Origin of the sequence: Streptomyces sp. NPDC006296 (assembly GCF_040613235.1) — a bacterium.
GTDB lineage: Bacteria > Actinomycetota > Actinomycetes > Streptomycetales > Streptomycetaceae > Streptomyces.
Window position 1 is genome coordinate 1 of sequence record NZ_JBEXRT010000037.1, and the last position, 57,671, is coordinate 57,671.

Sequence of the window (57,671 nt, forward strand, 5' to 3'; positions counted from 1 at the left end):
CGTTCGTGATCGGACAGTTCCAACGGCAACGGCTTCGGACCAGGCATTGCCCCACCCTATAACCGCAAGTGAACTACCGACTCAGGACACTAGGTCACCCGGACCTCCAGCCGCACGACTACGAGCGCAGCTCGTTGCTGTCATTCGCCGAGAAGCTGACGCGTCCGCTGATGCTCGTTCACGGGCTTGCCGACGACAATGTGGCTCCAGCGCATACGCTGCGTCTCTCGGCGGAGTTGCTCGCGGCGGGTCGGCCGCACAGAGTCCTGCTGCTACCTGCGGTGGGGCACCTCGTAACAGGGGAAGGAGTCGCAGACACCCTGCTGCAGCTTGAGCTGGACTTTCTGAAGAGCTCACTCGGGGCTTGAGCACAGCGCTCCGGGGCGTTTCGGCGGGGCATCCTTGCAGCCTCGCCGAAACACTGGCCCAGATTGTCGTGGCGCGCACCCTGCCTCGCAGGCGTCGGGGTGTCACTACGCGATTGAAGGGGCTATACGGGCACGCGTGTGCGTTCCCGGCTCGTCACACTCCCTTATCGAGAAGGGTGAGGCGGTTCTGCTGCTGTTTACTCAGCTTCTTCTTCAGCTCGATGTTCTCGTGGTATAGGTTGGCCGTCACCGTGGCGAGTGCGTCGAGCTTGCTCTGCAGCTCGGTAACCTTCTGGCTGGCTTTCCTGAGTTTTCCCTTCAGCTCGGCGATTGCCTCGTCGCGCTGAACCTCGCCGGGCGTACGGAGGACTGGTTGCGGGATGCGGGCGTTCCACTCGGCGAGGATGTCCTCGGCTCGGTGGACGCTGGCGTGGCTGACCTGGGCCTCGCGGGCCAGATTCTCCTTGGTGAGCGCGCCGTCGCTGTGCAGGGGCTCTCCTGCCAGCAGCCGGGCCATGGCTTCCCTGAGTTTTGCCGAGGTGGCTGCGGACACCGGCATCAGATGTCCTCCTTCAGCTTGTCGATCTGCGAGGTGGCAGAGCGGACTTCGGCGAGCCGGTTCTGGGCCTGCTCTCGTAGCGGCTTGGAGAGCTTCTTCTTCAAGAACTCCACCAGGTCGGCCTCCTCCATGCGCCAGATCCGCTCGTGCGACAAGGTGAGGACGGAGTTGCGGCATCGGGACGGTTGGCAGGCGCCCAGCAGTGGGGCCTGGCCGCGCTGAGCAGGTGGGAGTTGGTTCTGGCACTCCGCGGTGGGCGCGTTCCAGAGACAGTGGTTGACCGTGCCCAGGTGGAGGTTCGCGAACTCGTCCCTCAGGAGGGTGATCTCCAGCCGCTCATCTGCGACTTGGGCCCGAAGCGTCGAATTCGCCTCGATCACGGCGTTGACCTTGTCGAGCCCGGCGTGGAAGCGGGTTGCACCTGGGCCGACCGCGATGGTGGCCCCGGTCCGGCGGGCCTGGAGCAGCCCCACCAGCTTTTGCGCTGCTGCGGTCTGTAGATCGGTGTCGAACTCCTTCGCCCACTTGGCATCGGGTTTTCCGTAGGCGCCGCTGAGGCGATTGGCCAGCGCCCTACGCGCGGCGTGCTTGAGCTGGATTCCCAGGGCGATATCGCCGTCCGGTTGCTGGCTGGCGATGATCGACATGGTCTTTCGGAACATGTGCGGACGTACTCGCCCGGGAGGGATCTCCTCCACGCCTGTGAGGTGCCGGGTTGTGTTCACCGTCTCGATGAAGAAGTCGATGTCGTCGGCGGCGGAGATACCGGCTCGTCCTCGTCCGGCAGGTCCGCCCTCGCTCGGCGGCGTCATCGTGGCGAAGACATGGGTCTCGTGCCAGGACAATCGCTCCGCCACCGCCAGGGCCTGTGCGACCGGTTCGATGATCCACCAGTTGGCCTGCGGCCTGGAGGAATCCCCCTTCGATTTGCGGGAGGTGATTGCCGGAGCCCCGTAGTGCTGGGTGAGCGCGCCGCGCTGGATTTCCTGGATCTCACTGTCCCGCATCGCACTCAGCGCTGCGACGAAGATGTAGCAGGATGCCCGAAGCATCCGGAGGTCCCTGGCCAGTTGCCTGTCGCAGTACACGATCCGGCGCTCTCCGGCTGCGGCTTGCAGCACCAGATCGCGTCGACGCCGACCTTGTTTGCTTCCGACGCCGAAGACATCCACCCGCTCCGAGGTGTCGTAAAGCAGGCTCTCCAGGGCTGACCACACCGGCTCCCCGGGAGCGAGCCGACTCGTTTCGGCGTGGACGGGGATGAGGTTCGCTGGATTGGCGAGCCATTTCTGGAGCATGGCGTCCATAGCCTCGGATGAGCGGCGGCGGGTCCCGTAGTCGGCGTAGTCCGACTCGAACTGCTTGGCGTCGGCGGGGCGGACAGTCCGGATTCGGCCCGTCTCCTCGATCATCCGCAGGACCTTCTGTCGACGTTCCACGCCTTGCCTGTTGTTCTTGGTCGCGAAGGCGGTGGAGCTTGCCCCTGTTGTCACCACTCGGCTCAAGGAACTCCAGATGGGAGTGCCCTTCGGGCTGAACGTGGTGTCGCGGTCGCTGACGGGTACCAGGTTGGCCGGGTTGGTCAGCCACAACTCCAGCTGGCGGTTGATGCCTTCAGCGCTGAGGGTGGCTGGAGCCGTCGGTGCTGTTGCGGCCCTCTCTGCTTCGAGATCACGTTGGCCCAGGATGCTCGCGGAGAATCGGTCGATATAGGACCATGCAGCCCGGAGGAGCGGCCACCAGACTTCCGGCGGGATCGAGGGCGTGGCCAGCCCGTCACAGATGGCGACCTTGGCCACGTCGCTGTCCGTCTGTCCTGGCCAGGGGTCTTCCAGAGAGCCGGTGCCCGTCAGGATGGAGGAAAAGCGGACCAAGTGGCGGACGGCTCCCACCGCACTCCGTACGGACTCCGGCTTCGTGCTTGATGCGCAGTGGTCGATGTAGCCCTGCCAGTCCTCAACCGACCAGAAGTACAGGTTGTCCGGCATCCCTTCGTGAAGCGCCCAGGCACCGAGCTGCGACATGCTGAAGCAGACCTTGATGACCGTGGCGGGGGCCCATTTTTTCCTGGGGAGGAAGATGCCCGCGTTCCTCAGGGCCTGGTGGTCGGGGTTGAGCATGCTGAACGCGACTTCTCGTGCGCGCAAGTTCCAGACCGGATCGCGCGGGAACACGCATTTCCACTGTGCTGGGCTCTTGTTCGCCGGCCGTCTGAGGCAGTCGCAGGGCCACTCGTCGATGCGCCCGAAGACCGGCCCGCGGACGTCGGCGAGCTGCCCAGGCATACTGCTGTATACGGGTTCGTCGTCGGCGAAGGTCCGGGATACCGGCCTGTCCGCTGCGGCGAGGACGGTCATCGGTCGTACTCCGTTCGCATGCCCAACGACAGATTCAGGCGGATGTCTTGGTCTTCGATGGCCCGGCGCGCGGCGGGAATGTGCTCAGCGCATTCCTCGAACACTTCGGCCAGCGCCTTGGCCTGGCGTCCCCATACGGCGTCCCAGACCATCGGTGGCTGCGTCAGTCGCATCCGCTCGATGTGGTCGGAGAGCAGCAGCTGCTGCGGCAGTTGTGAGACGAACACCACGGCGTTGGTGCAGATCATGCACATGGCCGGGGCGACATGGCAGAGCTTGCCGGGGGTGCTGTGCGGTGAGTCGTGCGGGTTCTTGCAGTTGGTGACGCCCATGTCGAGCTCACCGGCGCTCAGGGCGGCACCCAGCTCAGGGCTCACCCCTAGGGCCTGGGCGACCTCCGGTTCGCCGAGGCGGGACTGCACACGCGGGTTGACCAGAACCGGCTTGTCGGCGAGCCGGTCGAACACGAGCGTCTGGGCGCGGTTCATCGCCGCTCCGGCCAGGACCCGCGCGGTGGTGCCGTGGGCGTAGTGGCCCTGGAACACCTGGATGCTGTGATCATCCCCCGCCATGTCGGACAAGGTGCCGCCCAGGGCGACGACGCGCGTGGTCTTCGCGGTCTTGCGCAGCCGGGGTGCCGCGTGCGGTTCGGAGATGGCCAGGACGGGCTCTCCGGCCGCGTCGACGTGCGAGGCGATCCAGTGCGTGAAGCGACGACCTGGGTCGACGAAGCGAGCGAACCGAGCATCCATAGTGCTGCGGTTCTTGTCATACTCGACCGCGGTGAACAGCCATGGCTCGCCGCCGAACACCTCGCGCGTCAGCGCCGTGGCCGTCACGAGGCGCCGCAGCAGGCCAGGGACATCCCAATCACCTCGGCCCTCGTAGGCGAGCTCCCCAGGCACCTCGCCCTTCTCCAGGGGCTGATCGACCATGTGGTAGTCGGCGCGAATGCGATCCGCGCGGTTCTTGGTCTGGACAATACGGACGCCCTGATCGCTGAACTCAAGGTCTGGAACCCGTAGCCCATGCAGTTCCTCGGTGGTGCAGTCGAGCATGGCCAGCAACAGCAGGACTCGAAACGGGTGCAGATCCAACTCCTGCGGAAAGAGCAAGGCATGCACTCCTCGTAAGAGGCCGTAGAACCCGCCGAGCGCCCCACTGTCGGCCGGCCGTGCTTCCCGGAGCTCCTGGGGCCAGCGCTTGGCATGCGCAGGGAGATGAACACGGAGTTCATCCATGGTCAGCAGACGGTGTCGGGCAGCCCAGACCAGATTCGGCAGTTCCTTCCACCCGAACTCGCGCGGATCTTTTCCGGCCTCCAGGAGCTCTCTTCCCCGGGCAAGATGCTTCTCAAGAGCTCTCAGATCGTCCTGGGCAGCGCCTTTGAGTGCGAGACGTTCAGAGTTGGAGAACTCGTCCAGCGGCTCCCCGGTGGCCTTGCGTAGGGTCGGCGCCGTCGCCGCACGCTTACGCAGTTTCTCCGGCACGCGCGCATCGCGCTCAGCCCGGTGGTGAACCAACGCGAGCAGTGAGCGGGACAGTTGCCATGGCTGCGAGGAGTTCTCCGGGAACTGCGCGAGGAGGTCGTTTTCCCACGCGTAGATGGCTTCGGCGACGTCGATGTGGTCGGTGTCGAGGCGTGCGTCTGCGGGGTTCAGGCCCAGAGCGGTCAGATACGGGCCGAGGAACTTCGCGAACGAGCGAACCGCTCCCAGGTACCTGTCACTGTTCTTCAGCGCTGCTTTGTGGTGGTACTCGACCCACACGTCAGCGAGTTGAGAGACCAACGCCCGGCATGCGTACTCCCCTGGATCGATCCGGCTGGTCGTGGTGCGGCCGCGCTTCACCTGAGTCAGTTCCCGCGCTCCGACGTGGTCGACGGTGCGTGGAGCGGGCAGGCGCGGCGGTAGCGTCGCGGACCGGGATCGGCGTTCTCCACGGCGCGGCATCAGACGGCCCACCCTCCGGCTTGGCGAGCGGCCAGGTCCGCGTAGGTGCGGTCCTGATCGTTCCAGTCCTTCACCGCCCGGGCGACGAGCAGATTCGTCTTTCTCTTGTAGGTCAGGTACCGCATGGTCGATTCAGGACGGCGATGCCCGAGGAGCCGCATGACGGTCAGGAACGGGTTCCGGGACACGTGGTCCGCCGCATAGGCGGGCGCGCGGCCGGTGAGGCGCTGCTGTTCCTCGTCCTGGGCGCGGACCAACTCGGTCAACTGCTCCAGCATGTACACGGCGAACGTATGCCGAAGATCATGGATGCGGACCTGCCCCGGCATCTCCAGCGGCAGGTTGTGCTCGGCCGCGATCCGTACCGCTCTCGCGTGTGCGTCGGCGAAGATCTGCTCCCAGCGCTGGCTGCTGATCATCCGTCCATTGCGCCCGACGAAGAGCGCCATCGACTCCAGCCCGTGGTCGCCCTCGATGACGGTGATCCGCCGCAGCGGGGCCTTCATCGCCTTGATCCTGTAGGTGCGTCGCCGCCCGTCCTGGATGCCGCTGACCTTCATCGTGCGCATGTCGACGTCGTCGACCACGAACAGCTCATCGCGCTGCCGGTACAGGTTCTTCGCAGCCTTGCGAAGGAAACCGGCACGCTCGGTCCTTCGATACCAGTCCAGTTCACACAGAGTGGCGTCCTGGATCTCGGTGGTCCTGGGCAGGCCGAACTTCGCGATCGCTTGCAGTTCGACTTCCTTGGCCGAGCCATCCCGACGAGGAGCGCCGACCTCGATGTCGAGCAGCGCGCTGAACTCCCGCAGCCGCAGGCCCGTCGTGATGGAGAGATTCCCGCCGCAGCTGTCCCGCAGAGCATGACCGGAGCGGAAGGCGGGATCCGCCTTGCCATCCGGCAGCAGCCCACGCAGGCCAACCCGGTCCAGGAACCACCACTGCTCGAACGTCAGATGGCGCACGTCAAGCTCGCTGGTCGCTCCCCAGTTGAGGATGTCGCGGCCGTTTTTCTTGCGGTAGTACGGGCGCCGGTCCAGAAGCCTCGCCTCATCGACTGCCCAGTCGTAGAACCTGTTGATCGTGGCCCTGCGGCGCTTCCACGTGGCCGGTGCCATCGGCTCGTCGCGGTACTCGATGCAGTGATCGCGGTAGGCGATCAGATCGTCCTCGGTGGCGGAGAGCAGGTCGGTCGGGGGATCGAGGCTTGAGAGGAAGTCGTCCAGGTCGAGGAAGTCGTACGTGTAGTCACGCAGCGACTTGGCCTCAAGGGTCTTGGCGAGCTCGTAGAAGAACGAGCAGTGCGGCTCCAGGGGCCGCATGTCAGAGCCGAGGAAGAAGGGTGTCCCGTCCTTGAGGGCCTTGCTCCGGCTCGTGTACTGCGTCCCGTCCAGGGTGATCCCGGATGGTGCTTCGTAGTGGCGCCGTGCGGTGGCGCGTGACGTGAAGAAGTAGTCCATGGCTCCTCTTGAGACAACGGGATGACCATGTGGCTAACGACTCTCCAGTCGAAAGGTAGCTGCCGAGCTGATGTCCTGAGACATCTGGGGATGCTTTGCCTAACCGCCCGGCAGGGCCCAGCCCTTCCGGTAGTTCGGCTCGACCAGCAGGACGCGGCCCCGGTCGTCCCTGAAGAGGGTCGCGGCCCCGGCCAGCACCCGGGGGAGCCCGGCGATGTAGGTGGCGTAGTCAGAAGTGGTCACGGGGGCAGCGTAGGGGCCGTGCGGGCGGTTCCGGACAGCCATGGGCAGATCAGGGGTGGTCCGGATAGGGTCGGGGCGGCGCGACTGCCTGTTCGAAAGCAAAGGGATACAAGGTGACGGACGGCGCAGCGAAGAAGACCGCCCACGTGCTCGTGGCGGCGGACAAGTTCAAGGGCTCGTTGACGGCCGTGCAGGTCGCGGAGCGTGTGACGGCCGGACTGCGGCGCGTCCTCCCGGACCTCGGGGTCGAGACCCTGCCCGTCGCGGACGGCGGGGACGGCACGGTCGCGGCGGCCGTGGCAGCCGGGTTCGAGCGCCGCGAGGCGCGGGTCACCGGCCCGCTCGGCACCCCGGTCACGGCGGCGTACGCGGTCCGCGGCAGCACGGCGGTGGTGGAGATGGCCGAGGCCTCCGGACTCCAGCACCTCCCGGCGGGGGAGTTCGCCCCGCTCACGGCGACGACGTACGGCTCGGGCGAACTGCTGGCGGCGGCGCTCGACGCGGGCGCCCGGACGATCGTGTTCGGCGTCGGGGGGAGCGCCACCACGGACGGCGGCGCGGGCATGCTCTCCGCGCTCGGGGCCCGTTTCCTGGACGGCGACGGCACCCCCGTGCGGCCCGGCGGCGCCGCACTCGCGGCCCTCGCACAGGCCGACCTGACGGGGCTCGACCCACGGCTCGCGGACATCGACCTGATCCTCGCCAGCGACGTGGACAACCCGTTGACCGGTCCCACGGGAGCCCCGGAGGTCTACGGACGGCAGAAGGGGGCCACCGAGGACGACATCGCCGTCCTGGACGCGGCGCTCCGCCACTACGCGTCCGTGCTCGGTCCCGGGACCGCGGAACTGCCCGGCGCGGGCGCGGCCGGCGGGATCGGGTACGGCGCACTGGTCGCGCTGGGCGCCCGCTTCCGGCCCGGGATCGAGGTCATGCTCGACGTGCTCGGCTTCGCCCCCGCACTCGCCCGCGCCACGCTCGTCGTGACCGGCGAGGGATCGCTCGACGAGCAGACACTGCACGGGAAGGCCCCGGCGGGCGTCGCCTCCGCGGCGCGCACCGCCGGGGTGGAGGTCGTCGCCGTCTGCGGACGTCTCGCACTGCCCCGGGAGGCGCTCGACCGGGCCGGGATCCGCGGGGCCTACGCCCTGACGGACCTGGAGCCCGACCCCGCCGTCTGCATGGCCCAGGCCGGCCCCCTGCTGGAACGCGCGGCCGAGGCGATCGCCCGCGACCTCCTGGTCTGACGCGGCGCCGTGGGGGAAGCCGGCCCGGCTACCCCCACGGACCGGCGGCCACCCGGCACACCGGCACCCGGCGTACCGGTACCCGGCCCCGCGCGGGAGGTGCCGGGCCGCCGCGGCGTCGGTCTCCGGATCGGCCGCGCCGCCGGGCCGAGACACCGGGTCCTTCCCACCACGGGCCCGTCCGAGGCGTCGCGCTCACCGTCCCGTCCACCGGCGTCGCCCGGCCGAGGCGTCGCGCTCACCGCTCCCGGCCCCGTCGGGTCGGGGCGTCGGCCTTCCGTCCAGTGGCCCCGTCCGGCCGGGGCTCGGCTCTCCCCGCTTCTCCCTGCTCACGGGTGCGGCGCGGTCAGTCTGAAGGCGTCCAGCGCCAGCACCGTCTCGGTCAGTTCGCGCGGCCGTGACAGCGACCGCGCGGTCAGCCGCTCCAGCCGCCGCAGGCGGTTGAGCACGGTGTTGCGGTGGCAGTACAACCGGCCCGCCGCCCGTCCCGCCGACCCTCCGCACTCCAGCCACGTCTCCAGCGTCCGCACCAGCAGGGCCCGTTCGGCCGGGGGCAGCGCCAGCAGCGGGCCGAGGACGTCCGCGACGAGCCGTGCCGACAGCTCCGGCTGGCTCACCACCAGCGCGGTGGGCAGCCGCTCCTCCAGCCGCACGATCTCCGTCGTGCCCGGCGGACGCGTCAGCAGCGCCAGCTCGGCCAGCCGACGCGCGGTCCCCAGCCCCGCCAGACCGTCCGCCACCGGGCCGACCCCGCCCGGGCCCGCCCCGCACCGGGCCAACAGGGCGACCAGCGCCGGCGGATCCCGGTCGCCCAGGGCGACGACGACGCACTCGCGGTCAGTCCGACGCCGCCGCACGAAGCGCAGCCCCGCCGCCTCCAGCGCCCCGACCGCCGGCCCGCCCCCGCCCGCCCGCAGCACCACGACCGCGTAACGGCCCCGCTCCGGCAGCTCCAGACCCTCCGCCGCGCGCGCCGCGAGGCCCGGCTCCGGCCGGCCCTCCAGCAGGGCGTCGAGCAGTGCCCTGCTCCGCTCCCCACCGCGCCGCCGGTCCTCGCTCCGTCCCTCCGCCGAGCCGCTCATGGCCGGTGAGGATGCCACCGGCCGCCCCGGGACCGGTCACCGATGACGTCCCTCTGTGCACGCGCACAACCGGGGCCCGCGAAGACTGGTCACCCGCAGCGAGTGCGCCGTCGGCCGTGGACGCGCGCCGCCCCCGCTGCTGGTCTGTGGCACCACGACGACCAGCCGGAAGGAGGAGGACGCATGGCAACGCTGGAGATCCGCGAACTGTCCGTGGGCTACGGCCCGGTACGGGCCCTGCGCGGCGTCCGCGCCGACGTGCCGGAGGGGGCGATCACCGCCGTGCTCGGCGGCAACGGGGCCGGCAAGACCACGCTGCTGCGGGCCGTGTCGCGGACCCTCGGCTTCCACCGCGGGACGGCCACCGGCACGATCCGCTTCGACGGCCGCCCGCTGGACGGGCTGCGCCCCGCCCAGGTGGTGGCGGCGGGCGTGATCCAGGTGCCCGAAGGGCGGCAGGTGTTCGCCCGGATGACGGTGGCGGACAATCTGCGGGCGGGCGCGCTCGGCGCACGCGGAGGCCGCAGGGCCACGACGGCCGCCCTGCACCGCGTCCACGAACTGTTCCCGGTGCTCGCCCGACGCGCGCACCAGCGGGCCGGACTGCTGTCCGGGGGCGAGCAGCAGATGCTGGCGATGGGCCGGGCCCTGATGGCCGGCCCCCGCCTGCTGCTCCTGGACGAGCCGTCCCTGGGCCTCGCCCCGCTGATGGCCGCCAGGATCGCCGAGACGATCCGGGAGATCAACGCCGGCGGCACCGCCGTGCTGCTCGTCGAGCAGAACGCCGCCATCGCGCTGCGGCTCGCCTCCACGGCGTACGTCCTGGACGTCGGCGAGGTCGCGCTCGACGGCCCCGCCGACGCGCTCGCGGCCTCCGACGAGGTGCGCCGCCGCTACCTCGGCGTCGTCGACGAGACCGCCGCCGAGGACGCCGCGCAGGCGGAGGGCCTCACCCGCTCCCTGAGCAGGTGGTCCGGGTGACGAGCTCCCCGGCACCCCTCGCCGTGCGCGACGTGACCGTGCGCTTCGCCGGGCTCACCGCCCTCGACGCGGTGTCCTTCACCGTCGAACCGGGCAGTGTGCACGCCGTCATCGGACCCAACGGCGCGGGCAAGTCCACCACCTTCAACGTGCTCTCCGGCGTCTACCGCGCCGCCTCCGGCAGCGTGCGCCTCGGTGACACCGAACTCACCGGGCTCCCCCCGCACCGGATCGCCGGGCTCGGCGTGGCCCGCACCTTCCAGAACCTGGCGCTGCCGCCCCACGCCACCGTCGCCGAGAGCCTCATGCTCGGCCGGCACCGGCTCACCCGCGCCGGGTTCGTGGCCGCCGGGCTGAGGCTTCCGTCCGCCACCCGGGAGGCCCGCCGGCACCTCGAACGAGTACGGGAGATCGCCGGGTTCATCGGCCTGGAAGCGGAACTCGACTTCCCGGCCGCCGCCCTCCCGTACGGCAAGCAGAAGCTCGTCGAGCTCGGCCGAGCCCTCTGCATGGAGCCCGAGGTCCTGCTGCTCGACGAACCCGTCGCCGGCATGACCGCCGACGAGCGCCGCCGCACCGCGGCCGTCGTCGCCGGGGTGCGCGACAGCCTCGGCATCTCGATCGTCATGGTCGAACACGACATGGGGGTGGTGATGCGGCTCGCGGACGCGGTGACCGTGCTCGACTTCGGACGCAGGATCGCGGACGGCACGCCCGCCGAGGTGCAGAACGACCCGGCCGTCGTACAGGCCTACCTGGGGGCACCGGAATGACCACCTTCATCGAGCTCCTCCTCGGCGGCCTGTCCATCGGCTCGGTCTACGCACTGATCGCCCTGGGCTTCGTCGTCATCTTCAAGGCGACCGAGGTCGTCAACTTCGCCCACGCCTCCCTGCTCCTGGCCGGCGGGTACGTCACCGCCGTGCTCCACGACGACATCGGGTTCTGGCCCGCGCTCGGCGTCGGGATCGCGGGCGCCGCGGTCGTCGGTTCGGCGGTCGAGTTCCTGGTGATGCGCCGCTACCGGGGAAGCGACCAGAGCGTCCTGGCCATCGTCACCATCGGCGTCGACATCCTCCTCACCACCGAACTCGTCCGGCGCATGGGGACGGACGTCCTGCCGCTGGGCGACCCGTGGGGCGACGCCGTCGTCACCGTCGGGGGCGTCACCCTCGCCGAGACGCGCATCGCCGCGTTCCTCGTCGCGGGGCTGCTCATCACCGTGTTCCTGCTCGCCTTCCGCTTCACCTCGTGGGGCGTCTCCATGCGCGCGGCGGCCGAGAACCCGCAGACCGCCGCGCTGATGGGCATCCGCCTGGGCCGGGTCTCCCTCTCCGCCTGGGCGGTCGCCGGAGCGCTCGCCGCCGTCGCCGCGCTCTTCCTGACCGTGTTCCCGACCCCCGGCCTGGAACGGGCCACCTCGCTCGCCGCCCTCAAGGCGTTCCCCGCCGCCATCCTCGGCGGCCTCGACTCGACGACCGGGGCACTCGTCGGCGGCCTCGTCGTCGGGGTCACCGAGTCGCTCGCCACCGGCTACCAGAGCGACCTGTCCTTCCTCGGACGCGGCATCGGCGACCTCGCCCCGTACCTGGTGATGGTGGTCGTCCTGCTCGTCCGCCCGGCGGGACTCCTCGGCACGAAGGAGCTGTCCCGTGTCTGAAGCCACCCAGGACACCACCGCGGCGACCGTCCCCGCAGCCCGGGAGCGGCTCGGCGGCCGGCTGCGCCGGCCCGCCCCGTACCTCCGGCTCGCCGGCCCGGTCCTGCTGCTCCTGCTCCCGTTCTACCTGGACCGCTTCTGGCTCCAGGCCGGGCTGTTCGCCATGGCCGCCGCGATCGGCGCGATCGGGCTCAACCTGCTCACCGGCTCCACCGGCCAGCTCTCCATGGGACACGCCTTCTTCCTCGCGGTGGGCGCGTACGGCTACTGCGTCCTTGCGGGGGAGAGCAGCACGGAGAACGGCCACGTGCTCACCGGCCTCGGGCTGCCCACCTGGCTCGCCGCCGTCCTCGCCGTGCTCCTGGCGGGCGCGGCGGGAGGGCTGTTCAGCCCCATCGCGGGCCGGCTGAGCGGTGCCTACCTCGGCATCGCCACCCTCGCGCTGATCTTCATCGGGCAGCACGTGCTCTTCAACGCGGGCTCGCTCACCGGTGGTTTCAACGGCCGTCCGGTGCCGCCCCTCTCGCTCTTCGGGTTCACCTTCGACGACGCCGAGGTGGTCGTCGCCGCGGTGCCCTTCCACGCGTCCGAGAAACTCTGGTACCTGGGCCTGGCGGCCCTGCTGGCCGGCGGGTTCTTCGCCCGCGGGGTGCTGCGCGGCCGGCCGGGCCGGGCGCTGAACGCCATCCGGGACCACCGGATCGCCGCCGGTGTGATGGGCGTACCGGTGGCCGGGTACCGGGCCGGCGTGTTCGTCCTGTCCTCCATGTACGCGGGCCTCGCGGGCGTCCTGCTCGCGCTGGTCTTCCAGCGGACCGTGCCCGAGTACTTCGGCATGATCCTGTCCCTCGAATACCTCGCCATGATCGTCATCGGCGGGCTGGGCAGCGTCGCGGGGGCCGTCGTCGGCGCCGCGTTCGTGTCGCTGCTCCCACAGGTGCTCACCCACTACAGCGACTCGCTCCCCCTGGTGTCCGCCCCCGGCACGGGCGGCGTGGCACCGGGAGAGGCGTCCCGCTACCTGTACGGCGCCGCGGTCGTCGCCGTCGTCCTGTTCCTGCCCGGCGGCATCGCGCGTCCGAAGACTCCAGGGGAGAAGAAGAAATGAAGCCACGTGTTGCCGCAGCCGCGGTCGCGGCCCTCACGCTCACCGTCGCCCTCGCGGGATGCAGCGGGAAGGCGAAGCCGTCGGACGACGGCGCCGCCGACGGGAGCGGGGTGAAGACCGGACAGGGCGTCACCGACACGACGATCACCCTCGGCGCCCTGACCGACATGACGGGGGTCTACGCCTCGCTGGGCAAGAGCGTCACCCAGGCCCAGCAGCTCTGGGTCGAGCAGACCAACGAGGCGGGCGGTATCTGCGGCCGGCAGATCGAACTGACCGTCCGCGACCACGGATACGACCCGCAGAAGGCGATCGGCGCCTACACCGAGCTCGAACCGGACGTGCTGGGCTTCACCCAGTTCATCGGCTCCCCGTTCGTCTCCGCCGTGGAGTCGCGCATCGACGGCCAGGACAAGGGCATCGTCCTGCCGCAGGCGTGGTCGGCGAACCTGGTCGGATCCAAGTACGTCCGGGTCATCGGTGCCACCTACGACGTCGAGACGATCAACCTGGTCGACTTCCTGCTCGACGAGAAGCGCATCGCCGCGGGCGACAGGATCGGTCACGTCTACTTCGAGGGCGACTACGGCGAGAACGCCCTGGCCGGCTCCCGGCACGCGGCGCGGGAGGCGGGCCTCACGGTCGTCGAGCAGAAGATCAAGCCGACCGACAACGACATGACCGCCCAGGTCTCCGCGCTCAAACAGGCCGGGGTGAAGGCGGTGATCGTCAGCGCGGGACCCCGGCAGGCGGCCTCACTGGTGGGCGTCGCCGCGGCGACCGGCCTCGCCGTCCCGGTGGTCGGCAACAACTCCGCCTACGCCCCGCAGCTGCTGGCCACCCAGGCGGGCGCGGCCCTGCAGAAGGACTACTACATCGGTGCCTCCACCCTGCCGATCGGTGACGCGGCCGCGGGCCCGGCCCGGCTCGCCGAGGCGTACGCCGCTTCGTACCCGAAGGACGGTCTCGACAACGGCGTCATCGCCGGCTACAACGCCGCGTCCGTCTTCGGCGAGGCGCTGAAGAAGGCCTGCACGTCCGAGGACCTGACCCGCGAGGGCGTCGACAAGGCACTGCTCACCATCAAGGGCTTCGGCGCCGACTTCGGTGTCGCGCACGACTTCACCGACCCGTCGGCGCCGTCCACCCGGGAGACCGTCGTCATGAAACCCGACGCCAAGACCCCCGGCGGCCTCAAGGTGGTCCGCCCGGCCGAGGTCGCCCCGGCCGCCGCGTCCTACGCGTCCACGCCCTGACCCTCCCCGCACGGCGACGGGCCCGGCCTCCCGGGGCCGGGCCCGTCCCCGTGCCCGATCAGCCGGTGTAGGCCTCCAGTTCCGACAGCTGACCGGCCGGCCAGCCGGTGTTCGCGGTGAACGTCAGCCGCAGGTACCGCACCGGGGTCCCGGTGAGCGTCACCGTCGCGGTGTTGCCGCTCGACGGATCGAAGGTGTACCCCGCCGGCGCCTTCAGCGCGCCGTACGCGGAGTTGTCGGTGCTGCCGGTCACCCCGATCGTCTGGGTGCGTGTCGCCCAGGCGGCGGCCGGCGGCAGCTTCAGCACCAGCCGCTTGACCGCCTCGGCGGCGCCGAGGTCCACGGTGACGGACTGCGGGAAGGCGTTGTTGCGGCTCTCCCAGTAGGTGGAGGCGTTGCCGTCCACCGCGTTGCCCGCGCCGTACACATCGGCGTGGCCGGTCTCCGTCACGGGGCGCCCCTGGGCGAGGTTCCCCGTCTCCTCGGGCGGATCGGTCGGATCCGTCGGGTCCGTCGGGTCGGTCGGGTCGGTGGAACCGCCCCCGGGAATCCCGCCGTTGGTCCACACCGGGGCGGGCCAGACACCCGTGCAGGCGGGCGGATCCGCGTACCAGCCCGAGTTGCCGGCGCCCCGGGTGATCTGGAAGCCGCTCCCGACGCAGTTGTGGATCGGGTTGGACTGCGCGAGGTGCGTGGCCACGACCATGGTGAACGAGGCCGTGCCCGGCGCCTGGATCTGGAGGGCGTACGTCCCGGCGCCGTCGATCCTGATGTTGTCGAAGTGCAGCCCGTTGCTCGCGCCCTCGATCAGGTGGATCGCGGCGTAGGAGCTGTCCAGGACCTCGCTGTCGGTGATGTTGATCGTGGCACCGCTGATCGGCTCGTTGAGACCGCTGAACCAGATCGCACCGACGCCGAAGCGCCAGTTGAAGTCGTTGTTCCCGGTACGGATCAGGGTGTTGCGGGCCGCGGTGTGCGTACCCGAGACGGCGGTGCCCTGGCCCGAGTTGACCCCCGGATACCGGTTGGCGATGTGCAGCCCGCCCCCGTTGGTGACGGTGTCCGACATGACGTTGTCGGAGATCGTGATGTCCTTGCCGCCGTAGGTCACGATGTTGTTGGCCAGGATCGGCAGGATCACCGTGTTGAAGGTGAACCTGTTCTTCACGTTGGGGACGTTCTCCGCCCACATGGCCAGGCCGTCGTCGCCCGTGTTGCGGACGAAGGTGTTGGTCACCGTGGAGTTCGTGACCCCGTAGTGGAAGTTGACCCCGTCGGCGGTCTGGTCCAGGATCCGGCTGTTCCTGATGGTGAAGTCGTCCATCGGACCGTCCATCCAGGCGCCGCACTTGGTGTGCTGCATCCAGACGTTGTCGACGACCGAGTGGGACATGGCCCCGCCGATCGCGTTGACCTGGTCGTTGTCCACCCGCTCGCGGATGTCGCCGATGACGGCGAAGTCCTTCAGGACGACGTCGCTGCTGCCGCCCTGCGCCGCATACTTCCCGTAGACGCCGACCGCCTTGGAGCGGTCCGTGGGGTGGCGGCCCGTCAGGACGCTGTACCAGGGACCCGCCCCGCGCAGGGTCACCTTGTCGACGACGATGTGGTCCTGGACCTTGAAGGTGCCCCGCGGGATGTACACCTCCTTGCCCTGGGTGCGGCCCGCGTCGACCGCGGCCTGGATCCTCGCGGTGGAGTCGGCGGCGCCCGTCGGGTCGGCGCCGAAGTCGGCGACCACGTCCAGCGCCCCCGACGGCCGGCCGGCCGGCGCCCCGACCTGCTCGAAGTCGGCCAGGTCGATGGTGAACGACGGGGAGTCCGCGGTGGAGGTGACCTGGAGCCGGACCTTCGTGCCCGCGGGCAGCGTGGACCCGAACATGGTCCGGGCCTCGTCGTAGAAGTGGTGCGGGTCGGTGTCCCCCGGATTGTTGTTGAAGGGGTAGCCCCCGTAGAACCAGCCGTACACCGAGGTCACCGGCACGCTCTTGAGGGAGGAGCCGTCGACCCGCAGGTCGAGGGAGGCGTTCCGGCCGGTGCCGGCCGCGTTGTCGGGCAGCGAGTAGCGGAAGGTCATGGCGTCGGCGGGGGCGGTCAGCGTGAACTCGACGTACTCGCCGGCGGCGTCGAGCGTGACGGCCTGGCGGCCGGACGCCTCGGACGGCAGCGAGCCGTAGAGACGGTCCGGGCCGATCAGGGAGCCGTTGGTGGCAGCGTACTCGGCCTCCTGCTCGGTGAAGGGGACCGTGGCACCCCGGCCGGATATCCCGACGGGGGAGGGGGCGGGGACCGCGGCGGCCTGGGCCGGGGGAGCGCCGGCCAGGACGACCGCGGCCGCGGTGCCCACCGCGGCGAGCGCCAGGGAGAGGGAGGCGGACAGGGAGCGTCTGAGGAGGCGTGGTCCAGAGAGTGGTGGGGTCACGTGAAGGACGTCCTTGCGGCTCGAAGGGCTCATCGGACGCCCCACAGGCTAGGAGCAGTCGAGTAAAGAAGTCCACGGGGCTGCGCAAGATTTCGTCTTCATCGCTCAAATAAATGACTCAACCCGTTCAGACATCCTCCAGCAGGGCGTTGATGAGCAGCAGGGCGATGTCGTCGGTGCCCGGCGTGGCGCGCTCGGCGTACCGCACGAGCGTGTCGGCGACGGACTCCATGTCCTGGTCCAGGGCGAGGGCGAACTGCGCGGCGAGATCGGCGGCGGCGTCGTCGAAGGCCACCCCGGGAGCCTCCACCAGGCCGTCCGTGTACAGCGCGAGCGCCCCGCCGGGAGGCAGCGGGAACTCGGCCGTCGGATAGGCGGACCCCGGGTCGATGCCCAGGAGCAGGCCGGGCGGCAGGTCCAGGACCTCGGTCCGCCCGTCCGGCTGCCGCAGCAGCGGCGGGGGATGGCCGGCGGTGGCCATACGGGCCGTGCGCCCGGCGAGGTCGAGGTGGACGTAGAGGCAGCTGGTGAAGAGCCCCGGGTCGAGATCGGTGAGCAGCCGGTTGGTACGGGCCAGGACCTCGTCCGGCGGGGCGCCCGCGGACGCGTGCACGGCGGTGCGGACCTGCCCCATGAGCGCGGCGGCGTTCTCGTTGTGCCCCTGTACGTCGCCGATGGCCGCGGCCGCCGTGCCGCCGTCCAGCCGGATCAGGTCGTAGAAGTCCCCGCCGATGCCCATGCCCCGGGTCGAGGGGAGGTAGCGGGCCGCCACGTCCAGGCCGCTGACGGCGGGCAGCATCTGCGGCAGCAGGTGGGCCTGCAGGCTGCGCGCGAGCCGGTCCTTGGTGTCGTACAGCCGCGCCCGGTCCAGCGCCTGGGCGAGCAGCCCCGCGATGGAGGTCAGCAGGGCACGTTCCTCCGGTTCGAAGGTGCGCGGCCGGTCGTAGCCCAGGACCAGCGAGCCGACCGGGCGCCCCGAGACGACGAGCGGCAGGAACACGCAGGCGGCCACGGCGTGATCCGGGCCCGCCGAGGGGCGGGCGTGCTCCGGCTCGACGAAGGCGGGGTGGAAGTCCGGCACCCCCGTCATCAGCGTGTGCGCGACGGGCGTGGCGGAGGTCAGCGGGGCACCGTCGAAGCCCTCCATGAGCGCGGGATGGCTGCCCCGGGCGCCTTCGACCCTCAGCCGTCCCTCCGCCGCGGTCATCACGACGAGCGTCTGCACCCCGAAGGCCGGCATGAGCTGGTCGGCGGTCTGCTCGATGACGTCCCGGGTGTCGACCGCCTCTGTGAGCGTCGCCGCCAGGTGCATCAGGTGGTACAGCGCCGTGGCGCTGCCGGGCACCGAAGGGGCGGCGGGCCGCGCCGGTGCCCGCACGTTCTGTGGGCCGGGCCGTGAGGTGGGCACGATGCGGACGCTGATGCCCGTGTCGCTGGGGAACAGATGGAAGGCCAGCCACCGGTCCGGCGGCCGCAGCACGGTGACGGACGTCTGCTGGCGGCTGATGACGGCCGCCCGGTAGTGGTCCTCGACGGCGGGGCTGTCCAGCCAGGGCAGCGAGTTCCACGGGAGGGTCCCCAGCACGTCCTCGGCGCGGGCTCCGAGGAGGTCGGCGGCGTCCTCGTCGAGGAAGACGACCGTGCCGTCGATCGCCAGCGAACAGCTTCCGCCGGGCAGCCGCCGGACGAACTCCGCCGCGGCCCTGGCCTCGGCCGGCCCCGGGACCCCGGGCTCCGGCGGCGGCAGCACCCGCGGCTCGGTACCGGGCAGGACCGGGTGACCGCTGCGCTCGGCCCGCCGCAGCAGGACGCCGATGCGGTGACAGCCCCGGACGACCGCCGCGCGCTCGCCGGCCGTCAGACGGGGCCCGTGCGAACCGGGCCAGAGCAGCACGAGCCCGCCCCGGGCGGTGGGACCGGTGTGGACGGGGGCGGCGCCCAGCGCGAACCGGTAGGGCAGGACGAGCGCGGGCCGCGGGTAGCGGCGCGCCAGCTCCTCCTGGCTGCCGAGCCAGATCAGACTGCGCAGACGCACCGAGTCGGCCACCGGGATCGGGGCCGACAGCGGCACCCGGGTCCACGGCGTGGCGAGCCGGCCGGGCGCTCCGGCCAGCACGGCCAGGTGGAGCGTGGTGTCGTCCGGCGGCAGCAGGTACAGCATCGCCATGGACGCGCCGGTCTCCCGCACCACGTGGGCGACGGCGCTGTCCAGCAGCTCCGCGCCCGAACCGGTGGCGCCGTCCGAGGCGGCCTGGTCCTGCACGCCTTCCAGCGTCCTCCGTCGCGGTCGGTCGCGCACCCGCTCACGGACGCGGCCGCGGCGGCGGTCCCGCCGGGACGCGAGGCCCGCCGGATGGGCCCGGACAGGCCGACGGCACACGCACGAGGGCCCGGATGCAGGGGAGCATCCGGGCCCTCGTCAAGGCGTCACACGCGGCTACGGGTGCTGGGCCGCCCGTGCCTCGCGCCGGTTGTCGCGGAAGGTGTTCACGCGCCGCGCCGTGGCGAAGAGCGGGATCACCGCACCCAGGACCACCTGGAGCGCACAGCCGGTCTGCAGGAGCAGCTGACCGCCGGGGGCGTCGAACGCCCACGCGGCGAGGAGGCCCATCGCGGCCACGATCCAGCTGAGCATCGCCACCGCGAGGGCACCCCGCGGCTTGGGGTACTCGACCCGGCTCACCATCAGCCACGCCACTCCGATGATCGCGAGCAGCGTCGGGACGAAGGGCAGCTCCAGCAGCACGATCGAGACGACCGTGAGCGCGCCGAAGGGGCTCGGCATGCCCTGGAACATGCCGTCCTTCAAGGTCACGCACGAGAACCGCGCGAGCCGGAGCACCACCGCCAGCAGCACCACGATCGCCGCGAGCGCCGACACCCGCTGGTGTGCGTCGTCCGCGACCATGCCGTACACCAGCACGAAGTACGCCGGGGCGAGGCCGAAGCTGATCAGGTCGGAGAGGTTGTCCAGCTCCGCGCCCATCGGCGAGGAACGCAGCTTGCGCGCCACAAGACCGTCGAAGAGGTCGAACACCGCGGCCAGAAGTATGAGGATCACGGCGGTGGCGGCGGAGTGCCGGGCCATGCCTGATTCGTCACTGCCGGTGAGGTGCGGGATCAGGATGCCCGTGGTGGTGAAGTACACCGCCATGAAACCGCACGTGGCGTTACCGAGGGTGAGGGTGTCCGCTATCGACAGCCGCATGGACAGCGGCATGTCCTCGGCGTCGTCCTCCTCCTCGCCCTCCGGCACCCAGCCGGCCTGCGTATCGCGATCAGCTACGGTCAATTCGAGTCACCCCCGCGGTCGTGGCCTGGCCGACCTCGACCGCGACATCGACACCTTCCGGAAGGTAGATGTCCACGCGCGAGCCGAAGCGGATCAGACCGATGCGTTCGCCCTGCTCCACCTTCGTGCCCTGCGGGATGTAGGGGACGATCCGACGGGCGACCGCTCCCGCGATCTGCACCATCTCGATGTCGCCGAGCTCGGTGTCGAAGTGCCAGACAACGCGTTCGTTGTTCTCGCTCTCCTTGTTGAAAGCCGGTACGAACCCGCCCGGAACGTGCTCGACCGAGGTCACGGTGCCGGCCAGCGGAGCCCGGTTCACGTGAACGTTCAGCGGGCTCATGAAGATCGCGACGCGGGTACGCCCGTCCTTCCACGGCATGATGCTCTGCACCACGCCGTCGGCGGGCGAGATGACGCGGCCCTGGGTGATCTCGCGCTCGGGGTCGCGGAAGAACCACAGCATGCCCGCCGCGAGCGCGGTGGTGGGCACGGCCACGGCGGCCCAGCGTCCGGACGTGCGGGCCCGGGCGAGGCTGAGTGCCGCGGTGGCGACGGTCGGGAGGAGCCACGGCGACGCTCCACGGGCGAGGCGGACCCGGCCGCGCGGTGCAGGGATTTGGCTGTCGGGCATGGTTGACCTTCGTAGCGGATGATGCCGCGCTGGCAACGGGGGGACGGCGGCTTTCCGTCGATGCTATCGGGTGCGAGCGGCAACTGGGCAAGCCAGCAGCCGAGTCGGACGGCTGAAAGGCCCCGCACAAGAGTGACCGGGTGTGATGTTCTTCGCCACCAAATCACCTCGAAAGGTACATTTCAGCCCTGAAGTCGGTACTCCTCGAGCAACCGGCGACCGATGATCATTTTCTGGATCTCGGCGGTACCTTCACCGATCAGCAGCATCGGGGCCTCACGGTAGAGGCGCTCGATCTCGTACTCCTTGGAGAAGCCGTAACCGCCGTGGATGCGGAAGGCGTCCTCGACGACTTCCTTGCAGTACTCGGAGGCGAGGTACTTCGCCATCCCTGCCTCCAGGTCGTTGCGCTCCCCGGAGTCCTTCTTGCGTGCTGCATTGACCATCATCGCATGGGCGGCTTCGACCTTGGTAGCCATTTCGGCCAGTTTGAACTGGATCGCCTGGTGCTGGGCGATCGGTTTCCCGAAGGTCTGGCGCTGCTGGGCGTAGGAAACGCCGAGTTCGAAGGCACGTTGTGCGACGCCACAGCCACGCGCGGCGACATTCACCCGCCCGACCTCGACGCCGTCCATCATGTGGTAAAAACCTCGGCCGGTCGTGCCGCCCAGCACGCGATTGGCCGGAATGCGCAGTCCGTCCATGATGAGCTCGGTGGTGTCGACCCCCTTGTAACCCATCTTGTCGATCTTCCCGGGAATGGTGAGACCCGGGCGCACCTCTCCGAAACCCGCCTCCTTCTCCACCAGGAACGTCGTCATCGACCGGTGCGGAGCCGCGGCGACCTCCGCGGGGGAGTGTCCTTCGTCACTTCGGCAGAGCACGGCCACCAGGGTGGACGACCCGCCGTTCGTCAGCCACATCTTCTGGCCGTCCAGGACGTACTCGTCCCCCTGCCGCACCCCCTTCGACGAGATCGCGGAGACGTCGGAGCCCAGCGCCGGCTCGGACATCGAGAACGCCCCGCGCACCTCGCCGAGGGCCATCCGCGGCAGGAACGTGTCCTTCTGCTCCTGCGTCCCGTGCTGCTTGAGCATGTACGCCACGATGAAGTGCGTGTTGATGATGCCCGACACGCTCATCCAGCCCCGGGCGATCTCCTCGACGCACAGCGCGTAGGTGAGCAGCGACTCGCCCAGTCCGCCGTACTCCTCGGGGATCATCAGCCCGAACAGGCCGAGTTCCTTGAGGCCTTCCACGATCTCCGTCGGGTAGGCGTCGCGGTGTTCCAGTTCGGTGGCGACAGGGATGATCTCCTTGTCGACGAAATTCCGGACCGTGGAGAGGATTTCCTGCTGCACGTCCGTCAGGCCGGCGGTCTGCGCGAGTCGGCTCATGGCTGGTTCTCCACGTTCTTGCTCGTCGGCTGGTCGGTCTCGGGGCGGCCGGGCTGCTCGCCGCCGCGCTCGGTGAGGTAGGCCGCGGTGGGGACCATCACCTTCCGGCGGAACACGCAGACCAGCGTGCCGTCCTGTTTGTGCCCCCTCGTCTCGACGTACACGATGCCGCGGTCGCTCTTCGACCTCGACGGCGTCTTGTCGAGCACCGTCGTCTCGCCGTAGACCGTGTCGCCGTGGAAGGTCGGCGCCACGTGCCTGAGCGATTCCACCTCCAGATTGGCGATGGCCTTTCCGGAGACGTCGGGGACGGACATCCCGAGCAGCAGGGAATAGATGTAGTTGCCGACGACGACGTTCTTCTTGAAATCCGTCGTCCGCTCGGCGTAGTTGCTGTCCAGGTGCAGCGGATGGTGATTCATGGTCAGCAGGCAGAACAGGTGGTCGTCGTATTCCGTGACCGTTTTCCCGGGCCAGTGCTTGTAGACGGCACCGACCTCGAACTCCTCAAAGGTGCGACCGAACTGCATGTCAGGCCTCCGGCGCTTCGAACTTGGAGGTGCGTTGCATACCGGCCGCGCGGCCCTTGCCCGCGACGACCAGGGCCATCTTGCGGCTGGCCTCGTCGATCATCTCGTCGCCGAGCATCGCCGAGCCCTTCTTGCCGCCCTCCTCCGAGGTGCACCAGTCGTACGCGTCGAGGATGAGCTCGGCGTGGTCGTAGTCCTCCTGCGCGGGGGAGAACACCTCGTTCGCCGCGTCCACCTGCCCCGGGTGCAGCACCCACTTGCCGTCGAAGCCCAGCGCCGCCGCGCGGCCGGCGACCTCGCGGTAGGCGTCGACGTCGCGGATCTGGAGGAACGGGCCGTCGATGGCCTGGAGGTCGTGCGTGCGGGCGGCCATCAGGATGCGCATCAGGATGTAGTGGTACGCGTCCGCCGGATAGCCGGGCGGCTGCTGGCCCACGACCAGGGTCTTCATGTTGATCGAGGCCATGAAGTCGGCCGGCCCGAAGATCAGGGTCTCCAGACGGGGCGAGGCGGCGGCGATCTCGTCGATGTTCACCAGGCCCTTGGCGTTCTCGATCTGCGCCTCGATGCCGATCCGGCCCGCCTCGAAGCCCATCGTCTTCTCGATCTGGGTGAGCAGCAGGTCCAGGGCGACGACCTGCTGCGCGTCCTGGACCTTCGGCAGCATGATGCAGTCGAGGTTCGGGCCCGCGCCCTCGACGACCGTGATGACGTCGCGGTACGTCCAGTGCGTCGTCCAGTCGTTCACCCGCACGACCCGGGTCTTGCCCGTCCAGTCGCCGTTGTTCAGCGCGTCGACGATGTGGTGCCGGGCGCCCTCCTTGGCGAGCGGCGCGCACGCGTCCTCCAGGTCCAGGAAGACCTGGTCGGCCGGGAGGCCCTGGGCCTTCTCCAGGAAGCGCGGGTTGGAGCCCGGCACGGCCAGACAGGAGCGGCGCGGCCGCAGCCGGTTCGCGGGGGCGGCCGTCGGGTGGGTGGGCGTGCTCATGCGGGGACCTCCAGAGGGTCGAGCGTGTTCGCTTTCCGGATCTCGTCGACGATACGGCCGATGATCTCGGTGATGCCGAAGTCCTTCGGGGTGAAGACGGCGGCGACGCCGGCGGCGACGAGGGCGTGCGCGTCGGCCGGGGGGATGATGCCGCCGGCGATCACCGGGATGTCCTGCGCACCGGCCTCGCGCAGCCGGCCCAGCACGTCCGGGACCAGCGCGGCGTGCGAGCCGGACAGGATCGACAGGCCGACGCAGTGGACGTCCTCGGCCAGCGCGGCGTCGGTGATCTGCTCGGGCGTCAGCCGGATCCCCTGGTACACCACTTCGAAGCCGGCGTCCCTGGCCCGCACGGCGATCTGCTCGGCGCCGTTGGAGTGCCCGTCCAGACCGGGCTTGCCCACCAGCAGCCGCAGCCGCCCGACCCCCAGGTCCCGGGCGGTGCGGGCGACCTTCTCGCGGACCAGCGCCAGCGGGGTGCCGGCCTCGGCGGTGACGGCCACCGGTGCGGAGGAGACCCCGGTCGGTGCCCGGAACTCCCCGAACACATCGCGCAGCGCCCAGGCCCACTCGCCCGTGGTGACGCCCGCCCGGGCGCACTCCACGGTCGCCTCCATCATGTTCGCGGTGCCCGCCGCGGCCTTCTTCAGCGCCGCCAGGGCCTCGGTCGCACGGGACTCGTCGCGGTTGTCGCGCCACTCGTGCAGCGCGGCGACGACCCGTGCCTCGTTCTCGGGGTCCACCGTCATGATCGCGGCGTCGAGGTCGGCGGTCAGCGGGCTGGGCTCGGTCGTCTCGTGGATGTTGACCCCGACGATCTTCTCCTCGCCGCCCTCGATCCGGGCCCGCCGGGCCGCGTGCGAGGAGACCAGCTCGGACTTGAGGTAGCCGGACTCCACGGCGGCCATCGCGCCGCCCATCTGCTGGATCCGGTCGATCTCGGCCAGCGACTCCGTGACGAGCTCGTCGACCTTGGCCTCGATGACGTGCGAACCGGCGAAGATGTCCTCGTACTCCAGCAGGTCGCTCTCGTGGGCGAGCACCTGCTGGATGCGCAGCGACCACTGCTGGTCCCAGGGGCGCGGCAGTCCCAGCGCCTCGTTCCAGGCGGGCAGCTGCACGGCGCGGGCACGTGCGTCCTTGGAGAGGGTGACGGCCAGCATCTCCAGCACGATGCGCTGGACGTTGTTCTCCGGCTGCGCCTCGGTGAGCCCCAGCGAGTTGACCTGCACGCCGTAGCGGAAGCGCCGCTGCTTGGGGTCCTCGATGCCGTACCGCTCGCGTGTGAGCCGGTCCCAGATGCGTCCGAAGGCCCGCATCTTGCACATCTCCTCGACGAACCGGACGCCCGCGTTCACGAAGAACGAGATCCGCGCGACGACGTCGCCGAAGCGCTCCTCGGGGACCTGCCCCGAGTCCCGTACGGCGTCGAGGACCGCGAGGGCCGTCGACATGGCGTACGCGATCTCCTGGACCGGCGTGGCCCCCGCCTCCTGCAGGTGGTAGCTGCAGATGTTGATCGGGTTCCACTTCGGGATGCGGTTGACCGTGTAGGTGATCATGTCCGTCGTCAGCCGCAGCGACGGGCCCGGCGGGAAGACGTGCGTCCCCCGGGACAGGTACTCCTTCACGATGTCGTTCTGCGTCGTGCCCTGGAGCTTCCCGGGGTCCGCGCCCTGCTCCTCGGCGACCACCTGGTAGAGCGCCAGGAGCCACATCGCGGTCGCGTTGATCGTCATCGAGGTGTTCATCTGCTCCAGGGGGATGTCCTGGAACAGCCGCCGCATGTCACCGAGGTGCGAGACGGGCACGCCGACCCGGCCGACCTCGCCGCGGGCGAGGACGTGGTCCGGGTCGTAGCCGGTCTGCGTCGGCAGGTCGAAGGCGACCGACAGGCCCGTCTGGCCCTTGGCGAGGTTGCGCCGGTAGAGCTCGTTGGACGCCTCGGCGGTCGAGTGGCCCGCGTACGTCCGCATCAGCCACGGACGGTCCTTCTGACGTTCGGTCATGGGGGACCTCAGACGTTGCGGAAGCGGTTGATGGCGTCGGCGTGCTGCTCCCGGAGCTCCGTGTCGCGCACGCCCAGGCCCTCGCGGGGGGCCAGCGCGAGGATGCCGACCTTGCCCTGGTGGAGGTTGCGGTGCACGTCGTGGGCGGCCTGGCCGGTGTCCTCCAGGGAGTAGACCCGGGAGAGCGTCGGGTGGATCCTGCCCTTGGCGATCAGGCGGTTGGCCTCCCACGCCTCGCGGTAGTTGGCGAAGTGCGAGCCGATGATCCGCTTCAGCGACATCCACAGGTAGCGGTTGTCGTACTCGTGGTGGTAGCCCGAGGTCGAGGCGCAGGTGACGATCGTGCCGCCCTTGCGCGTCACGTACACGCTCGCGCCGAAGGTCTCGCGGCCCGGGTGCTCGAAGACGATGTCCACGTCCTCACCGCCGGTCAGTTCGCGGATGCGGGCGCCGAAGCGCTTCCACTCGCGCGGGTCCTGGTGGTGCTCGTCCTTCCAGAACCTGAAGTCCTCGGCGGTGCGGTCGATGATCGCGGTCGCGCCCATCTTCCGGCAGATCTCCGCCTTCTGGTCGCTGGAGACGACACAGATCGGGTTGGCGCCGCCGGCCAGCGCGAACTGGGTGGCGTAGGAGCCGAGTCCGCCGCTCGCCCCCCAGATCAGCACGTTGTCGCCCTGCTTCATGCCGGCCCCGTTGCGCGAGACGAGCTGGCGGTACGCGGTCGAGTTGACCAGGCCCGGGGAGGCGGCCTCCTCCCAGCTGAGGTGCTTCGGCTTGGGCATCAGCTGGTTGGACTTCACGAGCGCGATCTCGGCGAGGCCGCCGAAGTTGGTCTCGAAGCCCCAGATCCGCTGCTCCGGGTCGAGCATCGTGTCGTTGTGCCCGTCGGAGGACTCCAGCTCGACGGAGAGGCAGTGCGCGACGACCTCGTCGCCCGGGTTCCAGGCGTTCACCCCGGGACCGGTGCGCAGGACGACGCCGGCCAGGTCGGATCCGATGACGTGGTAGGGCAGGTCGTGGCGCTTCGTCAGCTCGCTGAGCCTGCCGTAGCGCTCCAGGAAGCCGAAGGTCGACACCGGCTCGAAGATCGAGGTCCAGACGGAGTTGTAGTTCACCGAGCTGGCCATGACGGCGACGAGCGCCTCGCCGGGGCCGAGTTCGGGCACGGGCACCTCGTCGAGGTGCAGCGACCTGCGCGGGTCCTTGTCGCGGGTGGCCAGGCCGCTGAACATCTCCGCCTCGTCCTTGTGCACGGTCACCGCGCGGTACGACTCGGGGAGGGGCAGGGCCGCGAAGTCCGCGGCCGTGCTGTCCTGCGATTGGATCGCGTCCAGGATTTCCTTCACGGTGATGCCTCCGGCAGATCGGGTCTCCGGCGTCGGGGAAACGCCCGGAGGACCCCTGTGGTCAGGGGGACGGTGCGGTGTGGAGGTGTGCCGTCGGTTCGGCGGATGGTGCGTTGGGCCTGCTCGGTGGAGCAGAAGGGGTGCCTGTGACGCAGGCGTCCGGGCGCGCGGACACGTGGTTCGCGGGGACAGCCGGCGTACGAGAGATCTCTGCACGCCGGCCGCCCGGACTCCTTCAACGTATGGCACTGCGTGACAGGTGGCAAGGCACCCAGTGCCAACAATTTCTCTCACTTGTCATCCTGCGGGCACGCATGAGCAACATCATGGGTGGTATGCCCCCGCGTGCCCGCTTTCCCCGGCGCTATGGCGCGATGCGGTACACGTACGGCGTCGTCGTGCCGAGGGCCGTGAAGCCCAGCCGGCGCAGGATCGGGGCGGACAGGTCCGTCGCGTCGACCTGGAGGAAGCGGCAGCCGCGCCCGGCCGCGATGCGCGCCCGGTGGGCGACCAGCGCGCGGTAGATGCCCCTGCCCCGCCAGGGTGCCGCGGTCCCCCCTCCCCACAGCCCGGCGAAGCCGGTGCCGGGGTGGAGCTCTGTCCGGGCCGAGCTCACCGGCTCGTCACCGGCCAGGGCCACGACCGCGGCGAAGGTGTCCGGGGCGTCCCGGAGGAGGGCCAGGGACCGGTGGCGCAGCCGTGATCCGTCGGTGCCGAAGGCCAGCTCGTGGGCCCGGACCATCAGCTCGATCCCGTCCGCGTCGGTCACGTCGAGCAGCCGGACGCCCTCGGGGAGCGCCACCGGCGCGGTCAGATCCGCCACCGGTGCCACCAGCACGGTCTCCGCCGGTTCCGCGTCGAAGCCGGCCGCGGTGAGCAGCGCGCCCAGCTCCGCCGGGCGGTCGTGTGCGTACAGCTTCCACTCGAAGCTGCCGACACCCCGGGCGGTGTAGTGCTCCACCTGCGCGGCGATCTCCGCCGCCGCGCGGCCGGGGGTCAGGCCGGGAGCCGACCAGAGGACCCCGTTCCAGTCGTCGGGGCCGCCGGTCTGCCGCACCACGTCGCCGACCCGCTCGACGCGCGCGCCGGGGCCGTCGGGCCGGGCGTGCTCGCGCGTCCCGTGGTCGAACAGGGCCAGTACCTCGTCGGATTCCATGCGCGCATCCGAGCACGCGGGTCCGCCCCTCACCACCGGATATCTCGCGAGGAGCGCGCCGCGAGGTGCGGCTCAGTGCTCCTTGAGCGCTTCCTGGATCGTGCGCATGACCTCGTCGAGCGGTGCGTCGGTGCGGGCCACCGCGACCAGCACCTCGCCCTCCCGGGACACCGAGGCGGCCGGGGGCCTCGCGGACTCGCCGCCCACGGTCCGCCCCGCCCCGATCCCGGTCCCGAAGGTCTCCCGGACGATCGCGAACGCGTGGTCGAGCTGCGACTCGACGTCGCCCTGGCCGTCCGCGCGCAGCCACCGCCGCAGCACATGGTTGTGCGCGGTCACCACCGCGGACGCGGCGACCTCGGCGAGCAGCGGGTCGTCATTGCCCACATGGTGGTCGCGCTCGTCGAAGTGGCCCAGCAGATAGCGCGTGAACAGCCGCTCGTAGCGGGCCACCGAGGCGATCTCGGCCTCCCGGAGCGTCGGCACCTCGCGGGTCAGCTGGTAGCGCGCCACGGAGACCGCCGGCTTCGCGGCGTACATCTTCATGACCTCCTTGATGCCGCGGCACACGGTGTCGAGCGGGTGCTCGTGCGCGGGGGCGGCGTTCAGGACGGCCTCGGCCCTGACCAGGGTGTCGTCGTGGTCCGGGAAGATCGCCTCCTCCTTGGACCGGAAGTGGCGGAAGAACGTGCGCCGCGCGACCCCGGCGGCCCCCGCGATCTCGTCGACCGTCGTCGCCTCGTACCCCTTCGTGGAGAACAGCTCCATCGCCGCCGCGGCCAGTTCGCGCCGCATCTTGAGCCGCTGGGCCGCGGCCCGGGTGCCCGCGGGGGTTTCCGGGGCGTCCGTCGCGGCGGAGGTTCGAGGTGACTTGGCGGGTTGGGACATGAGGTGAACGTAACCCATCGGTGCGGGGGAGTGCGCCCGTGGGGGCGGGTCGCCCGGAGGCCCCAGCAGCCCGCCCCATCCCGTGCCCGGTTCAGCGGCGGGCATGTTCCCGGAAGCCGCGCCCCGACTTCCGGCCGAGGCAGCCCGCGGCCACCAGGTGTTCGAGCAGCGGCGCCGGGGCGAGCCCCGGGTCGCGGAACTCGCCGTGCAGCACCTTCTCGATGGCGAGCGAGACGTCCAGGCCGACGACGTCCAGGAGCTCGAAGGGCCCCATCGGGTAGCCGCCGCCCAGCTTCATCGCCGCGTCGATGTCGTCGAGCGACGCGTAGTGCTCCTCGACCATCTTGACGGCGTTGTTGAGGTACGGGAACAGCAGCGCGTTCACGATGAACCCCGCCCGGTCCCCGCAGTCGACCGGGTGCTTGCGCACCTTCACGCAGACCTCGCGGACCGTGGCGTGCACGTCGTCGGCGGTCAGCACGGTACGGACCACCTCGACCAGCTTCATCGCGGGCGCCGGGTTGAAGAAGTGCATCCCGACGACGTCCTCGGGGCGCGAGGTCACCCGGGCGACCGCCACCACCGGCAGGGACGAGGTGGTGGTCGCGAGGACCGCCCCGGGCTTGCACACCTTGTCCAGGACCGAGAAGAGCTGCTGCTTGACCTCCAGGTCCTCGGCGACCGCCTCGACCGCGAGATCGACGTCGGCGAAGGAGTCCAGCGAGCCCGAGGCGGTGATCCGGGCGAGCGCCTCCTCCCGGGCCTCCTCCGTCAGCCGCCCCTTGGCCACCGACCGGCCCAGCGACGCGGCGATCCGCGCCCTGGCCGTGTCCGCCTTCTCCTGGCTGCGCGCGGCGAGCACCACGGCGTACCCGGCCTTCGCGAACACCTCCGCGATGCCCGAGGCCATCGTTCCCGAACCGGCCACACCCACCGAGGACACGGTCCGCCCGGCGCCCGTGCCCGCGTCCTCCTCCGGCGTCCGGGCGTCCGGCACCACGGTGTGGCCGCCCGGCGCGTCGTAGGTGTAGAAGCCGCGGCCCGCCTTGCGGCCGGTCAGACCGGCCTCGCTGAGCTGCCCGAGCACCGGGGCCGGGGCGTGCAGCCGGTCGTGGGACGCGGAGTACATGGCCTCCAGGACCGTGCGCGCCGTGTCGATCCCGATCAGGTCCAGCAGCGCCAGGGGGCCCATCGGCAGCCCGCAGCCCAGCTTCATCGCGGCGTCGATGTCCTCGCGGGAGGCGTAGCGCGCCTCGTACATCGCCGCGGCCTGGTTGAGGTAGCCGAACAGCAGGCCGTCCGCGACGAAACCGGGCCGGTCACCCACGGCGACCGGCTCCTTGCCCAGCTCACGGGCGAGCCGGGTGACGCTCTCCACGGCGGGCGGCGCGGTCAGCACCGAGGAGACCACCTCGACGAGCTTCATGGCGGGCGCCGGGTTGAAGAAGTGCAGACCGAGGACGCGTTCCGGATACCGCGACTCCGCCGCCAGCCGGGTCACGGAGAGGGCGTTCGTGCCCGTCGCCAGGATCGTCGTGGGGGAGACCACCGCGTCCAGCTCCCGGAAGACCTGCTGCTTGATCTCGTACGTCTCGGGCACGACCTCGATGACCAGCTCCGCGTCCGCGGCGGCCCGCAGGTCGGAGAACGTGCGGAAGCGGGCGAGGGCGTCGCGCCGCTCCTGCTCCGTGATCCGCCCGCGGCGCACGGCGCGCGCGGTGGAGGCCTCCAGGGAGGCGACGGCCTGCCGGGCCGCGGCTTCGCTGACGTCGATCCCGACGACCTCACGGCCCGCACGGGCCAGGACCTCGGCGATACCGGTGCCCATCGTGCCGAGGCCGACGACGGCAATGGTGGTGAGAGGGGTGTCCATCACGGGACTCCAGGGTGAGTGACGACTGTGAGGAGCACGGCGGCGCGCGGGGGTCGGGACCGACCTGCGCCCGGTGCGCGGAACTTGCGTGTCGTGGTGCACGGTCCCGGGTGCGCACGGCACACGGGGGGAGGGGACGGGCTCTGTCCCGAGCCACGTCTCACGAACTGCCGAACCGACGAGCACTCCGTGTGGCTGCGTCACCAGGCCACCGGAGCCGGCGGGTGTGTGTCCCGCTCACTTGAGCTTAACCGGCGGGTAACGAGCCCGCCAGCCCTGAAGGGCTGTGCACTGGCACACAGTTCCGCGAACACCCTGTGTGCGCACCGGTAAACTCACCGTCATGGATGAGGAGTTCCGCTCACTGACGGACCGGCTCGGTGGCGAGGCAGGTGAATGCGAGGTCTTCCGCAGGCTCCTCGCCACCGAGGACGACGAGGAGCTGGCCCTCGTCCTCGTCGAACGCGAACGCCCGCTGTGGGCGCGCGAGATCGCTGCCTTCCGGCTCGGCTGCCGGGGCGACCGAAGAGCCTTCGAGGCCCTGGTCCTGCTGCTCAACCACCGTGACCCCGAACGCTGCGTCTCCGCCGCCCACGCCCTGCGGCTCCTCGGCGACCCCCGGACCCCCCGGGCGGCGGCAGCGCTCGCGACCAACGGCCTGCGCACCGGCTACGCCCTGCATCCGGTGCGGCTGCTGACCGTCCTGCGCGCACCCGAATCGGTACCCGCCCTGGTCAGCACCCTGCACCGGCTGCTGACCCCCGACGAGCCGCACTGGCGCGTCGCGCTGGCCTGCGTCGAGGGGCTGGGCAGCCTGGGCGACACCAGGGCCCGCCCCGTCCTGGAGGCCGCACTGCCGCACCCCCGCCTCGGCACGGCGGCGGCGGAAGCGCTCAGCCGGCTGGCGGCGGGGTGAGCGCACGCACGTACCCGACCTCGGGGACCTGGGCTCCGCCCGCTTCGAACGTCTCCTCGGAGCCGTCCGGGCGGAACCCCGCCCGCTCGTACGAGCGCCGGCGTTCCGCGTCCCGGATGACGTCCATGGCGTCGAGATACGCCCGCGGGATCAGCCCCGCGTACGCCCGCTGCCAGCCGCGCACGCGGATCTCCGCCACCGCGGCACAGTCGGCGAGGCGCATCCGGCGTACGCGCGCGCCGGGAGCGTCTGCGGGAGTCGGGGGTGTGGTCACCCCGCCCATCCTGGCGCACGCCCCCGGCGCGGGGCCCGGCAATTTCGGGGCGGGTCGGCCGTGCCCGCGGGGAGACCGGCGCCGCCCCGCCGCGGTCGGCACTCCGCCGACCGCGGCAGGGCGCCGTCGAGGTCCCGTCAGCCGTCAGCCGTCAGCCGTCAGCCGTCAGCCGTCAGCCGTCAGCCGTCAGCCGTCAGCCGTCAGCCGCGGAAGCCGAGCAGGCCGTGCAGTGCGCTGCCCTTCGGGTTCGTGCCCGCCCTGGCGTCCGGGGCGGCCTTCGGTTCCGGCAGGGCGTCGCAGACCGCGTCCGGTCCGCTGCCGACGCCGGCGGGCAGGGTGCCGTCGGTGAGGTAGCGGGCCAGGTGGGCGTCCAGGCACGCGTTGCCGCTCAGTGAGATGCCGTGGTTGCCGCCGCCCTGTTCGACGACGAGGGCCGAGCCCTTCAGCCTGCGGCTCATGGTGACGCCGCCCTCGTAGGGAGTCGCCGCGTCGTCGGTGGCCTGGAGGACCAGCGCGGGCGGGATCGCGTCGTTGCCGACCTCGACGGGTTCCAGCGGCTCCACCGGCCAGGTGGCGCACGGAGCGTTGTACCAGGTGTTGTTCCACGACATGAAGGGCGACTTGCGGTGCGCGCGCCAGGTGTCGTTGCGCCAGGTGCTCCAGTTCCGGGGCCATCCGGCGTCACGGCACTGCACGGCCGTGTAGACGGAGTACCCGTTCTCGCCGCTCGTGTCGACGGCGCCGAAGTCCTTGTACGCCGTGGCGAGCGCGTCCTGGTCCTTGTCGTTGACGTACGCCGCGAACGCCTCGGCGAGGCGCGGCCAGTAGCCGTTGTAGTAGCCGCCCGGCATGAAGGTGTCCTCCAGCTCGGCGGGCCCGACCTTGCCGGCCGCCGGGTGCTTCCCGACGGCGTCGCGCATCGCGTACCAGGCGGCTTCCACCCGGGCGGGGTCCTTGCCCAGGCGGTACGTCGCGTCGTTCCTGGCGACCCAGGCGGCGAAGGCCTTGTGGCGGGCGTCGAAGGCGTGGTCCTGGCCGAGGTTGTCCTCGTACCAGACGCCGTCCGGGTCGACGACCGAGTCCAGCACCAGACGGCGCACGTGCGCGGGGAACAGCTTGGCGTAGACCGCGCCCAGGTAGGTCCCGTAGGAGTAGCCGAAGTAGTTGATCTGCCGGGCGCCGAGGGCCCGGCGGATGACGTCGAGGTCCTTCGCGGCGCTGACGGTGTCCATGTACGGCAGCAGGTCGCCGTGCTTCTCGCCGCACGCGGCGGCGAAGGACGCGGCGCGGTTGCGCGCCGTCCGCTCCGCCGCGGCGGAGTCCGGCACCGAGGCGGGGCGTACCGGGTCGAAGTACTTCGGCAGGCAGTTCAGGGCGGGGGTGCTCTTCCCGACCCCGCGCGGGTCGAACCCGATCACGTCGTACTGCGCGGCGAGCTTCGCCGGCAGCGAGGACGCCACGAAGCCCGCCAGGGAGCGCCCGCTGCCGCCCGGGCCGCCGGGGTTGACCAGCAGCGGGCCCTGGAAGGTCTTGGCGGTGTGCGGGATCCGGGAGAGGGCGAGGGTGACCGGCCGGCCCGACGGGTTGTCATGGTCGAGCGGCGCCCGCACCGTCGAGCACTGCAGCGTCGGGTACGTCGTCGTCCCGCAGTCGGTCCAGGTGAGCGGCGCGGCGGCCGGTGGTGGTGTCGCCGCCCCCTTCCCGGCGGACCGGGGGGATGCTGCGGACACGGTGGACGGTGCGGCGGTCACCAGACCCGCGACCGTGGCACCGACGGCGACCAGGAGTACAGCACGTTTCGTCATAGGGCCTCCAGGGGTCGGGGAGTGCGGCTGTGGGGGCACGGCCCCGGGCGCATGCTTCCCGGATCCGGCGGCGGCGGGACACATACGGCCGAGAGTTGACCCGTTCGATGAGGAGGCCGGCGCGGTCAGAGCAGCGACAGCTGGGTGGGTCCGGGTCCGTCCCCGGGGGCCGCCGGGGACGCGCGGACGACACGGCGGGCGCTGTCCCGGCCGGCCGGGCCGATACCGAACTCGGCCGCCAGTTCGTGCACCTGACGGGTGATCCTCCGCTGGTACCAGGTCGGCGCGTACGCCCCGTCCGCGTACATCCGCTCGTACCGCTCGACCAGGTGCGGATGGTGGAGCCCGAGCCACCGCATGTACCACTCGCGCGCGCCGGGACGCAGGTGCAGGACGAGCGGGGTGACGGAGGTCGCCCCGGCGTCGGCGACGGCGCGGACCGTGGCGCGCAGCTGGTCGGGGCGGTCGCCGAGGAAGGGGATCACGGGCGCCATCAGCACTCCGCAGCCGATGCCCTGGTCCGTCAGCGCGCGCACGACGTCCAGGCGGCGCTCCGGGGAGGGGGTGCCCGGCTCGACCGTGCGCCACAGCTCCTGGTCCGTGAAGCCGACGGAGACGGAGACACCCACCTCGGTGACCTCGGCGGCCTGCCGCAGCAGGTCGAGGTCGCGCAGGATCAGGGTGCCCTTGGTGAGGATGGAGAAGGGGTTCGCGTGGTCGCGCAGGGCCGTGATGATGCCGGGCATCAGGCGGTAGCGTCCCTCGGCCCGCTGGTAGCAGTCGACGTTCGTGCCCATCGCGATGTGCTGGCCGTGCCACCGGCGGGAGGCCAGGTGGCGGCCCAGCAGTTCGGCCGCGTTGACCTTCACGACGATCTGGGAGTCGAAACCGAGCCCGGTGTCCAGGTCCAGATAGCTGTGCGTCCGGCGGGCGAAGCAGTACACACAGGCGTGCGTGCAGCCCCGGTACGGGTTCACGGTCCATTCGAACGGCATCCGGGAGGCCCCCGGCACCCGGTTCACGATCGAGCGGGCCCGGATCTCGTGGAAGGTGATCCCCCTGAATTCCGGGGTGTCGACGGTGCGTGTCGTCACCGCTTCCGCGCCGAAGAGCGCCCCCTCGCCTCCTTTTGCGGTGGTCTCTGCAAGATTGTCCCAGCGCATGTACGCCTCCTCGGTAGCACTGCGCAGAGAATAGAACATATGTTCCCTTGATCGTGCGGGGGGCCGCGCGGGGCCCGATTTTGAGGGGCCGTACCCGAGGTGGTTGGCTCAGCAGCACCCCGAACAACCGAGTGCTGGAGGAACAGGCATGGCGCAGGTCGAGGCCACGACAGAGCGGATCATCGCGGCGGACGCAGAGACGGTGTTCGACGCGCTTGCCGACTACAAGGAGGTCCGGGGCAAGGTGCTGACCGGGCACTTCAGCGAGTACGAGGTCCGCGAAGGCGGTGACGGCGAGGGCACCCTCGTCCACTGGAAGCTCCAGGCCACGAGCAAGCGGGTCCGCGACTGCCTGCTGGAGGTCACCGAGCCCACGGACGGGCAGCTGGTCGAGAAGGACCGCAACTCCTCGATGGTCACCACCTGGACCGTCACCCCCGCGGGTGAGGGCGCGTCCAAGGCTGTCGTCTCGACCGTGTGGAACGGCGCCGGCGGCATCGGCGGCTTCTTCGAGAAGACCTTCGCACCCAAGGGCCTCGGCCGGATCTACGACGAGGTCCTCCAGAACCTCGCCGCCGAGGTCGAGAAGTAACCCTGCTCCCCGCCCTGTTGGCGACGCGGCCGGCCTCACCGGAACGGGTGGTTCTCCGGGACGGCCGGTTGCGCGCCGCAGTGCCTCCCACCGGCGCATAAGCCCTCGGAGTGCGCCGTATGCGCGCCCGGTCGCGTTTGCCCCGCCTTGCCGCCTGATGCGAGAAATAGGCGGCGCAGGTGCGATGAGGGGAGCGTCACGTGGTGGGTGGGATCACTCTGGTGAAGGACGGGCCGGACGGCACGGAGTACGGGCCGCCCGGGACCCGGGCGGAGCCCGGCCCCCCGGTGGCACCGCCCGCGCCGCCCGCCGCCACCGGTCCCGCCGCGCCGCCCGACGGGATCAGCCCCCGACGGGTCCGGCTGGTCTTCCTCGGACTGATGCTCACCCTGCTGCTCGCGGCGCTCGACCAGATGATCGTCGCCACCGCCCTGCCGAAGATCGTCGGCGAGCTGCACGGCCTGGACCGGATGTCCTGGGCGGTCACCGCCTATCTGCTCGCCTCCACCATCGGCCTGCCGATCTACGGCAAGCTCGGTGACCTCTTCGGCCGCAAGGGCGTCTTCCAGTTCGCCATCGTCGTCTTCGTCATCGGCTCGGCCCTCGCGGGCTGGTCGCGCACCATGGACGAGCTGATCGCCTTCCGGGCCGTCCAGGGCATCGGCGGCGGCGGACTCATGATCGGCGTCCAGGCGATCATCGCGGACATCGTCCCGGCCAGGCAGCGCGGCCGCTACATGGGCCTGATCGGGGCGGTCTTCGGTCTCGCCTCGGTGGCCGGGCCGCTCCTCGGCGGGTTCTTCACCGACCACGCCTCCTGGCGCTGGTGCTTCTACGTCAACGTGCCGTTCGGCATCGTCACCCTCGCCGTCATCGCCGTCGTGCTGAAACTGCCCAAGCCCGCGGTCCGGCCCCGGCTCGACGTGCTCGGAGCCCTGCTGCTGGCCGTCGCGTCGACCTGCCTGGTGCTGCTGACCAGCTGGGGCGGCACGGAGTACGCCTGGGGCTCGCGGACCGTCCTCGGGCTCGCCGCCGGAGCCGTCGGGACGGCCCTGCTCTTCCTCCTCGTCGAGCACCGCGCCGCCGAACCCGTCATCCCGCTGCGGCTGTTCCGCGACTCCGTCTTCAACGTCACCTCGCTGGTGGGCGCGGTCGTCGGAGTGGCGCTGTTCGGGGCCGCCAGCTACCTGCCGACGTACCTCCAGATGGTCGAGGGGGTGTCCGCCACCGAGTCGGGGCTGCTGATGCTGCCGATGATGGGCGGCATCGTCATCGCCTCCGTGGTCTCCGGACAGCTCGTCTCGCGCACCGGCCGCTACCGCGTCTACCCGCTCGTCGGCGGGGCCGTCTCGGCCGTCGGCATGTGGCTGCTCTCGCACCTCGGCACCGGGACCTCGGCACTGGAGTACGGGGTCTGGCAGGCGGTGCTCGGCATCGGCATCGGCCTCGTCATGTCGATCCTGGTGCTGGCCGTGCAGAACTCCGTACGCCCCTCCGACCTCGGCACCGCCACCAGCGCGCACAACTACTTCCGGCAGATCGGCGGCAGCGTCGGCGCCGCGATCTTCGGCACCCTGTTCGCCGGCCGGCTCGCGGACGCGCTCGCGGTGCGGCTCCCCTCCGGAGCCGGTCTGCCCGACCCGGAGTCGATCACCCCGCAGCTGGTCCACACCATGGAGCCCGCGCTGCGCGACGCCTACATCCAGGCGTACGCCGACGCGATGCCGCGGATCTTCCTCTACCTGGTGCCGGTGCTCCTGCTCGGCCTCGTCCTCGCCTTCTTCCTCAAGGAGAAATCGCTGGTGTCCCACCACACCCCGCAGACGGCCCCCGACCCGGCCGCGGAGCACTCCACGATCCCGATGGCCCGCACCGACCCCGGCCCGCAGCCGGCCGGCCTCTCCGGGACCCCGGTGCGCGGCTGTGTCCAGCACCCGGACGGCACCGAGGTCGGCCGGGCCGCGCTCACGCTCATCGACGGCCAGGGGCGGCAGGTCGGACGCGGGGCGAGCGGCGCCGACGGGCTGTACGCGCTGAGCGCGCCCGGTGCCGGTTCCTATGTGCTGATCGCAGCCGCGGGCGGACACCAGCCGCAGGCCGTCAGCGTCACCGTCGGGGAGCGGCCGGTGGACCTGGACGTGGTCCTCGGCGGAGCGGGGCGGCTCGCCGGAGCCGTCCTCACCCCCGACGGCGCGCCCGTCCACGATGCCGCGGTCACCCTCACCGACGTACGGGGCGAGGTCGTCGCGACCACCCGGACGGGACGGGAGGGGGCCTACGTCATCAGCGAACTGGTGGCCGGCGAGTACACCCTGGCCGCCAGCGCCCCGGCCTTCCGCCCCGCCGCCCTCCCGGTCAGCGTGCAGGCGGCCCGGGAGACCCGGCAGGACATCGAGCTGGCCGGCGGCGCCGTGCTGCGCGGGATCGTCCGCGCTCCCGGCGGGCGCGCCGTCGAGGACGCCAGGGTCACGCTGCTCGACGCGGCGGGCAACGTGGTCGACACCCTGACCACCGGGTCCGACGGGGCCTTCCGGTTCGTGGACCTGTCGACCGGTGAGTACACCGTCATCGCCGCCGGCTACCCGCCGGTCGCCACCGTGCTCCAACTCCCCGGCGGGGGACGGACCGAGCGCGACCTCCAGCTGGGACACGAGGACTGACGGAGCTCCTGGGAAGGGGTGTACGGGCCCTCCCGTACGCCCCTGCGGAGCCGGAACCCATGCCCCGGCGGGGACGAACCCCGGTCTCCGGCCGGACCGCCCTCCACCTACCGCCCCGGACCGCCCACCGCCCCGGCCCCTCGTGCCCGCCCCGGCCTCAGGCCCGCGGCGCGTTCCGCACCAGTGCCATCAGCGCCTTCGCCCCCGGGCTCATGGCCCGGGACGGCGGCAGCACCACGACGCTCTCGTAGAACGGCCGGCGCGGTCCTTCGACGTCCACCGCGACCAGGCCGCCCGCCTCCTTCTTGCGGGAGAAGTGGTGCGGCACCACCGCGATCCCGAGGCCCTCGTGGACCAGCTCCAGCAGGCTGTGCACGTCGCTGACCTCCAGGGCCACCGTGCGGCGCACCCCCGCCGCGGCGAACGCCTCGTCCGCCGCGCGACGGGGCCCCCAGTCCGGGTGGAAGTCGATGAACGACGCACCGCGCAGGTCCTCCCACGTCACCCGCACACCTCCTGCGGCCAGCGGATGCCCGGGGGAGCACAGGACGACCATGGGCTCCCGGGCCAGCGGCACGAGCTCGCCCCGCCACTCCGGCGGGCTCACGGTCGCCGCGAACGCCAGGTCCAGCCGGCCGCCCGCCACCCCGTCCAGCAGACTCGACGTGCCCTCCTGCCGCAGCCTGATCTCCATGTGCGGGTGCTCCCGGTGGAAGGCCGCGAGCAGCCCGGCCGGGCTGACCCCGGCCACGCACTGCTCCACCCCGAGCGTCAGGGTGCCGCGCAGCAGTCCCCGTACGGCGTCCACGGCGTCCCGCGCCGCCCTGGCACCGGCCAGGGTCCGCTCGGCCTCGACCAGCAGGGCCTGCCCGGCCTCGGTGAGCCGGACCGAGCGGGTGGTGCGGCTGAACAGCGGCGTCCTCAGCTCCTGCTCCAGCGCCCGGACCGACGCCGACAGCCCCGACTGCGACACCGCCAGACGGTCGGCGGCCCGGGTGAAGTGCTGCTCCTCGGCCACCGCCACGAAGTGTTCCAGCTGGCGCAGTTCCATGATTGAGCAATCTAGTCGATGAATCCCAGCGGAATCTCCTGTTGGACCGCTGGATCTTTCTCCGCCAGTCTTGACCGCGCGCACCAGACCTGGCGCGCGACGCCGTGTCCCGTGGAGTGCTCGCATGTACCTTCCGTCCGCCGACCGCTACGACGCCATGCCCTACCGGCGCACCGGACGCAGCGGCCTGCTGCTCCCCGCGCTCTCCCTCGGGCTCTGGCACAACTTCGGAGGCGACCGGACGCCCGAGAGCCAGGGCGCCATCCTGCGCCGGGCCTTCGACCTCGGGATCACCCACTTCGACCTCGCCAACAACTACGGCCCGCCCCCCGGCTCCGCCGAGACCGCCATGGGCCGTGCGCTGCGGACGGACTTCGCCGGACTCCGCGACGAGCTCGTGATCTCCACCAAGGCGGGCTACCACATGTGGCAGGGCCCGTACGGGGAATGGGGCTCCGCCAAGAGCCTGCGTTCCTCGCTGGACCAGAGCCTGACCCGGCTCGGTCTGGACTACGTCGACATCTTCTACTCCCACCGCTTCGACCCGGACACCCCGCTCGAGGAGACGATGGGCGCCCTGCACAGCGCGGTCCGCCAGGGCAAGGCCCTCTACGCCGGTGTGTCCAACTACTCGGCCGAGCAGACCCGCGAGGCCGCCCGCATCCTGAACGAGCTGGGCACCCCGCTCCTCATCCACCAGCCGCGCTACTCGATGCTGGACCGCTGGGTCGAGGACGGACTGCTGGACGCGCTCGACGAGCTCGGCACCGGTTCCATCGCGTACTCCCCGCTGGAGCAGGGCATCCTCTCCGACCGCTATCTGAACGGCGTCCCGGAGGGCTCACGGGCGGCGGGGAGCAGCCCGTTCCTGTCCGCCGAGGCCGTCACCCCGGACCTCGTCGCCCGACTGGGCGCGCTGAACGAACTGGCGCGGGAGCGCGGACAGTCCCTCGCGCAGATGGCGCTGGCCTGGGTGCTGCGCGGAGGGCGGGTCACCTCCGCCGTCGTCGGCGCGAGCAGCGTCGCCCAGCTGGAGAACAGCGTCGCGGCGGTCCGCGGGCTGGAGTTCGGCGCCGACGAGCTCGCCCGGATCGAGGAGCTCGTCCGCGGCACCGGCCGCGTCTGACCCCGTGGGCCGTCCGCCCCCGGGTGACCCGGGTGGCGGACGGCTTCACCGGACTGGACCAGTGACAGATCACCGTGGCTCTGGCCCGGTGCTGTCCCGGCGCGTACCGTGATCCGGCACGAAGATCCTCTTCCCGGGAACGGGCGGGGGACCGACCGACCAGTGACAGGACCGCACAGGTGAAGATCCTCGTCAGCGCCGACATGGAGGGCGCCACCGGAGTGACCTGGCCGGGCGACGTCCTGCCCGGGACCCCGCAGTGGGAGCGGTGCCGTGCGCTCTTCACCTCCGACGTGAACGCGGCGGCCCTGGGCTTCTTCGACGGCGGCGCCGACGAGGTGGTCGTCAACGAGGCCCACTGGAGCATGCGCAACCTGCTCCTGGAGCGGCTCGACGACCGCGTGCAGATGCTCACCGGCAGGCACAAGCCCCTCTCGATGGTCGAGGGCGTCCAGCACGGGGACGTGGACGGCGTCGCCTTCGTCGGCTACCACACGGGCGCCGGCACGGAGGGCGTCCTGGCCCACACCTACCTCGCCAACTCGATCACCGGGGTCTGGCTGAACGGCGTCCGCGCCAGCGAGGGCCTGCTCAACGCCCATGTCGCGGCGGAGTACGGAGTCCCCGTCGTCCTGGTCACCGGGGACGACCTGACCTGCGTGGACGCGCGCGGCTACGCCCCCGGGGCGCGCACGGTCGCGGTGAAGGACCACGTCTCCCGGTACGCCGCCGTGTGCCGCACCCCGGCCCGTACCGCCGCGGACATCAGGTCCGCCGCCGCGGACGCCGCCTCGCTCGCCGTCCGTCACCCGCCGGTGCACTGCGGGTCCTGCACGGTGGAGCTGGAGTTCGACGCGGAGCACCTGGCGGCCGCGGCCACCGTGGTCCCCGGCGTCGCACCGAGCGGCGAGCGGCGCGTCGCCTACACCAGCGGGACGATGTACGACGGTATTCGCACGTTCAAGGCGGTGACGACGATCGTGTCGTCCGCCGTGGAGGAGCAGTATGGCTGAGCCGGACCACCTCACCGGACCGGACCACGGAACCGGAGCGGACCACGGAACCGGAGCGGACCACCGCACCGGAAGCACCGGCACGGGCGCCCCAGGCGGCACCGCCGGGCCGGTCGACGGGCGGGCGCTCGACGAGGTGGTGGCGTTCACCTCCGAGCTCATCCGTATCGACACCACCAACAGCGGCGACGGCACCTGCCGGGAACGCCCGGCCGCCGAGTACGTCGCCGAGCGGCTGGCCGACGCGGGACTGGAGCCCGTCCTCCTGGAGCGGGCCCCGGGACGGACGAACGTCGTCGCCCGGATCGAGGGCACCGACCCGTCCGCCGACGCCCTCCTGGTGCACGGTCATCTCGATGTGGTGCCCGCCATGGAGGGCGACTGGTCCGTGCACCCCTTCTCCGGGGAGGTGCGCGACGGCGTCGTGTGGGGGCGCGGGGCCATCGACATGAAGAACATGGACGCCATGGTCCTCGCCGCGGTCCGCGCCTGGGCGCGCGCGGGCGTGCGCCCGCGCCGCGACATCGTCATCGCCTACACCGCCGACGAGGAGGCCAGCGCGCACGACGGTGCCGGCTTCCTCGCCGACCGCCACGCCGGACTCTTCGACGGCTGCACGGAGGGCATCAGCGAGTCCGGTGCCTTCACCTTCCACGCCGGGCCCGGCATGGCGCTCTACCCGGTCGCCGCGGGGGAGCGCGGCACGGGATGGCTGAAGCTGACCGCCGAGGGCCGGGCCGGCCACGGCTCCAAGGTCAACAAGGCCAACGCCGTCAGCAGGCTCGCCGCCGCCGTCGCCCGGATCGGGGCCCACGAGTGGCCGGTGCGGCTCACCCCGACGGTCCGGGCCGCGATCGTCGAGATCGCCGCGCTGCACCACATCCGGGTCGACCCCGACGCGCCCGGCTTTGACGTGGACGAACTCCTCGCCAAGCTCGGCCCGGCCGCCGCGCTGATCGAGCCGACCGTGCGCAACAGCTCCAACCCGACGATGCTCGAAGCCGGTTACAAGGTCAACGTGATCCCGGGCCAGGCCACCGCCCAGGTCGACGGGCGCATGGTGCCCGGCGGCGAGGACGAGTTCCGCGAGGTGATGGACCGCCTCACCGGCCCCGGCGTCGACTGGGAGTTCCAGCACCGCGAGGTCGCCCTCGAAGCCCCGCTGGACACGCCGACGTACGCACGGATGCGCGCGGCCATCGAGATGTTCGACCCGGGCGCCCACGTCGTGCCGTACTGCATGTCGGGCGGTACCGACGCCAAGCAGTTCTCCCGGCTCGGCATCACCGGCTACGGCTACTCCCCGCTGAAGCTGCCGGTCGGCTTCGACTACCAGGCGCTGTTCCACGGCGTCGACGAGCGGGTACCCGTCGACGCACTGCACTTCGGGGTCCGGGTCCTGGACCAGTTCCTGCGCACCGCCTGACGGTCCGCAGCGCACACCGCACCGCACCTGTCCGACCGAAAGAGGGGGGAACCGACCATGGTGTCCACAGAGGCGTACGGCACGTGGCCGTCACCGATCGACGCGGCGCTGACCGCCGCACAGGACGGCCGGCCGGAGTTCGTCGGCACCGTCGGCGACGAGGTCTGGTGGACGGAACCGCGCCCGGCGGAGGGGGGCCGGCGGGCCCTCGTGCGCCGCCGTGCCGACGGCACCACCGGGTCCGTGCTCCCCGCACCGTGGAACCCGCGCAGCCGCGTCATCGAGTACGGCGGAACGCCCTGGGCCGGTGCCCCGCGCGAGGAGGGCGGGCCGCTGGTCGTCTTCGTCCACTTCCCCGACCAGCGGCTCTACGCCTGGGCCCCCGACGGGCCCGACGAGCCGTGGCCGCTCACCCCCGTGTCGGACGTCGGCGGCGGACTGCGCTGGGTGGACCCGCAGGTGCGGCCGGAGTGCGGCGAAGTGTGGTGCGTGCTGGAGGAGTTCACCGGGGAGGCGCCCACCGACGTCCGCCGGGTGATCGCCGCGGTGCCGCTGGACGGATCGGCCGCGGCGGACCGCGGCGCGGTGCGCGAACTCACCGACGACCGGAACAGGTTCGTCACCGGACCCCGGCTGTCGCGGGACGGCCGCCGGGTCGCCTGGATCGCCTGGGACCACCCGCGGATGCCGTGGGACGGCACCCTCGTGAAGACCGCCGAGGTCACCCCGGACGGCACCTTCACCGGCACCCGGACCCTGGCCGGAGGCCCCGACGAGTCCGTCGTCCAGGTGGAGTGGGACCGGGACGGCTCGCTGCTCCTCGTCTCCGACACCGCGGGCTGGTGGGAGCTCCACCGGATCGGGCCCGACGCCGCGGCCGGGCCCGCCGTCCGGCTCTGCCCCGCGCGGGACGAGGAGTTCGGCGGAGCGCTGTGGAGGATCGGCCTGCGCTGGTTCCAGGTCCTGGACAACGGACTCGTCGCGGTCGTCCACGGCCGCGGCACCACGGCGCTCGGCGTCCTCGACCCGGAGACCGGCGAACTCGTCGACGCGGTGGGCTCCTGGACCGCGTGGGCCGAGACGCTCGCCGTGCAGGACACCCGGGTCATCGGCATCGCCGCGAGCCCCCACACGTCGTACGAGGTGGTGGAGCTGGACACCGCCACCGGGCACACCCGGACCGTCGGCGCGGCCCATCGGGACGCGGTCGACCCCGCCTACCACCCCGAGCCGGTGGTCCGCACCTTCAGCGGGCCGGGCGGCCGCGAGATCCACGCCCACGTCTATCCGCCACGCCACCCCGACCGCACGGGCCCCGAGGGGGAGCGGCCGCCCTACGTCATCTGGGCGCACGGCGGCCCCACCGGCCGCACCCCGCTCGTGCTCGACCTGGAGATCGCCTACTTCACCTCCCGGGGCATCGGCGTCGCCGAGGTCGACTACGGCGGCTCGACCGGCTACGGCCGCGCCTACCGCGAACGGCTGCGCGGACAGTGGGGCGTCGTCGACGTGGAGGACTGCGCGGCCGTCGCGCTCGGCCTGGCCGACGAGGGCTCGGCCGACCGCGACCGGCTGGCGATCCGGGGCGGCAGCGCCGGCGGCTGGACCACCGCCGCCTCCCTCACCCAGAACGACGTGTACGCCTGCGGAGCCATCAGCTACCCGATCCTCGACCTGGAGGGCTGGGCGACCGGCGAGACGCACGACTTCGAGTCGCAGTACCTCGAATCGCTTGTCGGCCCGTACGCCGAGGTGCCCGAGCGCTACCGGGACCGCTCGCCCGTCAACCGCACGGACCGGCTCACCACGCCGTTCCTGCTGCTCCAGGGGCTCGACGACCCGATCTGCCCGCCCGTCCAGTGCGAGCGCTTCCTCGCCGCGATCGAGGGACGCGGCATCCCGCACGCCTACCTCAGCTTCGCGGGGGAGGGGCACGGATTCCGCCGCGCCGACACCGTGCAGCGCGCCCTGGAGGCCGAACTCTCCCTGTACGCGCAGACGTTCGGCTTCGAGCGTCCCGACGTGCCGCGGCTGGAGCTGAAGAAGTGACCCTGCAGCCCCTCGCCCGCGCGGCCCGGCTGCGGCCCGGTGCCCGGGTCGCGGTCGTCGCCCCCAGCGGCCCGGTGCCCGCCGACCGGCTGGAGCGCGGCCTCGACCTCCTCCGGGGATGGGACCTGGACCCCTACGCCGCACCCCACGCGCTCGACACGCACCCGCGGCTCGGCCACCTCGCCGGCACCGACGAGGACCGCGCCCGGGACCTCCAGGAGGCCTGGTGCGATCCGGCCGTGGACGCCGTGCTGTGCGCCAGGGGAGGCTACGGCGCGCACCGCATGGTCGATCTCCTGGACTGGTCCGCGATCCGCGCGGCGGGCCCCAAGGTCTTCGTCGGGTACAGCGACATCACCGTCCTGCACGAGGCGTTCGCGCTGCGGGCCGGATTCTCCACGCTGCACGGCCCGATGACGGCCACCGAGGTCTTCCTGAAGGACCAGGCCACCCAGGAGTCCCTGCGCTCCACCCTGTTCGAGCCCGAGTCCACGCGGACCCTGGGTCTGGACGCGGCGGCCGCGCTGGTGCCGGGCACGGCACGCGGGATCACCTACGGCGGCTGTGTGAGTCTGCTCGCCGCCGACGCAGGGACCCCGGGCGCCCGGACCACCGCCCGGGGCGGGCTGCTGGTGATCGAGGACACCGGGGAGGAGCCGTACCGGCTCGACGGCATCCTCACCCGGCTGCTGCGCATCGGCGCCCTGGACGGGATATCCGGTGTGGTGTGCGGCTCGTGGGAGGGGTGCGGACCGTACGAGCGGATCCGGCCGGTCCTCGCGGACCGGCTCGGCGGCCTCGGGATCCCGGTGGTCGAGGAGTTGGGCTTCGGCCACGGCCCGACCGCGCTGACCGTCCCGCTCGGCGTGCCGGCGGTGCTGGACGCACCGGCGGACGGCGGCCGGTGCACGCTCACCACCGAGGTGCCGGCACTCGTCTGAGGCACGGCACCGCGCGGCGCGCGGCGGAACTCCCCGGCGAACTCGCCCTCCCGTACGTTGACAGAGGTGTGGGCCGTGTCACAGCATGGGCCGGGCCCGGTACTTACCGGTCGGTAAGGTGCCCTCGGTGTGGAGGTCCATGTGTCGCGTGCCGTGCCCAGATTCCGCCGTCCGCTCACCTTGCTCGCGGGGGCGGCGCTCCTCGCCCCGCTCGCTCTGACCGGTGTCCCCCCGGCGTCCGCTGCCGACCGGTACAGCGTCACCGCGCTGGAGTTCACCGTGCGGGCCGGCGACCGGTCCTGCACGGTGGACGCCGACCTCTACCGCCCGGCCGGGGTCGACGCGCGGCACCCGGCCCCGGCCGTCCTCGCCACCAACGGCTTCGGGGGCAGCAAGTCGGACGGCTCCACCGACGTCATCGGCAGGGCCTTCGCCGAACGCGGCTATGTCGGCCTCGTCTACTCGGGCCTGGGATTCGGCAAGTCCGGTTGTCTGATCACCCTCGACGACCCGGCGGCCGACGCCGTGGCGGCCTCGGGTCTCGTCGACTTCCTGGCCGGCACCCGCGCCGCCGACGACGGCACCCGGGCCGACTTCGTCACCACGGACGCACCGGGCGACCCGGTCGTCGGGATGATCGGCGGGTCCTACGGCGGGGCGATCCAGCTGGCGACCGCCTCCACCGACCACCGCGTCGACGCGCTCGTCCCGCTGATCACCTGGAACGACCTGGCCTACTCGCTGGCCCCCAACGCCGCCGGAGCCGTCCGGGGCGTCTCCTCCGACACGCCCGGTGTCTTCAAGTGGCAGTGGACCAACGGCTTCTACCTGATGGGCGAGGGACAGCCCCTGCTGGTCCCGAGCCTGGACCCGTCCCGCTTCGGCAGCCTCCGCTGCCTGCACTTCGCCGAGCGGGCCTGCGACACCATCCGCCTCCTGAACTCCGGCCGCTATCCGGCCGCCGCGACCCGGGAGATGCTGACGTACGCGCGGAGCGTCTCGCCCGCCTCCTACCTCTCCGGCGTCACCGCCCCGACGCTGCTCGTGCAGGGGCGCGCCGACAGCCTGTTCAACCTCAACGAGGCCACCGCCACCTACCGCGCCCTCAAGGACCAGGGCACCACGGCGAAGATGATCTGGCAGGCGTGGGGCCACAGCGGGGGCCAGGTGCCCGGCGAGCTCGACCTCTCCACGGGCGACCTGGAGGGCAGCTACGTCGGACAGCGCATCCTCGACTGGTTCGACCGCTACCTCCACCACGACGAGGACACCTCCACCGGGCCCGAGTTCGCCTACCACCGGGACTGGACGAGCGGCTACGGCACCGCGGACTCCGTACCCGCCGCCTCCCGCACCCTGTACCTCTCCGGCGACGGCTCCCTGGTCCCCGGTCGCGACGAGGTGACCCGCGGCAGCCGCCGGTACAGCAACTGGCTGCTGCCCACCAGCCACTCCGAGAGCTCCCTCGCCGGACTCATCGGCCTGTCCGACCCGGCACCGTACGACACCAAGGGCACCTACCTGGGCTGGAGGAGCGCGCCGCTGACCGCGCCGATGGACGTGGTCGGCGCGCCGAGGGCCACCCTGAAGGTCGTCTCCCCGGCGGCCGAACGGGTCCAGGGCAGCGGCGACGCCGCGGACAAGCTCGTCCTGTTCGCGAAGGTCTACGACGTGGCACCCGACGGGACCCGGACCCTGGTGAACCGGCTGGTCGCCCCGGTGCGCGTCCCCGACGTCACCCGCCCCTTCACCGTCGAGCTGCCCGGCATCGTCCACCGGTACGAGACCGGGCACCGGCTGGAGTTCGTGATCGCCGGGAGCGACACGGCGTACTTCGGGAACCGCGGCGTCAAGCCGGTCACCGTGGTCAGCGCTCCGCAGGACACCGGTGTCCTGGAGCTCCCGGTGGTCGGCTGACCGTCACCCGTACGGCCCTGTTCCACCGCTCCCCGGGCCGGTGACGGAGTCATCCTGGGGTCCGGGACCGCCGCACCCGGTCCCGGACCCCAGGAACCAGCGAAAGGGCCGCCCATGAGCCCCAAGGACGTACCCCGCGGGAACGCGGGAGCCTTCAGTCCCGGCCGCATCGCCGTCACCCTCCTGGCGGTGCTCACGATCGTCTTCATCTGCGTGAACACCGCCGAGGTCACCATCCGCGTGATCATCCCCAAGGTCACGATGCCGCTCTGGGCCGCGCTCCTGGGGGTCTTCCTGGCCGGCGTGCTCTGCGGCGCCTACCTGCTGCGCAGGCGCTCCACGCGGTGACGGCGGAGCCGCTCGCCGTCCGGCCGCGGCGCTGCGGTCTGAAAGCCGCCGCCGGGGGTACGCGCGTCTCGTCGGGCCCCCGGGCCACGACGCGGGACGGCGAACGGCGGAGAGGACATGGACGTGCGGACGGTCGGAGTCGAGGAAGAGCTCCTGCTCGTGGACGCGGGGAGCGGTGATCCCCGCAGACTGTCGACGGCGGTGTTGGCCCTCGCGGAGCGCAGGGCCGCGGGGGACTCCGTGTTCGAGTCCGAACTGCACGATCAGCAGGTGGAGTTCTCCACCGAACCGTGCGGTGCGATGGCGGACCTGGCGCAGGAGATCCATCGCTGGCGCGCCGAGGCGGCCCGCAGCGCGGCCGAGGCGGGTGCCGCGGTGGCGGCCCTCGCCACCTCGCCGCTGCCGGTCAGCCCCTCCATCGGCGAGGACGAACGGTACCGCTGGCTGGCACGGCGTTTCGGTCTGACCGCACAGGAGCAGCTGACCTGCGGCTGCCACGTCCATGTGTCGGTGGAGTCCGACGAGGAGGGCGTCGCCGTCCTCGACCGGATCCGGCCGTGGATGCCGGTCCTGCTGGCCCTCAGCGCGAACTCCCCCTTCTGGCAGGGCCAGGACACCTCGTACGGCAGCTACCGGAGCCGGGTCTGGGGCCGCTGGCCCTCGGCCGGCCCGGTCGAGCTGTTCGGATCCGCGGACCGCTACCACGAGCAGGTCCGTGCGCTCGTCGCCACGGGGGTCCTGCGGGACAGGGGAATGATCTACTTCGACGCGCGGCTCTCGCACCGGTACCCGACGGTCGAGTTCCGGGTGGCCGACGTCTGCCTCGATCCCGCCGACACCGTGCTGCTCGCCACCCTCGCCCGCGGCCTGGTGGAGACGGCGGCACGCGCCTGGCGGGCCGGCGACCCGCCGGACCCGGTCCCGGTGGGCGTGCTGCGCATGGCCGACTGGCAGGCGGCGCGCTCGGGTACGCAGGAGCGGCTGATCCATCCGCTCACCGGAGGTCCCGAGCCGGCCGCCGACGTCGTGCGCGCCCTGCTCGACCACGTCCGTGACGCGCTGGAGGACAGCGGCGACCTCGGGCCTGCCGAGACGGGGATCCGGAACGTGCTGACCCGGGGGACGGGCGCCCGGATCCAGCGGGACCTGCTCGCGGACTCGGACAGTCTGCGCACCGTCGTGACCGAGTGCGTCGCGAGGACCCGCGGCTGACGACGGACCGCCCGCCCTCGTCCCCCCGGTGCCCTCGCCGGACGGGGGGCGAGGGGCCGAGGACCGTCCGGGGAGAGCGGCGCCGCCCGGCGGCCGGGCCACGCGCCGGTCTCCGGACTCCGTGGCACGGGCACGGGCACGGGCACGGTGCCAGGGCCGGCCGCCGGACTCCGTGGGACCGGCACGGTGCCGGGTCCGCTCTCCGGTCCCCGTGGGACGGGCACGGTGCCGGGGCCGCGCGGCGCCGCTCGCCCGCAGGGTCAGGCGGACGCGTTCCGGTCGACGTACTCGAAGACCGAGCCGTCCGGGTGGAGGGCGATCAGGTTGCGGCCCGCGGGGGTGGGCAGCGGGCCCGCGACGACCTTCCCGCCCGCCCTGGTGAGCGCGGCGTGCGCCTCGTCGACGTCCTTGACGGCGATGGTCGCCGACACCTTGCGCAGCACCTCGATCTCGGCCTCCGGGCCGCTCATCAGCAGGAAGCAGCCGATCGCGGCCACCGAGACCCCGCCGCGCTCGAAGCGCAGTGCCGGAGTGCCGGTCAGGCCCTCGTAGAAGGCCACCGAGGCCTCCAGGTCGTCGACACAGATGCGCAGCGTGGTTCCCAGGATCTCCATGCCCACGAGGGTAGTTGCCGACCCGTTCCGATGTGATCCGTTCCCCGTGCCCGCCACCGGATCACGCCCGGCAGAGCACCTCGCCGTGGGGCACCATGAACCATCCGTCGGGCTCCTCGCCCCACGCCCGCCAGGCGTCCGCGACCGCGGCGAGCTCCGCGGGGCTCGCGTGACCGCCCTGCACGGCCAGCTCCGCGTACACCGACGCGGTCGTGCGGTCCGCCCACAGGGAGCTCCACCAGGCACGGTTCTCCGGGGTGGCGAAGCACCAGGCCGCCGCGGTCGGGGCGATGTCGGTGAACCCGGCCTGCCGGGCCCAGGACAGCAGCCGGCGTCCGGCGTCCGGCTCCCCGCCGTTGGCGCGCGCCACCCGGCGGTACAGGTCCTGCCACTCCGGCATCCCGGGCACCTCCGGGTACCAGCTCATGGCCCCGTAGTCGCTGTCCCGGGCCGCGACGACACCGCCCGGCCGGCAGACCCGGCGCATCTCGCGCAGGGCCCGCACCGGATCACCCACGTGCTGGAGCACCTGGTGGGCGTGCACCACGTCGAAGGAGTCGTCCGGGAAGTCCAGGTCGTGCACGTCGGCGATGGCGAACTCGACGTTGTCCGCACCGCGTTCCGCGGCGGCCCGGGCCGCGCGCTCCAGCACGTCGCCGCTCGCGTCCACCGCGGTGACCCGCCCGGGCGCCACCAGCGCGGCGAGGTCCGCCGTGATGGTGCCCGGGCCGCAGCCCACGTCCAGCACCGTCCGCCCCGGACGCAGCTCCGGGATCAGGTACGCCGCCGAGTTGGCGGCGGTCCGCCACCGGTGCGAGCGCAGCACCGACTCGTGGTGACCATGTGTGTAGACGGCTGTTTCCTTCGGCATGACCGGCGTCCCCTCTCGGACCTGAGTCGCGGGCGATGACGCCGACGGTACGCCGGGATGTCGCAATCTGAGACAGGCGTCTCGTCATTCGGTCGACTAGACGGGCATCGGGCAGTACACCGTCAGGCCCTCGGGCAGCTTGTCGATCAGCAGCTCCGTCCCGGAACGGGCCACTTCGCCGTCGAAGGCGTACGGGGTGCCCGGTGCGAGCCCCGCGAGCCTGACCCGGCGGCGCCGCACCGCGGCGTGGACGGGGGACCGGGTCAGCGGCCCGGCGACGGCCGCGGCGAGCAGCCGGACGCCGGGGGTCCGCCCGCCGTGCACCACGCGCACGTCCAGCAGACCGTCCGCCAGGTTGTGGCGGCGGCCCGGAGCCGGTCCCACCCGCTGGAAGAGCCCGTTGCCCACGAAGAGCAGCCACAGCGGGCGCCGCTTCCCCTGGAGTTCGGCGGTCAGCGGGTGCGCGCCGCGCAGCGCCTCGAACGCCGCGAGCACGCCCGCGGGCCAGCCGCCGATCCTGGGTGCCCAGTGCTCCCGCGTCCGCACCAGCTCCGGATAGACACCCAGGCTGAAGGCGTTGAGGAAGTAGCCGGGCGCTCCCTCCGGGCCCTGCGGCCCCGGCCGGAAGCGGCCCAGGTCGACCCGGACCGCGTCGCCCGCGGTGAGGGCCGTCACGGTGTCGTGGACGGTCTCGATGCCGAGGTCGTAGGCGAAGTGGTTCAGTGTCCCGCCGGGGAACACGGCCAGCGGCACCCGGTGCTCCGCCGCGACGGCCGCCGCCATGTTGACCGTTCCGTCGCCTCCGCAGACCCCGAGCGCCTCGCCCCGTTCGGCCGCGTCCTCCAGGCATCCGCGCAGGTCGGCGGGCGCGCACTCCACCGTCTCCGCGAGCGGCAGCGCGTCGCGGATCAGGGCCGCCGCGTTGGTCGCGGAACCGGACTCGCGGTTGACGACGACCACCAGGTCCTTGCCGGCGAGCAGGGCCGGGGCCGCGGCCGGCGGCCGGCCCGGTGCGGGCAGCTGTCCACGGGTGGGGACGACACCCCGCAGGGCGAACGCCGCGCCGACGCCGAGCACCGCTCCGGCCACCACATCGCTCGGATAGTGGACCCCGGTGTAGACACGGGAGGCCGCCACGGCCGCCGCCACCGGCGCGACGACCGCGCCCCAGCCCTTCGACTCCAGCGCGACCCCCGTCGCGAAGGCCGCGGCCGACGCCGCGTGCCCCGACGGGAAGGAGGTGGTGAATGGCTGCCGCTTGAGCTGCCGCATGACCGGGACCATGTCCAGTATCGGGCGCTCCCTGCGCACCGCCTGCTTGCCCACGGTGTTGATCGCGGCCGAGGCGACCGCCAGCGAGGCGACCCCGCGCAGGGCCGCCCTGCGTGAACGCGCACTGGAGCCCAGCGCCGCCATGCCCGCGGCCGCCCCGAACCACAGCAGCCCGTGATTGGCGCTGCGGCTCAGCCGGGGCAGCACGGCATCGGCGCCGGGCCAGTGTCTTTCGGCCACGCCCTGGAAGGCGGCGACATCGCGCTGCTGGAACCGGGCGCGCCAGTAGCCCGGGGAGGAAAGGCTGCTCAAGGGGGACATGGGAGAGCGAATACCCTGCGACCGCGCGATGAACCAGGCGGCCCGCGGTGTGAGATCCGCCGGCCGCCGCCCGGGGCGTGCCCGGCGGCCCGGACCGCCGCCCCTCCGGGTCGCGGCGCCGCTCACTCCCCGCCGGTGCTCCGCCCGTCCCGGACCGAGTGCCGCCCGCTCCGGGCCGGGGCGTTGCCCGGACGAGTTCCGGCCCGTTAGCCTGCGTTCGTGATTCCGGCCATTGACCGGAGTGTCGAACGAGATGGGTGGGCGATCATGGGGCGACTCGTCCCTGCGGTGACCAGGGCGCTGGATGTTCTCGAACTCTTCCTCCAGGGAGAGGGAACCCTCTCCGCCCCCGAGGTCACCCGCAAGCTCCAACTGCCGCGGACCACGGTCCACGAACTGCTCACCACGCTCGCCGCCCGGTCCTACCTGGTCACGGTCCCCGGGCAGCCGGGCCGCTACCGGCTGGGGGTGCGCACCTACCAGCTCGGCAGCCGCTACGCCGAACAGCTCGACCTCGCGGCCGAGGGCCAGCAGGTGGCCCGTGAGGTCGCCGAGACCTGCGGCGAGACGGTCCACGTGGCGATCCTGGAGGACACCGAGGTGATCTACATCGCCAAGGTGGACTCCACACACGCCGTGCGGATGGTCTCCGCCGCGGGCCGGAAGCTGCCCGCCCACTGCACGTCGGTCGGCAAGCTGCTGCTCGCCGCACTCCCGGAGGCGGAGCTCGACGCCCGCCTGGACGGACGCGAGCTCGTCGCCATGACCGACAACAGCCTCACCGACGCCGCGGAGCTGCGGGCCGCGCTCGCGGTCGTCCGCAGGCGCGGCATCGCGGTGGAGCACCGCGAGTCGAACCCGGACGTGAGCTGTGTGGCCGCCCCGGTGCGGGACCGGTCGGGGCGGGTCGTCGCCGCGCTGTCCATCTCCGTGCCGATGATCCGCTGGAGCGAGGAGCGCGAGGCGGAGCTGGCGCAGCTCGCGGCGGGCGGCGCGGACGCCCTGTCCGGCCGGCTCGGACACCACCGGGGGCAGATGTGAGGGCGTTCCCCGAGGTGGCGGTGCGCGAGGCGGCCGAGCTGGGGGAGGGGCCCACCTGGGATCCGGCCGCCGGGCGGCTGATCTGGGTCGACATCCTCTCCGCCCGTGTGCACACCTACGACCCGGCGACCGGCCGTCGCACGGTCATGGCCACCGGCCAGCACGTCGGCGCGGCGAAACCGCGCGAGGGCGGCGGCCTCGTGGTCACGCTGCGGGACGGCACCGGCCTGTACGGCGCCGACGGGGCCTTCTCCTGGCTGGCCCGTGACCCCGTCCCCGGCCGGCGCGGCAACGACGCCGCCGTGGCACCGGACGGCGCCCTCTGGGCCGGCACGATGCGCTACGACGAGGCGGAGGGCGGCGGCACCCTCTCCCGGATCGCCCCGGACGGCACGGTGCGCACCGTCCTCGACGCGGTGACGGTCAGCAACGGCACCGGCTGGAGCCCGGACGGCCGGCTCATGTACTACGTCGACACCCCCACCCGGCGTGTCGACGTCTTCGACGTGGACGGGGAGCGGGTCCTGAACAGGCGCCCCTTCGCCGACCTCGGGCAGGTCCCCGGATGGCCCGACGGACTGACCGTGGACGCCGAGGGCTGCGTCTGGGTCGCCTTCTGGGACGGTGCCGCGGTCCGGCGCCTCACCCCCGACGGGCGGCCCGACCTGGTCGTGGACCTGCCGGTCCGGCGGCCCACCGCGTGCGCGTTCGGCGGATCCGGGCTCCGCGACCTCTACGTCTCCACCGCCCGGACCGGCCTGGCCGCACCCCACCCGCTGTCCGGCTCCCTGCTCGTGCTCCCGGACCTGGGCCAGGGGCTGCCGGGGACGCCGTTCGCCGGCTGAACGGAGCCGGGGACCCCCGGGCACCCGCGCGGACCCGGTGACGGAGTGCACCGGACCCGGGGACCCCCGGGCGCCTGCGCGGTACCGGTGTGCGCCGGACCCGGGGACCCCTGAGCACCTGCGTGGGACCGGAGTGCACCGGCCCTGAGGCCCCGCACGCCTGCGCGGTACCGGAGCGCAGACCTCCGCCACCTCCGGCGCCGGTCCGGGGGCGGACCCCCCGGAATCTCCGTATAAAGGGGCCTGAAGGCGACGCAGGCGGAGGGAGGTCCCGGGATGCACTGGAGCGAGCGGGAGCCGCCCCGCCCGGGGGAGGACCACGGCCCCGTCCGGTACGGGCCGCCCGCCCCCGACCCCGGCCTTCCCGTGCTGCCCGGGCTCGCCGCCGTACTGGCCGCGTCCGCCGGCCGGACGCGGCCGGAGCCGCCCGGCGGCGGGACGCTCCTGCGCGAGGCGGCCCGCGGCTACTGGGAGCGCCGCGGCCTGCACGGCGGGCCCGGGGACATCGCCGCCGCCCCGGGGATCCAGCCGCTGCTGCTCGCCCTGATCGCCGCGCACGGGGGCGACGTCCTCATGCCCCGGCCGTGCCCCGCCACCTGGATGCCGCAGGCACGGCTGCTGGGCCGGCCCGCCTACCAGGTGCCGACGCCCGCCGAGTGCGGCGGGGTCCCCGACCCGTACGCCCTGCTGGAGACCGTGCGCAGGGTGCGCGCCGAGGGAGGCAGGCCCCGGCTGCTCCTGATCTCCGTGGCCGACGACCCGACGGCGACCCTCGCCCCGCCCGAACTCGTCCGCGAGGCCTGTGAGGCCGCGGTCTCCGAGGGGCTGCACGTGGTCAGCGACGAGACCTGGCGCGACACCGTCCACCGGCCGCACGACACCGTCCTGCTCAGCCCGGCCGAGATGTGCCCCGACGACGTCACCGTCCTGTCCGACCTCGCCGGAGCGCTCACCCCGTCCGCCTGGCCGGTCGCCGTCGCACGCTTCCCGGCCACCGCACGGGCCGCCGCGCGCCGCGCCCAGGTCCTCGACGTCCTCACCGCGCTCGGCGCCCTCGTCGCGGAGCCGGTGGCCAGGGCCGCCGCCCACGCCCTGGACGAACCCGACGCCGTCCGGGAGAGGATCCGGCAGGCGGCCCGTCTCCAGGCCCGGGTGGCGTCCGCCGCACACCGCGCGGTGCTCACCGCGGGCGCGCTCGCCCGGCCGCCGCAGGCCGGCCGCCATCTCTACGCCGACCTCGGTCCGCTGCGCCCCCGGCTCGCCGCACGCGGCGTCACGGACTCCATGGAGCTGGAGGACTACCTGACGAAACGTATCGGCGCCCCCGCCCCCGGCGGGCACCGGTTCGGGGACGACCCGGTGGCGCTGCGGGTGCGGCTGAGCACCGGACCGCTGCTCGGTGCGACCCCGGAGGAGCAGCAGGAGTCCCTCACCGCGCTGGAGCCCCTGGAATTGCCGCACGTCGCCCGGGAGCTGAGCATGCTCGCAGCAGCCCTCGACGAACTCCGATGACAGGAGCCTCTCGATGACGGAACAGACCGAGCGCCCGCTCACCGGCGCCGGCCCCGCGCCCGTCCGCCCTCCCGTCGCCGCTCCGCGCCGTCTCGGCGAGCTCCGGACCTGGCCCCGCAGTTTCGCGGACCGGCTGACCGCTCCGCTCCCGGGCGTCAGGGGCATGACCCGGCTGGCGCGGGAGCGTGCCATGCGCCCCGACGCCGAGGGCCTGCGGGGCGTCCACCGGCTGCCGTACGCCCCCCAGCCGCTGCCCGCGGCGGGCCCGGACACCCTGGCCGTCACCTGGGCCGGGCACGCCAGCTGGGTGGTCCGGGCCGGCGGGCTCACCGTCCTCACCGACCCGGTCTGGTCACGGCGCATCCTGGGCACTCCGGCCCGGATCACCCCGGCGGGCGTCCGCTGGGAGGAACTGCCTCCCGTCGACGCGGTCCTGATCAGCCACAACCACTACGACCACCTGGACGCGCCCACACTGCGCAGGCTGCCGAGGGACACCCCGCTGCTGGTGCCCGCCGGGCTCGGCCGCTGGTGCCGCCGGCGGCGCTTCACCTGTGTCACCGAACTCGACTGGTGGGAGTCGGTGGAGCTGGGCGGCGTCCGGTTCGACTTCGTGCCCTCCCACCACTGGTCCAAGCGCACCCTCCTGGACACCTGCCGGTCCCTGTGGGGCGGCTGGGTGATCGACGACGGCGGCGGGCACCGGCTCTACTTCGCCGGGGACACCGGCTACGGCCACTGGTTCAAGGAGATCGGCCGCCGCTACCCCGGTCTGGACCTGGCCATGCTGCCCATCGGCGCGTACGAACCGCGCTGGTGGCTCTCCGACGTGCACACCGATCCGGAGGAGGCCGTGCAGGCCTACACCGACCTCGGCGCCCGGGCGATGGCGCCGATGCACTGGGCGACCTTCCTGCTCTCCGCCGAACCGGTGCTCGAACCGCTGAACCGGCTCCGCACCGCCTGGCAGCAGGCCGGGTACCCGCGGGGCGACCTCTGGGACCTGCCGGTCGGCGGCTCGCGCGTCCTGACGGGCTGACGCGCCCCGTCGGCCGGCCCCTCAGCCCGCCGTGCGGGCCCTCAGCCGGCGCCACAGCGCGGGGGTGCCGCTGATCAGCACCGTCAGCGCGATCGCCGCGGCCACGCCCTCCCACGGCTCCGGGAACAGCGAGCCGCCGAGTATCCCGATCAGCTGGTACGTCGCCGCCCAGGCCAGACAGGCCGGCACGTCGCCGCGGGCGAACCGCCGCAGCGGCATCCGGGCGAGCAGACAGGCCAGCATGACCGGGATGCGCCCGGCCGGCACCAGCCGGGACAGGACCAGCACGGTCCCGCTCTGCTCCTCCAGCTTCCGCTGCGCCTGCGCCAGCCGCTCCGGCGCCGCCCGGCTCGTCAGCGCCTCCAGCCACTTCGAACCGTGCTCCGAGCTGACCCCGCGCCGCCCCAGCCAGTACAGGCCCAGGTCCCCGAGGAACGCCGCGGCCGACGCCACGGCGAAGACGATCAGCAGGGCGAACGGCGAGCTCTGGTGCAGCGTCACGACGGCCGCCGTACTCACCAGCGCACCCGTCGGCACCACCGGCACCAGCGACCCCAACGCCACCAGCAGGAACAACGACGGGTAGGCGACGGCCTGCTGCGTCGACTCGGCCGGGACCTGCCGCAGTACTTCGTCGATCACCTACGGGCCTCCGGCCTCACATGCTCGCCGTGCCCCAGCCGGTGCACCGCCACCCCCGGTGCTACCCGGGACGCCTGCCGCACGAACTCGTCGCCCGGCGCGTGGAACTCGTGCGGCCGGATCCCGTCCATCCCGATCGGCCAGTACGTGCCGTAGTGCACGGGCACCGCGGACCGCGGCTCCAGCAGGGCCAGCACCTGGGCCGCGCGGGTC

General features: G+C 72.1%; 48 protein-coding genes and 1 pseudogene (1 of these 49 running past the window's edge). 22 read left to right on the plus strand and 27 right to left on the minus strand.

The window, feature by feature from the left end; genetic code table 11:
* Positions 1–68: 68 nt before the first annotated feature.
* Positions 69–368 carry a prolyl oligopeptidase family serine peptidase gene (locus ABZ172_RS23225; protein WP_356885967.1) on the plus strand — a complete coding sequence of 100 codons (300 nt, stop codon included), beginning with the start codon at positions 69–71 and terminating at the stop codon, positions 366–368.
* Between the two features lie 154 nt (positions 369–522).
* On the opposite strand, the gene ABZ172_RS23230 is transcribed toward ABZ172_RS23225, so the two are convergent.
* The 5 genes and pseudogenes from ABZ172_RS23230 to ABZ172_RS23250 all read right to left on the minus strand — a co-directional run.
* Positions 523–927: a hypothetical protein gene (locus tag ABZ172_RS23230; protein ID WP_356885969.1), complete on the minus strand. Its 405-nt coding sequence runs from the start codon at positions 925–927 to the stop codon at positions 523–525.
* Positions 927–3,284, minus strand: coding sequence for a hypothetical protein (locus ABZ172_RS23235; protein ID WP_356885971.1), 2,358 nt, complete (start codon positions 3,282–3,284; stop codon positions 927–929). Before ABZ172_RS23235 ends, ABZ172_RS23230 begins: the two co-directional genes overlap by 1 nt.
* Positions 3,281–5,053 carry a hypothetical protein gene (locus ABZ172_RS23240; protein WP_356885973.1) on the minus strand — a complete coding sequence of 591 codons (1,773 nt, stop codon included), beginning with the start codon at positions 5,051–5,053 and terminating at the stop codon, positions 3,281–3,283. The genes ABZ172_RS23235 and ABZ172_RS23240 overlap by 4 nt, the downstream gene beginning before the upstream one ends.
* Before the next feature lie 182 nt (positions 5,054–5,235).
* Positions 5,236–6,696 (minus strand): site-specific integrase, encoded by a 1,461-nt coding sequence (locus tag ABZ172_RS23245; protein ID WP_356885975.1) that lies wholly within the window; start codon positions 6,694–6,696, stop codon positions 5,236–5,238.
* 102 nt (positions 6,697–6,798) lie between these two features.
* Positions 6,799–6,939, minus strand: a pseudogene (locus tag ABZ172_RS23250) (NUDIX hydrolase); the annotation flags it as partial.
* Between the two features lie 113 nt (positions 6,940–7,052).
* Here ABZ172_RS23250 and ABZ172_RS23255 point away from each other — a divergent pair.
* The gene (locus ABZ172_RS23255) at positions 7,053–8,186 is read left to right on the plus strand and encodes a glycerate kinase (RefSeq protein ID WP_356885977.1); all 1,134 of its coding nucleotides are present in this window, start codon (positions 7,053–7,055) and stop codon (positions 8,184–8,186) included.
* A 329-nt stretch (positions 8,187–8,515) separates the two neighbouring features.
* Here the strand turns inward: ABZ172_RS23255 and ABZ172_RS23260 are convergent, their stop codons facing one another.
* Entirely contained in the window at positions 8,516–9,268 is a 753-nt protein-coding gene (locus tag ABZ172_RS23260; protein WP_356885979.1) for a helix-turn-helix domain-containing protein, read from the minus strand.
* A gap of 183 nt (positions 9,269–9,451) precedes the next feature.
* Here ABZ172_RS23260 and ABZ172_RS23265 point away from each other — a divergent pair, with 183 nt between their 5' ends.
* Genes ABZ172_RS23265 through ABZ172_RS23285 form a run of 5 tightly spaced genes read left to right on the plus strand, consistent with a single transcriptional unit; the run spans position 9,452 to position 14,273 of the window.
* Positions 9,452–10,249, plus strand: a complete 798-nt coding sequence (locus ABZ172_RS23265) for an ABC transporter ATP-binding protein (protein ID WP_356885981.1) — start codon at positions 9,452–9,454, stop codon at positions 10,247–10,249.
* Complete coding sequence (locus ABZ172_RS23270; protein ID WP_356885983.1) at positions 10,237–11,022, plus strand: ABC transporter ATP-binding protein; 786 nt, start codon at positions 10,237–10,239, stop codon at positions 11,020–11,022. Before ABZ172_RS23265 ends, ABZ172_RS23270 begins: the two co-directional genes overlap by 13 nt.
* Positions 11,019–11,909: a branched-chain amino acid ABC transporter permease gene (locus ABZ172_RS23275; protein WP_356885985.1), complete on the plus strand. Its 891-nt coding sequence runs from the start codon at positions 11,019–11,021 to the stop codon at positions 11,907–11,909. Before ABZ172_RS23270 ends, ABZ172_RS23275 begins: the two co-directional genes overlap by 4 nt.
* Positions 11,902–13,017, plus strand: a complete 1,116-nt coding sequence (locus ABZ172_RS23280) for a branched-chain amino acid ABC transporter permease (protein WP_356885987.1) — start codon at positions 11,902–11,904, stop codon at positions 13,015–13,017. Before ABZ172_RS23275 ends, ABZ172_RS23280 begins: the two co-directional genes overlap by 8 nt.
* On the plus strand, positions 13,014–14,273 hold the full coding sequence (locus ABZ172_RS23285) for an ABC transporter substrate-binding protein (RefSeq protein ID WP_356885989.1): 1,260 nt from the start codon (positions 13,014–13,016) through the stop codon (positions 14,271–14,273). The genes ABZ172_RS23280 and ABZ172_RS23285 overlap by 4 nt, the downstream gene beginning before the upstream one ends.
* Positions 14,274–14,331: 58 nt before the next feature.
* Here ABZ172_RS23285 and ABZ172_RS23290 read toward each other — a convergent pair whose 3' ends face one another.
* From ABZ172_RS23290 to ABZ172_RS23345, 12 genes are all read right to left on the minus strand, one after another.
* A complete protein-coding gene (locus ABZ172_RS23290; RefSeq protein ID WP_356885991.1) occupies positions 14,332–16,728 on the minus strand; it encodes a glycosyl hydrolase family 28-related protein in 2,397 nt (798 codons plus the stop codon).
* Between the two features lie 94 nt (positions 16,729–16,822).
* A complete protein-coding gene (locus ABZ172_RS23295) occupies positions 16,823–18,958 on the minus strand; it encodes a SpoIIE family protein phosphatase (protein ID WP_356885993.1) in 2,136 nt (711 codons plus the stop codon).
* 174 nt (positions 18,959–19,132) lie between these two features.
* On the minus strand, positions 19,133–19,951 hold the full coding sequence (pssA, locus tag ABZ172_RS23300) for a CDP-diacylglycerol--serine O-phosphatidyltransferase (protein WP_356886074.1): 819 nt from the start codon (positions 19,949–19,951) through the stop codon (positions 19,133–19,135).
* A 22-nt stretch (positions 19,952–19,973) separates the two neighbouring features.
* Positions 19,974–20,621 (minus strand): phosphatidylserine decarboxylase, encoded by a 648-nt coding sequence (locus ABZ172_RS23305; protein ID WP_356885995.1) that lies wholly within the window; start codon positions 20,619–20,621, stop codon positions 19,974–19,976.
* Positions 20,622–20,803: 182 nt separating this feature from the next.
* Entirely contained in the window at positions 20,804–22,018 is a 1,215-nt protein-coding gene (locus ABZ172_RS23310) for an acyl-CoA dehydrogenase family protein (protein WP_356885997.1), read from the minus strand.
* Entirely contained in the window at positions 22,015–22,548 is a 534-nt protein-coding gene (locus ABZ172_RS23315; RefSeq protein ID WP_356885999.1) for a MaoC family dehydratase, read from the minus strand. The genes ABZ172_RS23310 and ABZ172_RS23315 overlap by 4 nt, the downstream gene beginning before the upstream one ends.
* Before the next feature lies 1 nt (position 22,549).
* Entirely contained in the window at positions 22,550–23,536 is a 987-nt protein-coding gene (locus ABZ172_RS23320; protein ID WP_356886001.1) for a CoA ester lyase, read from the minus strand.
* A complete protein-coding gene (locus ABZ172_RS23325; RefSeq protein WP_356886003.1) occupies positions 23,533–25,545 on the minus strand; it encodes a protein meaA in 2,013 nt (670 codons plus the stop codon). Before ABZ172_RS23325 ends, ABZ172_RS23320 begins: the two co-directional genes overlap by 4 nt.
* Positions 25,546–25,553: 8 nt before the next feature.
* The gene (gene ccrA / locus ABZ172_RS23330; RefSeq protein ID WP_356886005.1) at positions 25,554–26,891 is read right to left on the minus strand and encodes a crotonyl-CoA carboxylase/reductase; all 1,338 of its coding nucleotides are present in this window, start codon (positions 26,889–26,891) and stop codon (positions 25,554–25,556) included.
* 364 nt (positions 26,892–27,255) lie between these two features.
* Positions 27,256–28,047 (minus strand): GNAT family N-acetyltransferase, encoded by a 792-nt coding sequence (locus ABZ172_RS23335; RefSeq protein WP_356886007.1) that lies wholly within the window; start codon positions 28,045–28,047, stop codon positions 27,256–27,258.
* Positions 28,048–28,119: 72 nt separating this feature from the next.
* A complete protein-coding gene (locus ABZ172_RS23340; protein ID WP_356886009.1) occupies positions 28,120–28,935 on the minus strand; it encodes a TetR family transcriptional regulator in 816 nt (271 codons plus the stop codon).
* 91 nt (positions 28,936–29,026) lie between these two features.
* Positions 29,027–30,808, minus strand: a complete 1,782-nt coding sequence (locus tag ABZ172_RS23345) for a 3-hydroxybutyryl-CoA dehydrogenase (RefSeq protein ID WP_356886011.1) — start codon at positions 30,806–30,808, stop codon at positions 29,027–29,029.
* A 343-nt stretch (positions 30,809–31,151) separates the two neighbouring features.
* Between ABZ172_RS23345 and ABZ172_RS23350 the strand changes: the two genes are divergently transcribed.
* Positions 31,152–31,724 (plus strand): adenylosuccinate lyase, encoded by a 573-nt coding sequence (locus ABZ172_RS23350; RefSeq protein ID WP_356886013.1) that lies wholly within the window; start codon positions 31,152–31,154, stop codon positions 31,722–31,724.
* Here the strand turns inward: ABZ172_RS23350 and ABZ172_RS23355 are convergent.
* The 3 genes from ABZ172_RS23355 to ABZ172_RS23365 all read right to left on the minus strand — a co-directional run bounded on the left by ABZ172_RS23355 (position 31,702) and on the right by ABZ172_RS23365 (position 34,966).
* Positions 31,702–32,007, minus strand: a complete 306-nt coding sequence (locus tag ABZ172_RS23355) for a hypothetical protein (protein WP_356886015.1) — start codon at positions 32,005–32,007, stop codon at positions 31,702–31,704. The genes ABZ172_RS23350 and ABZ172_RS23355 overlap by 23 nt on opposite strands.
* Positions 32,008–32,198: 191 nt before the next feature.
* A complete protein-coding gene (locus tag ABZ172_RS23360; protein ID WP_356886017.1) occupies positions 32,199–33,803 on the minus strand; it encodes an alpha/beta hydrolase in 1,605 nt (534 codons plus the stop codon).
* A gap of 125 nt (positions 33,804–33,928) precedes the next feature.
* A complete protein-coding gene (locus ABZ172_RS23365; RefSeq protein WP_356886076.1) occupies positions 33,929–34,966 on the minus strand; it encodes an Rv2578c family radical SAM protein in 1,038 nt (345 codons plus the stop codon).
* Positions 34,967–35,114: 148 nt separating this feature from the next.
* Here ABZ172_RS23365 and ABZ172_RS23370 point away from each other — a divergent pair, with 148 nt between their 5' ends.
* Positions 35,115–35,558 carry an SRPBCC family protein gene (locus ABZ172_RS23370; protein ID WP_356886019.1) on the plus strand — a complete coding sequence of 148 codons (444 nt, stop codon included), beginning with the start codon at positions 35,115–35,117 and terminating at the stop codon, positions 35,556–35,558.
* Positions 35,559–35,758: 200 nt separating this feature from the next.
* Positions 35,759–38,218 carry an MFS transporter gene (locus ABZ172_RS23375; RefSeq protein WP_356886021.1) on the plus strand — a complete coding sequence of 820 codons (2,460 nt, stop codon included), beginning with the start codon at positions 35,759–35,761 and terminating at the stop codon, positions 38,216–38,218.
* A 157-nt stretch (positions 38,219–38,375) separates the two neighbouring features.
* Here the strand turns inward: ABZ172_RS23375 and ABZ172_RS23380 are convergent, their stop codons facing one another.
* Positions 38,376–39,269 (minus strand): LysR family transcriptional regulator, encoded by an 894-nt coding sequence (locus ABZ172_RS23380; RefSeq protein WP_356886023.1) that lies wholly within the window; start codon positions 39,267–39,269, stop codon positions 38,376–38,378.
* 124 nt (positions 39,270–39,393) lie between these two features.
* On the opposite strand from ABZ172_RS23380, the gene ABZ172_RS23385 reads away from it, so the two are divergent.
* The 8 genes from ABZ172_RS23385 to ABZ172_RS23420 all read left to right on the plus strand — a co-directional run bounded on the left by ABZ172_RS23385 (position 39,394) and on the right by ABZ172_RS23420 (position 49,301).
* Positions 39,394–40,395: an aldo/keto reductase gene (locus ABZ172_RS23385; protein ID WP_356886025.1), complete on the plus strand. Its 1,002-nt coding sequence runs from the start codon at positions 39,394–39,396 to the stop codon at positions 40,393–40,395.
* 179 nt (positions 40,396–40,574) lie between these two features.
* Complete coding sequence (locus ABZ172_RS23390) at positions 40,575–41,408, plus strand: M55 family metallopeptidase (protein ID WP_356886027.1); 834 nt, start codon at positions 40,575–40,577, stop codon at positions 41,406–41,408.
* Positions 41,401–42,834: a M20/M25/M40 family metallo-hydrolase gene (locus tag ABZ172_RS23395; protein WP_356886029.1), complete on the plus strand. Its 1,434-nt coding sequence runs from the start codon at positions 41,401–41,403 to the stop codon at positions 42,832–42,834. Before ABZ172_RS23390 ends, ABZ172_RS23395 begins: the two co-directional genes overlap by 8 nt.
* Positions 42,835–42,891: 57 nt before the next feature.
* Positions 42,892–44,883 (plus strand): prolyl oligopeptidase family serine peptidase, encoded by a 1,992-nt coding sequence (locus tag ABZ172_RS23400; protein WP_356886031.1) that lies wholly within the window; start codon positions 42,892–42,894, stop codon positions 44,881–44,883.
* On the plus strand, positions 44,880–45,824 hold the full coding sequence (locus tag ABZ172_RS23405; protein WP_356886033.1) for an LD-carboxypeptidase: 945 nt from the start codon (positions 44,880–44,882) through the stop codon (positions 45,822–45,824). The genes ABZ172_RS23400 and ABZ172_RS23405 overlap by 4 nt, the downstream gene beginning before the upstream one ends.
* A gap of 129 nt (positions 45,825–45,953) precedes the next feature.
* Positions 45,954–47,741: a CocE/NonD family hydrolase gene (locus ABZ172_RS23410; RefSeq protein WP_356886035.1), complete on the plus strand. Its 1,788-nt coding sequence runs from the start codon at positions 45,954–45,956 to the stop codon at positions 47,739–47,741.
* Positions 47,742–47,855: 114 nt separating this feature from the next.
* Positions 47,856–48,089 (plus strand): LapA family protein, encoded by a 234-nt coding sequence (locus ABZ172_RS23415; RefSeq protein ID WP_356886037.1) that lies wholly within the window; start codon positions 47,856–47,858, stop codon positions 48,087–48,089.
* Positions 48,090–48,206: 117 nt separating this feature from the next.
* On the plus strand, positions 48,207–49,301 hold the full coding sequence (locus ABZ172_RS23420) for a glutamate--cysteine ligase (RefSeq protein WP_356886039.1): 1,095 nt from the start codon (positions 48,207–48,209) through the stop codon (positions 49,299–49,301).
* A gap of 260 nt (positions 49,302–49,561) precedes the next feature.
* On the opposite strand, the gene ABZ172_RS23425 is transcribed toward ABZ172_RS23420, so the two are convergent.
* The 3 genes from ABZ172_RS23425 to ABZ172_RS23435 all read right to left on the minus strand — a co-directional run bounded on the left by ABZ172_RS23425 (position 49,562) and on the right by ABZ172_RS23435 (position 52,379).
* The gene (locus ABZ172_RS23425) at positions 49,562–49,915 is read right to left on the minus strand and encodes a VOC family protein (protein ID WP_356886041.1); all 354 of its coding nucleotides are present in this window, start codon (positions 49,913–49,915) and stop codon (positions 49,562–49,564) included.
* A 61-nt stretch (positions 49,916–49,976) separates the two neighbouring features.
* Complete coding sequence (locus tag ABZ172_RS23430; RefSeq protein ID WP_356886043.1) at positions 49,977–50,786, minus strand: methyltransferase domain-containing protein; 810 nt, start codon at positions 50,784–50,786, stop codon at positions 49,977–49,979.
* A 96-nt stretch (positions 50,787–50,882) separates the two neighbouring features.
* A complete protein-coding gene (locus tag ABZ172_RS23435) occupies positions 50,883–52,379 on the minus strand; it encodes a phosphatase PAP2 family protein (protein WP_356886045.1) in 1,497 nt (498 codons plus the stop codon).
* A 267-nt stretch (positions 52,380–52,646) separates the two neighbouring features.
* On the opposite strand from ABZ172_RS23435, the gene ABZ172_RS23440 reads away from it, so the two are divergent.
* The 4 genes from ABZ172_RS23440 to ABZ172_RS23455 all read left to right on the plus strand — a co-directional run bounded on the left by ABZ172_RS23440 (position 52,647) and on the right by ABZ172_RS23455 (position 56,816).
* Positions 52,647–53,420, plus strand: a complete 774-nt coding sequence (locus ABZ172_RS23440; protein WP_356886047.1) for an IclR family transcriptional regulator — start codon at positions 52,647–52,649, stop codon at positions 53,418–53,420.
* A complete protein-coding gene (locus tag ABZ172_RS23445; RefSeq protein ID WP_356886049.1) occupies positions 53,417–54,265 on the plus strand; it encodes an SMP-30/gluconolactonase/LRE family protein in 849 nt (282 codons plus the stop codon). Before ABZ172_RS23440 ends, ABZ172_RS23445 begins: the two co-directional genes overlap by 4 nt.
* 276 nt (positions 54,266–54,541) lie before the next feature.
* Positions 54,542–55,777, plus strand: a complete 1,236-nt coding sequence (locus tag ABZ172_RS23450) for an aminotransferase class I/II-fold pyridoxal phosphate-dependent enzyme (protein ID WP_356886051.1) — start codon at positions 54,542–54,544, stop codon at positions 55,775–55,777.
* Between the two features lie 13 nt (positions 55,778–55,790).
* On the plus strand, positions 55,791–56,816 hold the full coding sequence (locus ABZ172_RS23455) for an MBL fold metallo-hydrolase (RefSeq protein ID WP_356886053.1): 1,026 nt from the start codon (positions 55,791–55,793) through the stop codon (positions 56,814–56,816).
* A gap of 21 nt (positions 56,817–56,837) precedes the next feature.
* On the opposite strand, the gene ABZ172_RS23460 is transcribed toward ABZ172_RS23455, so the two are convergent.
* Positions 56,838–57,458, minus strand: a complete 621-nt coding sequence (locus ABZ172_RS23460) for a VTT domain-containing protein (protein ID WP_356886055.1) — start codon at positions 57,456–57,458, stop codon at positions 56,838–56,840.
* Positions 57,455–57,671, minus strand: the 3' portion of a protein-coding gene (locus ABZ172_RS23465; protein ID WP_356886057.1) for an MBL fold metallo-hydrolase. It continues 560 nt past the right edge of the window; 217 of the gene's 777 nt are visible here — the last part of the coding sequence; its start codon lies beyond the right edge, outside the window — the gene reads right to left on this strand; it ends in the stop codon at positions 57,455–57,457. Before ABZ172_RS23465 ends, ABZ172_RS23460 begins: the two co-directional genes overlap by 4 nt.

Bases quoted from the DNA above. Each gene is read 5' to 3' on its own strand.
- ABZ172_RS23230 (WP_356885969.1), bottom strand. From the start codon at position 927: ATGCCGGTGTCCGCAGCCACCTCGGCAAAACTCAGGGAAGCCATGGCC.
- ABZ172_RS23235 (WP_356885971.1), bottom strand. From the start codon at position 3,284: ATGACCGTCCTCGCCGCAGCGGACAGGCCGGTATCCCGGACCTTCGCC.
- ABZ172_RS23245 (WP_356885975.1), bottom strand. From the start codon at position 6,696: ATGGACTACTTCTTCACGTCACGCGCCACCGCACGGCGCCACTACGAA.
- ABZ172_RS23260 (WP_356885979.1), bottom strand. From the start codon at position 9,268: ATGAGCGGCTCGGCGGAGGGACGGAGCGAGGACCGGCGGCGCGGTGGG.
- ABZ172_RS23265 (WP_356885981.1), top strand. From the start codon at position 9,452: ATGGCAACGCTGGAGATCCGCGAACTGTCCGTGGGCTACGGCCCGGTA.
- ABZ172_RS23275 (WP_356885985.1), top strand. From the start codon at position 11,019: ATGACCACCTTCATCGAGCTCCTCCTCGGCGGCCTGTCCATCGGCTCG.
- ABZ172_RS23285 (WP_356885989.1), top strand. From the start codon at position 13,014: ATGAAGCCACGTGTTGCCGCAGCCGCGGTCGCGGCCCTCACGCTCACC.
- ABZ172_RS23290 (WP_356885991.1), bottom strand. From the start codon at position 16,728: ATGAGCCCTTCGAGCCGCAAGGACGTCCTTCACGTGACCCCACCACTC.
- ABZ172_RS23305 (WP_356885995.1), bottom strand. From the start codon at position 20,621: ATGCCCGACAGCCAAATCCCTGCACCGCGCGGCCGGGTCCGCCTCGCC.
- ABZ172_RS23310 (WP_356885997.1), bottom strand. From the start codon at position 22,018: ATGAGCCGACTCGCGCAGACCGCCGGCCTGACGGACGTGCAGCAGGAA.
- ABZ172_RS23315 (WP_356885999.1), bottom strand. From the start codon at position 22,548: ATGCAGTTCGGTCGCACCTTTGAGGAGTTCGAGGTCGGTGCCGTCTAC.
- ABZ172_RS23320 (WP_356886001.1), bottom strand. From the start codon at position 23,536: ATGAGCACGCCCACCCACCCGACGGCCGCCCCCGCGAACCGGCTGCGG.
- ABZ172_RS23325 (WP_356886003.1), bottom strand. From the start codon at position 25,545: ATGACCGAACGTCAGAAGGACCGTCCGTGGCTGATGCGGACGTACGCG.
- ABZ172_RS23335 (WP_356886007.1), bottom strand. From the start codon at position 28,047: ATGGAATCCGACGAGGTACTGGCCCTGTTCGACCACGGGACGCGCGAG.
- ABZ172_RS23340 (WP_356886009.1), bottom strand. From the start codon at position 28,935: ATGTCCCAACCCGCCAAGTCACCTCGAACCTCCGCCGCGACGGACGCC.
- ABZ172_RS23345 (WP_356886011.1), bottom strand. From the start codon at position 30,808: ATGGACACCCCTCTCACCACCATTGCCGTCGTCGGCCTCGGCACGATG.
- ABZ172_RS23350 (WP_356886013.1), top strand. From the start codon at position 31,152: ATGGATGAGGAGTTCCGCTCACTGACGGACCGGCTCGGTGGCGAGGCA.
- ABZ172_RS23355 (WP_356886015.1), bottom strand. From the start codon at position 32,007: ATGGGCGGGGTGACCACACCCCCGACTCCCGCAGACGCTCCCGGCGCG.
- ABZ172_RS23360 (WP_356886017.1), bottom strand. From the start codon at position 33,803: ATGACGAAACGTGCTGTACTCCTGGTCGCCGTCGGTGCCACGGTCGCG.
- ABZ172_RS23365 (WP_356886076.1), bottom strand. From the start codon at position 34,966: ATGCGCTGGGACAATCTTGCAGAGACCACCGCAAAAGGAGGCGAGGGG.
- ABZ172_RS23370 (WP_356886019.1), top strand. From the start codon at position 35,115: ATGGCGCAGGTCGAGGCCACGACAGAGCGGATCATCGCGGCGGACGCA.
- ABZ172_RS23380 (WP_356886023.1), bottom strand. From the start codon at position 39,269: ATGGAACTGCGCCAGCTGGAACACTTCGTGGCGGTGGCCGAGGAGCAG.
- ABZ172_RS23385 (WP_356886025.1), top strand. From the start codon at position 39,394: ATGTACCTTCCGTCCGCCGACCGCTACGACGCCATGCCCTACCGGCGC.
- ABZ172_RS23395 (WP_356886029.1), top strand. From the start codon at position 41,401: ATGGCTGAGCCGGACCACCTCACCGGACCGGACCACGGAACCGGAGCG.
- ABZ172_RS23400 (WP_356886031.1), top strand. From the start codon at position 42,892: ATGGTGTCCACAGAGGCGTACGGCACGTGGCCGTCACCGATCGACGCG.
- ABZ172_RS23415 (WP_356886037.1), top strand. From the start codon at position 47,856: ATGAGCCCCAAGGACGTACCCCGCGGGAACGCGGGAGCCTTCAGTCCC.
- ABZ172_RS23420 (WP_356886039.1), top strand. From the start codon at position 48,207: ATGGACGTGCGGACGGTCGGAGTCGAGGAAGAGCTCCTGCTCGTGGAC.
- ABZ172_RS23425 (WP_356886041.1), bottom strand. From the start codon at position 49,915: ATGGAGATCCTGGGAACCACGCTGCGCATCTGTGTCGACGACCTGGAG.
- ABZ172_RS23430 (WP_356886043.1), bottom strand. From the start codon at position 50,786: ATGCCGAAGGAAACAGCCGTCTACACACATGGTCACCACGAGTCGGTG.
- ABZ172_RS23435 (WP_356886045.1), bottom strand. From the start codon at position 52,379: ATGTCCCCCTTGAGCAGCCTTTCCTCCCCGGGCTACTGGCGCGCCCGG.
- ABZ172_RS23440 (WP_356886047.1), top strand. From the start codon at position 52,647: ATGGGGCGACTCGTCCCTGCGGTGACCAGGGCGCTGGATGTTCTCGAA.
- ABZ172_RS23450 (WP_356886051.1), top strand. From the start codon at position 54,542: ATGCACTGGAGCGAGCGGGAGCCGCCCCGCCCGGGGGAGGACCACGGC.
- ABZ172_RS23455 (WP_356886053.1), top strand. From the start codon at position 55,791: ATGACGGAACAGACCGAGCGCCCGCTCACCGGCGCCGGCCCCGCGCCC.